Annotated in this window: 51 protein-coding genes, 2 tRNA genes and 1 riboswitch (2 of these 54 cut by a window edge); of the genes, 33 read left to right on the forward strand and 20 right to left on the reverse strand. The window is 72.4% G+C overall.

What is annotated here, in order from left to right; genetic code table 11:
• The 4 genes from BLV24_RS01400 to secG all read right to left on the reverse strand — a co-directional run.
• A protein-coding gene (locus BLV24_RS01400) for a hypothetical protein (protein WP_245710326.1) crosses the window boundary here: on the reverse strand, positions 1 to 452 show its 5' portion. It extends 25 nt beyond the left edge of the window; only the first 452 of its 477 coding nucleotides appear in the window; its start codon is at positions 450 to 452; its stop codon lies off the left edge, out of view.
• A 355-nt stretch (positions 453 to 807) separates the two neighbouring features.
• A tRNA-Lys gene (locus BLV24_RS01405) sits at positions 808 to 882 on the reverse strand.
• Between the two features lie 70 nt (positions 883 to 952).
• On the reverse strand, positions 953 to 2,767 hold the full coding sequence (locus BLV24_RS01410; RefSeq protein WP_092679354.1) for an ArnT family glycosyltransferase: 1,815 nt from the start codon (positions 2,765 to 2,767) through the stop codon (positions 953 to 955).
• 352 nt (positions 2,768 to 3,119) lie between these two features.
• Positions 3,120 to 3,575 (reverse strand): preprotein translocase subunit SecG, encoded by a 456-nt coding sequence (secG, locus tag BLV24_RS01415; RefSeq protein ID WP_092679355.1) that lies wholly within the window; start codon positions 3,573 to 3,575, stop codon positions 3,120 to 3,122.
• Between the two features lie 571 nt (positions 3,576 to 4,146).
• Between secG and BLV24_RS01420 the strand changes: the two genes are divergently transcribed.
• Positions 4,147 to 5,163, forward strand: coding sequence for an aldose epimerase family protein (locus tag BLV24_RS01420; RefSeq protein ID WP_092679356.1), 1,017 nt, complete (start codon positions 4,147 to 4,149; stop codon positions 5,161 to 5,163).
• Positions 5,164 to 5,187: 24 nt separating this feature from the next.
• Here the strand turns inward: BLV24_RS01420 and BLV24_RS01425 are convergent, their stop codons facing one another.
• Positions 5,188 to 6,096 carry a site-specific tyrosine recombinase XerD gene (locus BLV24_RS01425; RefSeq protein ID WP_092679357.1) on the reverse strand — a complete coding sequence of 303 codons (909 nt, stop codon included), beginning with the start codon at positions 6,094 to 6,096 and terminating at the stop codon, positions 5,188 to 5,190.
• Between the two features lie 7 nt (positions 6,097 to 6,103).
• Positions 6,104 to 6,238: a hypothetical protein gene (locus BLV24_RS22745; protein ID WP_281242862.1), complete on the reverse strand. Its 135-nt coding sequence runs from the start codon at positions 6,236 to 6,238 to the stop codon at positions 6,104 to 6,106.
• A gap of 614 nt (positions 6,239 to 6,852) precedes the next feature.
• Here BLV24_RS22745 and BLV24_RS01430 point away from each other — a divergent pair.
• From BLV24_RS01430 to BLV24_RS01445, 4 genes are all read left to right on the forward strand, one after another.
• Positions 6,853 to 7,611, forward strand: a complete 759-nt coding sequence (locus tag BLV24_RS01430; RefSeq protein WP_143040185.1) for a shikimate kinase — start codon at positions 6,853 to 6,855, stop codon at positions 7,609 to 7,611.
• Positions 7,612 to 7,680: 69 nt separating this feature from the next.
• A complete protein-coding gene (gene aroB, locus BLV24_RS01435) occupies positions 7,681 to 8,796 on the forward strand; it encodes a 3-dehydroquinate synthase (protein WP_092679358.1) in 1,116 nt (371 codons plus the stop codon).
• A gap of 538 nt (positions 8,797 to 9,334) precedes the next feature.
• Entirely contained in the window at positions 9,335 to 10,027 is a 693-nt protein-coding gene (locus tag BLV24_RS01440; RefSeq protein ID WP_092679359.1) for a VPLPA-CTERM sorting domain-containing protein, read from the forward strand.
• A gap of 224 nt (positions 10,028 to 10,251) precedes the next feature.
• Positions 10,252 to 11,037, forward strand: a complete 786-nt coding sequence (locus tag BLV24_RS01445; RefSeq protein ID WP_092679360.1) for a hypothetical protein — start codon at positions 10,252 to 10,254, stop codon at positions 11,035 to 11,037.
• A gap of 59 nt (positions 11,038 to 11,096) precedes the next feature.
• Here BLV24_RS01445 and BLV24_RS01450 read toward each other — a convergent pair whose 3' ends face one another.
• Positions 11,097 to 12,071 (reverse strand): radical SAM protein, encoded by a 975-nt coding sequence (locus BLV24_RS01450; RefSeq protein ID WP_092679361.1) that lies wholly within the window; start codon positions 12,069 to 12,071, stop codon positions 11,097 to 11,099.
• A gap of 414 nt (positions 12,072 to 12,485) precedes the next feature.
• On the opposite strand from BLV24_RS01450, the gene rpe reads away from it, so the two are divergent.
• From rpe to BLV24_RS01465, 3 genes are all read left to right on the forward strand, one after another.
• Positions 12,486 to 13,193 (forward strand): ribulose-phosphate 3-epimerase, encoded by a 708-nt coding sequence (gene rpe, locus BLV24_RS01455; RefSeq protein ID WP_092679362.1) that lies wholly within the window; start codon positions 12,486 to 12,488, stop codon positions 13,191 to 13,193.
• 113 nt (positions 13,194 to 13,306) lie between these two features.
• Positions 13,307 to 14,038 carry an SDR family NAD(P)-dependent oxidoreductase gene (locus tag BLV24_RS01460; RefSeq protein ID WP_092679363.1) on the forward strand — a complete coding sequence of 244 codons (732 nt, stop codon included), beginning with the start codon at positions 13,307 to 13,309 and terminating at the stop codon, positions 14,036 to 14,038.
• Positions 14,039 to 14,328: 290 nt separating this feature from the next.
• Positions 14,329 to 15,273: a collagen-binding domain-containing protein gene (locus tag BLV24_RS01465; RefSeq protein ID WP_092679364.1), complete on the forward strand. Its 945-nt coding sequence runs from the start codon at positions 14,329 to 14,331 to the stop codon at positions 15,271 to 15,273.
• 91 nt (positions 15,274 to 15,364) lie between these two features.
• On the opposite strand, the gene BLV24_RS01470 is transcribed toward BLV24_RS01465, so the two are convergent.
• Positions 15,365 to 16,060: a VPLPA-CTERM sorting domain-containing protein gene (locus BLV24_RS01470; RefSeq protein ID WP_092679365.1), complete on the reverse strand. Its 696-nt coding sequence runs from the start codon at positions 16,058 to 16,060 to the stop codon at positions 15,365 to 15,367.
• Positions 16,061 to 16,351: 291 nt separating this feature from the next.
• A tRNA-Gly gene (locus tag BLV24_RS01475) sits at positions 16,352 to 16,425 on the reverse strand.
• Positions 16,426 to 16,605: 180 nt separating this feature from the next.
• On the opposite strand from BLV24_RS01475, the gene BLV24_RS01480 reads away from it, so the two are divergent.
• The 7 genes from BLV24_RS01480 to BLV24_RS01515 all read left to right on the forward strand — a co-directional run bounded on the left by BLV24_RS01480 (position 16,606) and on the right by BLV24_RS01515 (position 27,176).
• The gene (locus BLV24_RS01480) at positions 16,606 to 17,052 is read left to right on the forward strand and encodes a globin domain-containing protein (RefSeq protein ID WP_092679366.1); all 447 of its coding nucleotides are present in this window, start codon (positions 16,606 to 16,608) and stop codon (positions 17,050 to 17,052) included.
• Positions 17,053 to 17,190: 138 nt separating this feature from the next.
• Positions 17,191 to 20,988, forward strand: coding sequence for a PAS domain S-box protein (locus BLV24_RS01485; RefSeq protein ID WP_092679367.1), 3,798 nt, complete (start codon positions 17,191 to 17,193; stop codon positions 20,986 to 20,988).
• Positions 20,985 to 21,602: a response regulator transcription factor gene (locus BLV24_RS01490; RefSeq protein WP_092679368.1), complete on the forward strand. Its 618-nt coding sequence runs from the start codon at positions 20,985 to 20,987 to the stop codon at positions 21,600 to 21,602. Before BLV24_RS01485 ends, BLV24_RS01490 begins: the two co-directional genes overlap by 4 nt.
• Positions 21,603 to 22,927: 1,325 nt before the next feature.
• Positions 22,928 to 23,028: riboswitch (TPP riboswitch) on the forward strand.
• A gap of 145 nt (positions 23,029 to 23,173) precedes the next feature.
• Complete coding sequence (locus tag BLV24_RS01500) at positions 23,174 to 24,178, forward strand: ABC transporter substrate-binding protein (protein ID WP_092679370.1); 1,005 nt, start codon at positions 23,174 to 23,176, stop codon at positions 24,176 to 24,178.
• Positions 24,175 to 24,912, forward strand: a complete 738-nt coding sequence (locus BLV24_RS01505) for an ABC transporter ATP-binding protein (protein WP_092679371.1) — start codon at positions 24,175 to 24,177, stop codon at positions 24,910 to 24,912. Before BLV24_RS01500 ends, BLV24_RS01505 begins: the two co-directional genes overlap by 4 nt.
• A gap of 53 nt (positions 24,913 to 24,965) precedes the next feature.
• Complete coding sequence (locus BLV24_RS01510) at positions 24,966 to 25,721, forward strand: ABC transporter permease (protein WP_092680214.1); 756 nt, start codon at positions 24,966 to 24,968, stop codon at positions 25,719 to 25,721.
• A gap of 87 nt (positions 25,722 to 25,808) precedes the next feature.
• A complete protein-coding gene (locus BLV24_RS01515) occupies positions 25,809 to 27,176 on the forward strand; it encodes a PQQ-dependent sugar dehydrogenase (RefSeq protein WP_092679372.1) in 1,368 nt (455 codons plus the stop codon).
• Here the strand turns inward: BLV24_RS01515 and BLV24_RS01520 are convergent.
• The 3 genes from BLV24_RS01520 to gloB form a co-directional block, all read right to left on the reverse strand.
• Positions 27,113 to 28,150, reverse strand: a complete 1,038-nt coding sequence (locus tag BLV24_RS01520) for a permease (protein WP_092679373.1) — start codon at positions 28,148 to 28,150, stop codon at positions 27,113 to 27,115. The genes BLV24_RS01515 and BLV24_RS01520 overlap by 64 nt on opposite strands.
• On the reverse strand, positions 28,147 to 28,536 hold the full coding sequence (locus tag BLV24_RS01525; RefSeq protein ID WP_092679374.1) for an ArsR/SmtB family transcription factor: 390 nt from the start codon (positions 28,534 to 28,536) through the stop codon (positions 28,147 to 28,149). Before BLV24_RS01525 ends, BLV24_RS01520 begins: the two co-directional genes overlap by 4 nt.
• Positions 28,537 to 28,729: 193 nt before the next feature.
• Positions 28,730 to 29,497 (reverse strand): hydroxyacylglutathione hydrolase, encoded by a 768-nt coding sequence (gene gloB / locus BLV24_RS01530; RefSeq protein ID WP_092679375.1) that lies wholly within the window; start codon positions 29,495 to 29,497, stop codon positions 28,730 to 28,732.
• A gap of 74 nt (positions 29,498 to 29,571) precedes the next feature.
• Between gloB and BLV24_RS01535 the strand changes: the two genes are divergently transcribed.
• The gene (locus BLV24_RS01535) at positions 29,572 to 30,375 is read left to right on the forward strand and encodes a class I SAM-dependent methyltransferase (protein WP_092679376.1); all 804 of its coding nucleotides are present in this window, start codon (positions 29,572 to 29,574) and stop codon (positions 30,373 to 30,375) included.
• Positions 30,376 to 30,527: 152 nt separating this feature from the next.
• On the opposite strand, the gene BLV24_RS01540 is transcribed toward BLV24_RS01535, so the two are convergent.
• From BLV24_RS01540 to BLV24_RS01550, 3 genes are read right to left on the reverse strand one after another with little or no spacing between them, the layout of a single operon-like run.
• A complete protein-coding gene (locus tag BLV24_RS01540) occupies positions 30,528 to 31,136 on the reverse strand; it encodes a DUF2799 domain-containing protein (protein WP_092679377.1) in 609 nt (202 codons plus the stop codon).
• A gap of 14 nt (positions 31,137 to 31,150) precedes the next feature.
• Positions 31,151 to 31,666: a GNAT family N-acetyltransferase gene (locus BLV24_RS01545; protein ID WP_092679378.1), complete on the reverse strand. Its 516-nt coding sequence runs from the start codon at positions 31,664 to 31,666 to the stop codon at positions 31,151 to 31,153.
• A gap of 1 nt (position 31,667) precedes the next feature.
• Positions 31,668 to 32,516 carry an alpha/beta hydrolase gene (locus BLV24_RS01550; protein WP_092679379.1) on the reverse strand — a complete coding sequence of 283 codons (849 nt, stop codon included), beginning with the start codon at positions 32,514 to 32,516 and terminating at the stop codon, positions 31,668 to 31,670.
• Between BLV24_RS01550 and BLV24_RS01555 the strand changes: the two genes are divergently transcribed.
• Together BLV24_RS01555 and BLV24_RS01560 are read left to right on the forward strand one after the other, a co-directional pair.
• A complete protein-coding gene (locus tag BLV24_RS01555) occupies positions 32,515 to 33,831 on the forward strand; it encodes a glycosyltransferase family 4 protein (protein WP_092679380.1) in 1,317 nt (438 codons plus the stop codon). The two genes, BLV24_RS01550 and BLV24_RS01555, sit on opposite strands and share 2 nt — an antisense overlap.
• A 149-nt stretch (positions 33,832 to 33,980) precedes the next feature.
• Entirely contained in the window at positions 33,981 to 34,823 is an 843-nt protein-coding gene (locus tag BLV24_RS01560) for a crotonase/enoyl-CoA hydratase family protein (RefSeq protein ID WP_245710327.1), read from the forward strand.
• A gap of 155 nt (positions 34,824 to 34,978) precedes the next feature.
• Here the strand turns inward: BLV24_RS01560 and BLV24_RS01565 are convergent, their stop codons facing one another.
• From BLV24_RS01565 to BLV24_RS01575, 3 genes are all read right to left on the reverse strand, one after another.
• Complete coding sequence (locus tag BLV24_RS01565; RefSeq protein ID WP_092679381.1) at positions 34,979 to 35,734, reverse strand: SDR family oxidoreductase; 756 nt, start codon at positions 35,732 to 35,734, stop codon at positions 34,979 to 34,981.
• Positions 35,735 to 35,800: 66 nt separating this feature from the next.
• Entirely contained in the window at positions 35,801 to 36,550 is a 750-nt protein-coding gene (locus tag BLV24_RS01570; RefSeq protein ID WP_092679382.1) for an SDR family oxidoreductase, read from the reverse strand.
• A 66-nt stretch (positions 36,551 to 36,616) separates the two neighbouring features.
• The gene (locus BLV24_RS01575) at positions 36,617 to 39,016 is read right to left on the reverse strand and encodes a DNA topoisomerase IV subunit A (RefSeq protein ID WP_092679383.1); all 2,400 of its coding nucleotides are present in this window, start codon (positions 39,014 to 39,016) and stop codon (positions 36,617 to 36,619) included.
• A gap of 211 nt (positions 39,017 to 39,227) precedes the next feature.
• Between BLV24_RS01575 and BLV24_RS01580 the strand changes: the two genes are divergently transcribed.
• From BLV24_RS01580 to BLV24_RS01605, 6 genes are all read left to right on the forward strand, one after another.
• Positions 39,228 to 40,082 carry an SDR family NAD(P)-dependent oxidoreductase gene (locus tag BLV24_RS01580; RefSeq protein ID WP_092679384.1) on the forward strand — a complete coding sequence of 285 codons (855 nt, stop codon included), beginning with the start codon at positions 39,228 to 39,230 and terminating at the stop codon, positions 40,080 to 40,082.
• 130 nt (positions 40,083 to 40,212) lie between these two features.
• Positions 40,213 to 40,416 (forward strand): twin transmembrane helix small protein, encoded by a 204-nt coding sequence (locus BLV24_RS01585; protein WP_092679385.1) that lies wholly within the window; start codon positions 40,213 to 40,215, stop codon positions 40,414 to 40,416.
• 70 nt (positions 40,417 to 40,486) lie between these two features.
• Positions 40,487 to 41,071: a cob(I)yrinic acid a,c-diamide adenosyltransferase gene (locus tag BLV24_RS01590; protein ID WP_092679386.1), complete on the forward strand. Its 585-nt coding sequence runs from the start codon at positions 40,487 to 40,489 to the stop codon at positions 41,069 to 41,071.
• 315 nt (positions 41,072 to 41,386) lie between these two features.
• Positions 41,387 to 42,148, forward strand: a complete 762-nt coding sequence (locus BLV24_RS01595; RefSeq protein WP_092679387.1) for an electron transfer flavoprotein subunit beta/FixA family protein — start codon at positions 41,387 to 41,389, stop codon at positions 42,146 to 42,148.
• Positions 42,148 to 43,074: an electron transfer flavoprotein subunit alpha/FixB family protein gene (locus BLV24_RS01600; RefSeq protein ID WP_092679388.1), complete on the forward strand. Its 927-nt coding sequence runs from the start codon at positions 42,148 to 42,150 to the stop codon at positions 43,072 to 43,074. The genes BLV24_RS01595 and BLV24_RS01600 overlap by 1 nt, the downstream gene beginning before the upstream one ends.
• Before the next feature lie 84 nt (positions 43,075 to 43,158).
• Positions 43,159 to 43,665 carry a hypothetical protein gene (locus tag BLV24_RS01605; protein ID WP_092679389.1) on the forward strand — a complete coding sequence of 169 codons (507 nt, stop codon included), beginning with the start codon at positions 43,159 to 43,161 and terminating at the stop codon, positions 43,663 to 43,665.
• Positions 43,666 to 43,705: 40 nt separating this feature from the next.
• On the opposite strand, the gene BLV24_RS01610 is transcribed toward BLV24_RS01605, so the two are convergent.
• Entirely contained in the window at positions 43,706 to 44,086 is a 381-nt protein-coding gene (locus BLV24_RS01610) for a RidA family protein (RefSeq protein ID WP_092679390.1), read from the reverse strand.
• Positions 44,087 to 44,261: 175 nt separating this feature from the next.
• Between BLV24_RS01610 and BLV24_RS01615 the strand changes: the two genes are divergently transcribed.
• From BLV24_RS01615 to BLV24_RS01655, 9 genes are all read left to right on the forward strand, one after another.
• Positions 44,262 to 45,488: an MFS transporter gene (locus BLV24_RS01615; protein WP_218133322.1), complete on the forward strand. Its 1,227-nt coding sequence runs from the start codon at positions 44,262 to 44,264 to the stop codon at positions 45,486 to 45,488.
• 227 nt (positions 45,489 to 45,715) lie between these two features.
• Positions 45,716 to 46,732, forward strand: coding sequence for an ABC transporter substrate-binding protein (locus BLV24_RS01620; RefSeq protein ID WP_092679391.1), 1,017 nt, complete (start codon positions 45,716 to 45,718; stop codon positions 46,730 to 46,732).
• On the forward strand, positions 46,729 to 47,574 hold the full coding sequence (locus BLV24_RS01625; protein WP_245710328.1) for an ABC transporter ATP-binding protein: 846 nt from the start codon (positions 46,729 to 46,731) through the stop codon (positions 47,572 to 47,574). The genes BLV24_RS01620 and BLV24_RS01625 overlap by 4 nt, the downstream gene beginning before the upstream one ends.
• Positions 47,571 to 48,452 carry an ABC transporter permease gene (locus BLV24_RS01630; protein ID WP_245710329.1) on the forward strand — a complete coding sequence of 294 codons (882 nt, stop codon included), beginning with the start codon at positions 47,571 to 47,573 and terminating at the stop codon, positions 48,450 to 48,452. The genes BLV24_RS01625 and BLV24_RS01630 overlap by 4 nt, the downstream gene beginning before the upstream one ends.
• Positions 48,449 to 49,738, forward strand: a complete 1,290-nt coding sequence (locus BLV24_RS01635) for a cytosine deaminase (RefSeq protein WP_245710330.1) — start codon at positions 48,449 to 48,451, stop codon at positions 49,736 to 49,738. The genes BLV24_RS01630 and BLV24_RS01635 overlap by 4 nt, the downstream gene beginning before the upstream one ends.
• Positions 49,735 to 51,132 (forward strand): FAD-binding oxidoreductase, encoded by a 1,398-nt coding sequence (locus BLV24_RS01640; protein ID WP_092679393.1) that lies wholly within the window; start codon positions 49,735 to 49,737, stop codon positions 51,130 to 51,132. The genes BLV24_RS01635 and BLV24_RS01640 overlap by 4 nt, the downstream gene beginning before the upstream one ends.
• 105 nt (positions 51,133 to 51,237) lie before the next feature.
• Positions 51,238 to 51,927, forward strand: coding sequence for an NAD(P)H-dependent oxidoreductase (locus BLV24_RS01645; protein WP_092679394.1), 690 nt, complete (start codon positions 51,238 to 51,240; stop codon positions 51,925 to 51,927).
• Positions 51,920 to 52,894 (forward strand): isopenicillin N synthase family dioxygenase, encoded by a 975-nt coding sequence (locus BLV24_RS01650; protein WP_092679395.1) that lies wholly within the window; start codon positions 51,920 to 51,922, stop codon positions 52,892 to 52,894. The genes BLV24_RS01645 and BLV24_RS01650 overlap by 8 nt, the downstream gene beginning before the upstream one ends.
• A gap of 13 nt (positions 52,895 to 52,907) precedes the next feature.
• Positions 52,908 to 53,720 (forward strand): creatininase family protein, encoded by an 813-nt coding sequence (locus BLV24_RS01655; protein WP_092679396.1) that lies wholly within the window; start codon positions 52,908 to 52,910, stop codon positions 53,718 to 53,720.
• Positions 53,721 to 54,027: 307 nt separating this feature from the next.
• On the opposite strand, the gene BLV24_RS01660 is transcribed toward BLV24_RS01655, so the two are convergent.
• Positions 54,028 to 55,260: the 3' portion of a methyl-accepting chemotaxis protein gene (locus tag BLV24_RS01660; RefSeq protein ID WP_092679397.1), read on the reverse strand. 930 nt of this gene lie beyond the right edge of the window; 1,233 of the gene's 2,163 nt are visible here — the last part of the coding sequence; its start codon lies beyond the right edge, outside the window; the stop codon is at positions 54,028 to 54,030.

Here is a 55,260-nt window from a genome sequence, read left to right on the forward strand (position 1 = left end):
AAAGTGTTAGACGATGAATGCGCTTCCACAATAAAGTGGATCAGTTGGTGCCCTGCCTCGAGAAACTGTCTTGTTCGATTAAGCGTAAAAGGTGCCGGAAGCTGAGCCTTGTTTCCGTGCGCAACATTGTTCCGTAGCTGAGCATAGCTACGCCCCAGCAATACCTGCCAAGACACAACGTCAATTTCATCACTGTCCCACTTCAACCCACCATCCTCTTTGGCTACCAGATGTTGAGGAGCTGTTTCTTTGAAGAGCTGAAATCCCGATCCTTCGAAATCGAATTCCGAGAACGGATGCTTATCTTCCAATGATTGACCGATCCGGTCCCAGTTGACGCCCCTAACAATCCGCGTCGCCCTATCCACGCGGGCAAAGGATTGGTCGAAATTGACCAAGAAAAACTCTAACTTAGCAGCCAAAAGCATGAATTCAGAGATTTCTTTGTCCAAGGTGGCCTCCCGTATGCTCTCGCCAGGCTACAGCTGAAGCTGGCAAGCGGCAACTCAGCCTTGTCATCTGGCATCTGTCTGCTCTGGAAAGCTGCACTTCAGCATTCATTTTCCATGCCGAGGTCCGGATTGGGCCGATACCAGCACTGGTGAGCGCGAGTGATCTCGGCGTCGGGTGGGCTCCAGGCGCGTCAACAGGGGAGCCATCGAAGCGCCGGCCAAACGCAAGCGGCCTCCCAAATCGGGAGGCCGTTTTCAGTCTGGCCACCCGATTCCCGTCCGACTCGGACGCCCTCGGACAGTCGGACGATCAGCAATGTGTCGAGTTCGCAAGGTGTTGAAACTAAGGGGAAATTGGTGAGCGGGGTGGGTATCGAACCCACGACCAGCTGATTAAAAGTCAGCTGCTCTACCACTGAGCTACCCGCCCACTCGCGCGCGCCCGTCGGACTGGCCTCGAGCCGGCGCGGGGGTCGTGATAGGCGCCCGCGCGGCTCGGGTCAAGGGCGGGTTGACGCCGTTTCGCAGCCCGCCAGCATCGGGTCGCCGCTCCGCGACATCAGCCGCAGAACCGTCGGCTTGCCGCGGTTGGGGTTGAAGGCCTCGATGCGCGCCAGCTCGTTCAGGTCGGGCGGCGTCTCGCCGAACGCCGCGTCCAGGCGCTCGCGCCGGCGGTCCTCGATCCAGACCAGGGCGCCCGGGGCCTCGCGCAGGGTCCGGGCGGCCTCGTCCTCGGAGAGGAAGGCGGTGTCGGTCCCCTGCAGGAAGACCAGGCTGGGCTCGCGGAAGCTCTGGCTTGCGGCGGGGCGTCCGACGCAGGCGGCGTAGGGGGCGGAGGCGCGGGCCATGGCCTGCGACGGGAAGCCCCAGGCGAGCGCGGGCAGGGCGAACTGGAGGATCGCGGGGTAGAGGAAGAGCGTCGCGGCGAACATCGCCGGGACCGCGTCGCGGGGCAGGCCGCGCCAGAGCGAGACCCCCCCGAGGACCACCAGCCCCAGTGCCGGAAGCGCCAGCGCGGCGGCGGGCCAGCTGACATTCCCGACGGCGACGGGCAGGGCGATGCAGGCGCCGGCGAGCGCGACGCCCACCGCCCCGAAGATCACCGCGGCCGCGCGCGACCAGCCGAGCCGGGGCGCCCCCCCGCCGGCCAGCCAGGCCGCGACCAGCCCGGCCAGCGGCGGGATCACCGGCAGCAGGTAGTGGGCGAGCTTGGTGGGCGTCGCCTCCAGCACGATCCAGAAGGGGATGGACCAGCCCAGCAGCAGCGCCGCCCAGGGCCGCCGGCGCGCGGCCCAGGCCGCGGGGGCGGCCAGCAGCAGCAGCGGCGCCCAGGGCCAGAGCACGCCCCAGACCACGCCCAGATAGGTTCCCGGAGGGGCGCCGTGCTTCTCCTGCCCGCTGGCGAGCTTGCCGACCAGGTCGCGGCCCACCGCCTCGGCCCAGAAACCGCCGTCGGAGGCGATGTGGATCGCCGCCAGCCACGGCAGGACGAGGGCGAGGAACAGGACCGGCCCGAAGCCGCGCCACCCCATGCAGACCAGCCCCCGGCGCGAGCCGGTGGCGATCGCCGTCCAGATCAGCGTCAGCGCCAGAACCACCGGCGCGATCGGCCCCTTGACCAGCACCGCCAGCCCCAGCGCGCCCCAGAGCACGGCGCGCAGCGGGGCGGCATCGGGGGTGGGGTCGCCGCGGGCGGGGAAGTGCTCGGCCGGGATTTCGGCGAACCAGGCGTCGCGGCGCAGGCCGAAGCCGGCGCCCGACAGCAGCCGGATCCAGGCGCCCATGGCCAGCGTGGTCAGGCCCAGCAGCATGGCGTCGGTCTTGGCGATGTTGGCCTCGCCCGCCAACGCCATGGCGGTGGCGGTCAGCCCAGCGGCGAGGAAGGCGGCGGGGCCTCCGATCAGCGGGCTCAGCGCCCACAGGGTCGCCAGCGCGGCCAGCGTCGCCCCGATCAGCGAGGGGATGCGCCAGGCCCAGATGCCGGTGTCCTCGGGGCCGCCGACGGCGGTGACGGTCGCGGCCTGCATCCAGTAGATGCCCACGGGCTTTTTCCAGCGCGGCTCGTCCTGGAAGCGGATGTCGATGAGGTCGCCCGAGGTCAGCATCTGCTTGGTGGCCTGGGCGAAGCGGGCCTCGTCGCGGTCGGTGACGGGCAGGGCGGCGATGCCGGGCAGGTAGAGCGCGAGGCAGAGCAGGATCAGCGCGGCGGCCTGGCGGGGTCGGCTTGCGGCCAGCCAGCGGCCGGCCCGGCGGCCCAGGGCGCCGACGCGTTCCGCGGCCAGGGAGAGGGGGGCGCGGGCGGGGGCGTCGGACATGGCGCGGGACCTCGCAAGGACCGGGAAGGGGGAGCGGGGCGGACCCCGGACCGTCGGGAAGCGGTCGGGGCGACCGCAGCCCGGGCGGAGCCCGGGGCGCGGGCGCGCGCCGGGCGGAGGGGCGTGGCTCGCCCGTGACCGCGGGACGGATGGGCGAAAAGCACCGTCCGACCCTGGCCCGAACGCGTCGGCGTTGGCGTCGGCTGCGCGCGCGGGGCGTCGTCATGCCCCCGCCGTTCGCCCCGCCCTATGCCGCGTCGTCGCGCTGCCGCTATTTCGACCCGAGGTCCCGGCCGCGGTCAACCCGTTCGCCAGGCTCCAAGTCCGCGGCGGCGCGACCGGCGCGGGCCGATCAGTCGGCGGCGGGCAGGGTGCCGGACTCGGAGGTCGCGGGCGGCGTCGCGGGCTGGGAGGAGGCCGGAGCGGAGGACGCGCCGTCGCCGGCGGCCGGCTGATCGACCGCCGAGGGCGGGGTCAGCAGGCGCTGCAGGTCGGGGGCGAGCCCGCCATCCGCCGGCGCGTCGCCCGTCGGCGAGGCCGGGGCGGAGACGCCGCCGAGGCGGTCGAGCACCGAGCGGTCGCCGCTTTTCTGCGCCGCGATGATGGTCAGCACCAGCGAGGTGGCGATGAACGCCGCGGCGAGGATCCAGGTGGCCTTGGCGAGCCCGGTGGCCGCGCCGCGCGACGAGGTCAGCCCGCCGCCGCCCCCGCCGATGCCGAGCGCGCCGCCCTCGGAGCGCTGCAGCAGCACCAGCCCGATGAGAAAGGCCGCGAGGATCAGGTGGACGATGAGCAGTACGTTTTCCATGACGTCGCGGTCCTTCGCGGTCGGTCGTGTCGCGGGCGGCGCGGCGGGCGATCCCTCGGGTGGGGCGGTCCGGCGCGGGCGCAATGACGGTGCGGCCGGGCGGCATGCGCCCGGCGGTCGGTCGCCCATGTAACGCTCGCGCGCGGCGATGTCGAGAGACCGGGCGCGGGTCGGGGCGCGGTCGCGGCGTCGCGGGGAGGCGCGGCGGGGGGCGGGCGTATCGGCGCCAGCCGCGCCGGTCGCGTCGGCGGGATGCGGGCCGCGCGTCGACGGTTCCGCCAGCGACGCGGGCGCGCCCGCGCGGCGGTGCGTGTGGCGGCGCGGGGGGGGGCGCGGTTTTCACCGTGTCTCCGCCTCCGGGGAGGGTTGGGGAGCGTTTCTGCGGTCGGCCTCGGGGCGCCCGCGCGCGCTCCGGGCCGCGGCCGGTCCCTGCGGCAAGGCGCGGCGTCATCGCGGCTGACGCACAAAACCCGCCGCCCCGGCCAACGCTCTTGAACCCGCGCCCGTCCGCGGCTTTGCTGCGCCCCACGCCCCACGCCCCACGCCTCCCCAGAAAAACCGGAGCCGCCCCATGCCCGTCACCCTTCGCCGCTTCGCCGAATACCGGGGCGCCCCGGTGATGGAGGCCGAGCTGCGCTCCGACGTCGCCGCCATCCGGGTGCTGTCCTGGGGCTGCGTCATCCGGGACTGGCGGGCCGAGGCCCCCGAAGGCCCGCGCCCGGTCACGCTGGGCTTCGAGGATTTCGCCCCTTACCCCACCCATTCCCCCGCCTTCGGCGCGCTCTGCGGGCGGGTCGCGAACCGCATCGCCAACGCCCGCTTCGCGCTGGACGGACGTGAGATCGCCGTCACCCCCAACACGCCGCCGCACCACCTGCACGGGGGGCTTGACGGATTCGGGCGCCGCGACTGGACGATGGAGACCGACGGGACCGCCCTGCGCCTGACCCGCGTCAGCCCGCACGGGGAGGAGGGCTATCCCGGCGAGGTGGCGCTGGACGTGGTGATGCGGCTGGAGGGCGGGCGGCTGCGCGTCGACATGTCGGCCCGCCCCGACCGCCCGACGCCGATCAACCTCGCCCAGCATTCCTACTGGAACCTCGGCGGCGCCGGGGCGGCGGGGGGCGACGTTCTGGATCATCGGCTGCGGCTCGCGGCCTCGCATTGCACGCCGACCCGGCCCGACCTGATCCCCACCGGCGAGATCGCGTCGGTCGAGGGCGACCCGCTGGACTTCCGCGCCGCCCGCCCGCTGCGCGACGCGGACGGCGCGCCGCTGCCGCTGGACCTCAACTTCGCGCTCGACGCGCGTGATCCGGCGGAGCCGGCGGCGGAGGTTCTCTCGCCCTCCGGCGACCTGCGCCTGCGGCTCTGGACCGATCAGCCGGGCGTGCAGGTCTACAACGCCCCCCGGCTGGCGATCCCGGTTCCGGGGCTGGAGGGGCGGCGGTACGGCGCCTATGCGGGACTGTGCCTCGAAGCGCAGAACTTCCCCGATGCGGTCAACCAGTCGGGTTTTCCGGACCCGATCTTCACGCCCGACCGGCCCTATTCCCAGCGGCTGGAAATCGAGATCGCCCGACCCTGAAGCCCACCCCTCGATCGTCGGGGCTCAATCGCCCGCCATCGGGTGATGGGTCAGCACCAGGTCGCGCAGGCGGGCTTCGAGCACATGGGTGTAGATCTCGGTGGTGGCGAGATCGGCATGGCCGAGCAGCGCCTGAATGGCCCGCAGATCCGCGCCATGGGCCAGAAGATGCGTGGCGAAGGCGTGGCGCAGGGTGTGCGGAGAGACGCGGGCCGGGTCCACGCCCGCCTCCGCCGCCAGCCCGGTAACCAGTTGCCAGAGCCGCGCCCGGGTCAGGTGGCCGGCCTTCCCGCGCGACGGGAAAAGAAAGGGCGAGCGCGCCGCCGCCGGATCCGCGTCCCGCGCCGCCAGCCAGGCCGCCAGCGCCTCGCGCGATGGTCCGGTCAGCGGCGTGATCCGCTCCTTCCCGCCCTTGCCCCGGACCAGCAGCACCCGCGGATCGCCGCGGGCGGCGGCGACGGGCAGGGCGCAAAGCTCGGTCGCGCGCAGGCCGGTGGCGTAGAGCAGTTCCATGATGCAGGTCAGGCGCAGGGCGTCGCGGGCCGCCGCCCCGGTTTCGCGTCGCGGGCGGCGGGCGGCGTCGAGCATGGCGCCGGCCTCGGCCTCCGACAGGGTCTTGGGCAAGCGGCGCGCGGCGCCGGGCCCGGCGATGCGCGCGGCGGGGTCGTCGTCGCGCCAGCCCTCGGTCAGCGCGAAGCGGAAGAACTGGCGCAGGGCCGAGAGCCGCCGCGCCCGCGTCGCCTGTCCCAGGCCGCGGGCGTCGAGATCGGCCAGCCACGCCTCCACCCGCGCCCGGTCGGCGCGCCAGAAATCGCGGCCGGCGAACTCGGCGAAATCGCCCAGGTCGCGGGCATAGGCGGTCAGGGTGTTGGCGGCCGCGCCGCGCTCGGCCTGCATCGCCTCCAGGAAGGCCTCGATGCGGGCCGCGTCCATGGCCCGATCAGAGGTCCGGAGCGGGCGCGGGCAGCGTGACCTCGCGCACCGGGGCCGGCAGATCGGCGATCGCCGCGTAGACCGCGAAGCCGGCCGCGGCCAGCAGGATGAGATAGAGCAGATACCTGTAGACCGCCGACATGCCTCGTCCCGTATGTGCTGCGCCGGCCTGTGCCTGGCGCCTGTCTCATGGGGCGGGCGTCTGCGCGCCCGTCTCCGTCGGTTTCGGCCCGCCGGGGGCCGCCCGGCCAGGCTGGCGCGTGCGCCGGACGCCCGGCTCGGCGGGGCTTCGGGCGAACCTTACTCCCGCCGACCCATCCCCGCAACGCGGGCGGCGGCGCAGCAAGGCCGCGTCGCCTGCGCCGGATCGCGGAGCGCGGCGTATCTTCGCGCCCCGGGCGCGGTTTTCGTCGGGGAGGCAGGGGGTTGCCGGACGCCCGCGGCCTACCCGCGCGCGCCCCTGCGGCGAACGGGCGGCGGCCGCGGCGGGCGCGCCGTTCACCGCCCCGCTTCAGGCTGGCCCGGCCCCTTCGCCGCCCCGCGATCCCCCCGGCCTGGGGGCGGCGGCGCATCGCCCCGACAGGCCCGCGAGGCAAAACCGCGCTTGACGCGGCGCGCCGGGCGCGCCAAGCCCCCTTCCACCGCTCGAAGAACGCCTCGCCCGGACGACGCCGCCTTCGCGTCGCCCCTTCGCCCGCCCCGTGCGCCCCGCGCGCGCGGCCGGCCAGCCCGAAAGACCGACCCCGTCGCCCGACCATGACGCCTGAGCCCGCTTCGCCCCCCGATCCCGTCTCCGCCACCCGCCTGCCGCCGCCGCGGCCGGTGCGCGGCGTGGTGCTCGTGGGCCTGATGGGGGCGGGCAAGACCTCCGTCGGCCGTCGGCTGGCGGCGGCGCTCGCCACGCCCTTCGTGGATTCGGACGACGAGGTCGAACGCGCCGCCCGCATGACCGTGCCCGAGATCTTCGCCACCATGGGCGAGCCCAGCTTCCGCGACGGGGAGCGCCGGGTCATCGCCCGCCTGCTGGAAGGCGGCCCGCGGATCATCGCCACCGGCGGCGGCGCCTGGATGAATGACGAGACCCGCGCCGCGATCCGCGCGCGGGGGGCGGTCGTGGTCTGGCTGCGCGCGGAGCTGGACACGCTGGTCGAGCGCGTGTCGCGCCGCGCCGGGCGGCCGCTGCTGGCCCAGGGGAACCCGCGGGAGATCCTCGCCGGCCTGATGGAGGTCCGTCACCCGGTCTACGCTCTGGCCGATGTGGTGGTCGACAGCCATGCCGGCGACCGGCATGAGACCGTGGTGGCCCGGATCATCGACGCGCTGGCCGCCCGCGGCGACGTGGCCGGGGGCGCCGTCGCCGCGGCGCCCGTTCGCGACGATGCGGCGGGTGACGCTGCGGCGGACGACCATGCGGCGGACGAACATGCGGCGGATGGGGCGCATGAGACCGGGAAGGCCGGGCCCTCCCGCCCCGCGCCCGACACGCCCGATACGCCCGGAGGCGCCGCCGGCTGAGCGCCTCGGCGCCGCCGACCGGACCGCCCGACCCAGATCGACCGAAACAGACCCAACCGGGGGAAGACGATGCGCGAGACCGTGGAAGTGGCGCTGGGGGCGCGGGCCTACCGGATCGAGATCGGCGCCGGCCTGCTGGCCCGCTCGGGCGAGCTGATCGCCCCGCTCCTCCCCCGCCCCCGGGTCGCGGTGATCACCGACGAGACCGTCGCCGACCGCCATCTCGATGCGCTGCGCGACGGGCTCGCGACCGCGGGCGTGTCGATGGAGGCGCTGGCGCTGCCCCCGGGCGAGGCCACCAAGAACTGGACCGATCTCGGCCGGACCGTGGACTGGCTGCTGGACCGCAAGGTCGAGCGCGACGACCTGGTGGTGGCGCTGGGGGGCGGCGTGATCGGCGATCTCGCCGGTTTCGCCGCCGCCATCCTGCGCCGGGGCGTGGGCTTCGTGCAGATCCCGACCACGCTGCTGGCCCAGGTCGACAGCGCGGTCGGCGGCAAGACCGGGGTCAACGCGCGCCAGGGCAAGAACCTGATCGGCGCCTTCCATCAGCCCCGCCTGGTGCTGGCCGATATCGACGCGCTCGACACGCTGCCGCGCCGCCAGTTCCTCTCGGGCTACGCCGAGGTGGTGAAATACGGCCTGCTGGGCGATCCGGATTTCTTCGACTGGCTGGAGGCGGAGGGCCCGGCGCTCGCCGCCGGCGACAAGGCCGCGCGGATCCGCGCCGTGCGCCGGTCCTGCGAGATGAAGGCCGAGATCGTGGCCCGCGACGAGACCGAGCAGGGGGATCGCGCGCTGCTCAACCTCGGCCACACCTTCGGGCACGCGCTGGAATCGGCCACCGGCTATTCCGACCGGCTGCTGCATGGCGAGGGCGTGTCCATCGGCTGCGCGCTGGCCTTCGAGCTGTCGGCCCGGCTCGGCCTTTGCGCGCAGGAGACGCCGAGCCGCGTCGCCGCGCATTTCGCCGCCATGGGGATGCGCGCCAGCCTCGCCGACATTCCCGGAGACCTGCCGGACGCGGACGGGCTGCTGGCCCTGATGGCCCAGGACAAGAAGGTGAAGGCCGGCGCGCTGACCTTCATCCTCGCCCGCGGGGTGGGCGAGGCCTTCGTGACCCGCGACGTCCCGCGTGAGGCGCTGTCCAGCCTGCTGACCGACGCGCTGGCCGCCCGCGGCTGAGCGGCCTCGCCCGGCCTGGCGAGCCCCGGCCCTGACCGGAACCGCGCCCCCGTTTCCCGACCTGTCCCCTTCCTCGACCTGCGGACGGGGCGGAGTGCGCCTGCACCCGTGCGCCGCAGCGGAAGGGCCGGAGGGGAAAGCCCGAAAACCGAATCCCGCCTGACGGATCAGCCGAATCCTCGGCGCCTCGGAGGCCGGGGCGCTCGGCGGGGGTTCTCGGAAAATCCATGATAATCGCAGTTTTCCTTACAAACCTCCTTGCAAGGTCGTCAGGAATACGATCTAGTCACCGATGTTCGCTTCCACGTAGGAAGTGATTGGATTAGCGCACCTTTTCCATGCGCTTGCCGGGGCTTCGCGTATCAGCCCCCATCATCCCGCTCACGCCTCAGTGAGACGGGCGCTTCCCATGCTTAATTTTCCTTGAACGTCGCCTCGGTCAGGCGTATCTCCTTGGTCCACGCTTCAACATGAACGATTCATGAAGGAGCGGCCGGCGCTGGGGCGCCGGATCTGGGGTTGGGTACTAGGTATCGTCATGGTTGTGTCTTCGTGCTTCGCCGCGCTCTCTGCGCGCGGCTCGTCTCTTTTCGCGTTCATGGGCGCCGCGCTGGCCGCGCTGTCCCTGACCTTCGCGCCGATCGATACGGCGCAGGCCGCGGGCTCTCCGCTTCCCTGCGTGGACGTGAACCTCGCCGGCGACGCGTCGGGCTTCTCCAGCGCCTGCCAGGTGCTCCAGGGCGTCTCCAACGACCAGCCCAAGACCGAAGTCGCCGAGCAGGGCGCGTTCGGCATCTATGACTGGGTGTTCGCCGGCAAGGACGAGTTCGGCTCCAGCGAAACCTCCATCGAAACCGGCTTCTCGCTCGATCGCGGATCGGACGGGCAGGGCGGCGTCTGGAGCATCGACCCCATCGTGTGGGACAGCTTCCCCAGCGTGCTGGTGCTGTTCAAGTCGGCCGGCAGCAAGCAGGCCGAGAAGGTCGGGTCGCTGGGCAACGTCGTGATGTTCCTGATCCAGCCGGGGCTGAGCTCGGGCGAATACGCCTCCAGCCTGGGCAAGTACGATGTCAGCCATGTCAGCCTGTACCTGTCGCAGACCGACCCGTTCGGCTCCGGGACCTCGCTCCGCGAGTCGGCGAACGTGCCGCTGCCGGCCCCGGCCTGGATGCTGATCGCGGGGCTTGGCGCGCTGGGCTGGCTGCGCCGCCTGCGGCGCCCGCGCGCCTGAACCTGCGCCTGCGCGCGGCCCATGGACAGGCCGGGCGCGGCGCCTGCGCCAGCGTCTCGCTTGCAAGCTAGGTCAGATCTATTAACCTTAAGGAGCGGACGCCTCCGAGCCCCCTTGGGGAAGGGGGCGAGGCGGCCGCAGAGCCTGCGCGTGGGTATGCGTGCGTCTTCCTGGGGTTAAGTATGCTTTTGCGAATATCCGCTGCGCTTTTGGGCGCAGGCCTGTTGCTGTGCGGGGCCGGGGCCGGGGCCGCGACCCGCTACGACGTCTCCGCCTATCCGTTCCACGCCGCCGAGCTGGACTCCGAATACGTCATCCAGGACGGCGTGGTGGTGAACCCGTTCTCCGGCGACGCCGCCACCGATAACGGCTACAGCCCCTCGGATTTCGGCGGCACCAGCTTCCGGCAGGGCGCCTTCGTGACCGGATCCACGGATGAAGCGGACGGCTGGTCCGGCAGCCATTCCCTGTCACTCTCCCAGATAGCCTATCGCGGCGGCGGCTTCCAGTTCGGCTTCGACAGCAATGAGCCGGGGCATGACATCAAGGTCGGCCTGGCGCGCATCCAGATCGAGATCGACGGCGTCATGATCTGGGATTTCGACCCCTTCGTCGGCGCGGCCGCGGTGCAGACCGCCATCTGGCTGAACGATCTCGACAATGACGGCTGCGCGTCCTGCGGCCAGACCAACAACCCGCGCGGCTCGGGCGTGGACATGGGGCTGTACCTGCCCATCTCCACCGTCGCCGCGGCGGCGGGCGACGCGACCATCACCGGCGCGTCGACCTTGGTCTTCCGGTGGATGCAGACGTCGACGGGGGAGGCCGGCTCCTCCGGCGCCGGGGCGGAGCAGTGGAACCTGCTGAGCTCCGGCATCGGCGCGACGTTCCTGGAGGATGAGGTGGTGAACCCGCCGATGCCGTCGGTCCCGCTTCCGTTCAGCGGGCCGCTGCTGGCGTTCGGGCTGGCCGCGCTCATCGGGGGGTCGCGGCGCGCGGCGCGGGGCTGAGCCGGGCGGCGGCGGTCGCGAGCGGCGCGCGCGGTCGGGCGGGGCCGTGCAGGCGGGGCTCAGCCCGAGCAGCTCGCCCCGCCCAGCACGCAGAATTTCGAGCAATGCGGGTGGTTCAGCTTCACCGGGGCCGAGGCCGCGTCCAGCGTCTCGCCCAGGTCGAAGGCCGGGTCGTAGGGGATCAGCGTGCAGGCCGCGACCGAGGCCCGCGCCGACCCCTTGCGCCGCACCACCATCCGCGCCGAGGCGCACATCACCGCGTCCGGCGACAGGCCGAGAATCCCCCAGCAGGCGGTGGTGATCTCGGGCGTCGGCGCGGCCTCGTCCATCTCGGGGAAGATCACGCAGGCGCCCGGATCGGCGGCGTCGATGGCCAGGCCCTCGCGCGCGAAAAGCGCGGCGTAGCCGGCCCGCGCCTCCGCCTCGCGGCCCAGCATGAAGGCCCGCCCCGCCACCGCCAGCCGGGCGCCGGGCGCGTGGTCGCGCAGCCAGCGCATCCCCTCCAGCGAGGCCGCGAAGGCCCCCGCCCCCCGCTCCGCGTCATGGGCGGGGGCCGCGTGGTGGTCGAGCGAGACCCGGAACGTCAGCCGCGCCCCGAACCGCGTGGCCAGGTCCGCGATGCCCGCCTGCACCGACGGGCGCATCATCGGGCGCATGGCGTTGGTGAGGATCAGGACCTCGTGCCCCGCCTCCAGCGCGGCCTCGGCCATGCCGATCATCTCGGGGTTCATGAAGGGCTCGCCGCCGGTGAAGCCGACCTCGCGCAGGGGCCAGTCGAGCGCGCGGGCCTCCTCCAGGAACCGCTCGACCTCGGCGCGGGTCATGTAGACCAGCCGGTCGTTCTTCGGCGAGCTCTCGATATAGCAGCTCGGGCAGTCGATGTTGCACAGGGTGCCGGTGTTGAACCACAGCGTCCGCGGATCGCTCAGCGCCACCGAGGCGCGGGCTTCGCCGGTCGCGGTCACGTCCGGGTCCTGGAAGCGGCCGCGGGCGGGCAGGGCGAGCGGGCTGGCGAGCGCGTCGTCGGGGGGCATGGGCGTCTCCGTCAAGGCGGCGGGCGGGGGGCGGCGGGCGGTGTGGCGCAGGCGAACGGATCGCGCTTGCGCGGTCTGGCCAATAGGCCCCGCGGGACGCCTTCGGGGCAAGAGGGGCGACCCGCCGAGAGGGGCTCCGTATCATCAACCCTGCGTGCGCGGCGAGGCTTCGCGCGGCCCTCGCCGCCCGGGACGCCGCCGCCCGCGCCCCCGGTCCCGCGCGCCGCGGGCGGAAGGGCGCCGCCGGCGGGCGCTCGACGCGGCGCCTCCCCCGTCTGGACGGATGCGCCCGGCGCGGCTATGGGAGGCCTCGGTCGGCCCGGCGCCCGCCCGCCCCGGCCCGGGCGCGCTCGTCCCCGCGCCTCCATCCGCATGATGCGCAGACAGCAGAGCCCAGGCCCGGAGCATCCGCCCATGAAAGACTTCCGCACGATCAAGATCGCCCCCTCGATCCTCGCCGCCGACTTCGCCGCCTTCGGCGAGGAATGCCGGGCGGTGGAGGCCGCCGGCGCCGACTGGATCCATGTGGACGTCATGGACGGGCATTTCGTGCCCAACATCACCTTCGGCCCCGAGACCGTCCGCGCCCTGCGCCCGCATGTGACCGGCGTCATGGACGTGCATCTGATGATCGCGCCGGTGGACCCCTATCTCGCCGCCTTCGCGGCCGCGGGCGCCGACATGATCACCGCCCATGCCGAGGCCGGGCCGCATCTCGACCGCACCCTTCAGGCGATCCGCGAACTGGGCTGCCATGTCGGCGTGGCGCTGAACCCGGCCACGCCGATCGCGGCGATCGAGCATGTGCTGGACCGGATCGACATGGTCTGCGTGATGACCGTGAACCCCGGCTTCGGCGGGCAGAAGTTCATCATGTCCCAGGTCGAGAAGGTCCGGAACCTCAAGGCCATGATCGGCGAGCGCCCCATCCATATCGAGATCGACGGCGGCATCACGCCCGAGACCGCGCCGTTGATGAGCGCGGCGGGCGCCGATGTGCTGGTCGCGGGCTCGGCCGTGTTCAAGGGCGGCTCGCCCCGCAACCCGCAGGTCTACGCCGACAATATCCGCGCCATCCGCGACGCCGCCGAGGCCGCCCAGCCGCCGCTCGCGGCCGAGTGATCCCGCGGGCGCGGCGCGCGCAGGCGCCCCACCCACCGGTTCGACGCAAGACCGACCGCCCCCGGCGCCGCTAGCTCAGGGGGCGGTTTTCGTTTGATGGGAAGGGACGGGGCATGGATCTCGATTTCGGCGGCAAGACGGTTCTGGTGGTGGGCGGCTCCAGCGGCATCGGCAACGGCATCGCCCAGGCGTTCCGCGCCCGCGGCGCCTCGGTCCATGTCTGGGGCACCCGCGCCGCCGCCGCAGACTACGCCGACAATCCCGACAGCGACCTCGAGGGGCTGACCTACGCGCAGGTCGACGTCTCGGACTTCGCGGCGGTCGAGGCGGCGATCCCCGGCTTCGAGACCCTCGACGTGCTGGTGCTGAGCCAGGGCACGGTGATCTACAACCGCGGCGAGTTCGAGATGCCCGGCTTCACCAAGGTCGTCGACGTCAACCTCAACAGCCTGATGGCCTGCGCGGCGAAGTTCCACCCGATGCTGGCGGCCGCCAAGGGCGCGCTGATCACCATCAGCTCGACCGCGGCCTACCACTCGACCCGGGGCAACCCGGCCTACGCGGCCTCCAAGGTCGGGGTCGTCGGGCTGACCCGCACTCTGGGCGAGGCCTGGGCCCGCGATGGCATCCGGGTCAACGGCATCGCGCCGGGGCTGGTGGACACCAAGCTCACCAAGGTCACGACCGAGAACCCGGCCCGCCTCGAAGGCACGCTGAAGTCGATCCCCATGCGCCGGCTGGGCCTGCCGGCGGACATGGCGGGGGTGGCGCTGTTCCTGGCCTCGCCGCTGTCGGCCTATGTCTGCGGGCAGACGATTCCCGTCGATGGCGGGCTGATTCTCTAACGATTTCGGCGACAATCGACGCCCCGCAGGTCTGATCCTGCCGAAAACGGGCCCGGCGCCGATGGGCGCCCGGCTCGATAACGTGGACGTCATGTTTCCACGCCGGAGACGCTGATCGGCAAGCATATGCCGTCATGAAGATTTTCGCTTTCGCGCGCCTTGGCGGGCGAAAGCGGAGAAACCTTGCGTCTCCCAATCATCTCCAGATCGCGCTATTCATTTTAGTGAACGCACGCAAGGGCGCGGCGGCTCCGGGGGCGGAGTCCGTCGCGTGACAATGGGGAATACACATGACGGTTTCACGCGCCGCTTTCGCGGTCGCGGTGACGTTGGGCATGGCCTTTCAGGCCACGCCCGGCGCCGCCGCGCTGTTGGATGCGCAATATCTGATGCAGGGGTTCAACAACATCGTTCTGGGCGACGTCACGGCGCAAGCCGAGACCGAGGGGTCGGTCTTCGTCGGCGGCGATTTCACCGGGCCGGTGAACATCAACCCGCGCGGCCAGTCGAATGTCGATATCGGGGCGGGGGTCTCCGGCACGCTGGTGGTCGGCGGTTCGGTCTACGGCGCGCCCAAGCTGCAGACCGGCGACGCGGCCATCGGCGGGACCAGCACGGTGATCAACAACGGGTCGGGCACGGTCCGCTCCGGCATCTCCGGGATCCCGGCGGAGGAGGTCGGCAAGGTCCTGCGCGACGCCTCGCTGGAGCTCGCGAGCTGGGACGACACGCCGGGCGGCACGGCCAATATCTCGGATCGAAACAACATCAGCTTCGACGCGGTGGGGGACGCGAACAACATCGCGGTCTTCAACATCTCCGCCGATGCGCTGAGAAGCGGGACCTTCAAGGGGGTGAACGCCGAGCCGGACGTGACGGTGATCATCAACGTGTCGGGAACGTCGGTGACCGTCGGCGTGAACGGGAACGAGACCGGCTCCAACGTGCTGTTCAACTTCTACGAGGCGGTGACGCTGAACATCGACACGGCCTTCAACTACTCGATCCTGGCGCCGCTGGCGAACATCCGGCTGCAGGGCGGGGGCATCAACGGCACGGTGGTGTCGAACAATCTCACGCAATACGCGGAGATCCGGCCGGACAACTTCTCGGGGACCTTCGCGTTCGAAGAGCCGGACGCCCCGTCGAACGTGCCGGCGCCCCCTGCGCTGTGGCTGATGGCGGGGGCGCTGGCGGGGTTCGGGGCGCTGAAGGCGCGCCGCCGGGCGATCTGATCGCGCGGGCTGATCGCGCGGGCGCGGCGTCCGGTCAGCCTTGTCGGCCGGGCCGCGCCGCGGTTCCCCGTCAGCCGTCGCTCCGGAGCGATCAGGCGCGGCGGCGCGACGCGGCCAGCGCGACAAGGCCGGCGCCCAGAAGCAGCCCGCTCGCCGGAAGGGGAACCGCCGTCAGGTCGCCCGACTCGGCCAGGGTGTCGGTGTCGGTGATGAAGGCCCAGGACTCGCTCGCGCCCAGCCCTCCGCCGGTCGTGCCGCTGAGATCCACGTTCATCAGGGCGAAGAGATCGCCCACCGGCTCCGCGCTGCCCACGCCCACGGCCGCCGAATAGGTCACGACGATGGCGCCGGTCAGCGCGGTTCCGGACTCGATCAGGTCGCGCCCTCCGGACGATCCGGGCGTGCCGCTGTTCGGATTGCTGCGATCGAACAGCGTGTCGCCGGCGCCCGCGTCGAAGAACAGGGATTCCAGCGCGGTTCCGGACAGATTGGTGATCTGGAACGGGTTGGAATAGGTGGTGTTGGTCTGGAAGATGCTGAAGAGCGACCCGGTCGCGCCGCCGGAATTGGCCGCTGTGGGCGCGAAGACCAGGGTCTCCGTCGCGCCTCCGGCGAAGGCGGCGGTGACGGTCATGCCGGTCATGTCGGCGCCGTCGGTCGTGTAGCTGGCCACGCCGTTCTGGCTGATGAGCGAAGCGGCGCCACCTTCCTGGTAGGTGATCGTCGCGGCGAAAGCCGAGGCGGGCGCCAGGGTCGCCAACAGGATGAGGGAAGCGGTACGGAACATGGCGTGTGGTCTCCCACGGATACGCGAAAACTTAACCGTGCCTAACCTGAATCGGCTCCTGAGAAAACCCGGTATCTCTCGGAAATCTATGCGCAAAATGGAAACGATCACCAATGCGCGCATCGGTTGAACAAGGCGCCGGGAGGGATGTCTGAAAGGGGAGCGGCGCTTCCCCAAGGTCACGCGGCGGCGGTCGTCATTCGACGAGGCCCGAAGGCGAGGCGGCGCGAAAAGGCGAGGCGCATCGGCTCCGCCTGGGCGCACGCGGTTTCGGTCGGGTTCGCAAGGGGATGGAGCGGGTGAAGGGAATCGAACCCTCGTCGTAAGCTTGGGAAGCTTCTGCTCTACCATTGAGCTACACCCGCGACAGGCGGGTTGGTACGCCGGGTCCGCGCCGCCGTCAAGATGCCGCGCCGACCCCGTTGCGCTTTCGGGCGCGCCGCCCGTCGCCCGCGACCTCGCCCCCGGTCCGGGGCCGTTACCTTCTTGCTAACGATACGCGCCGACAATGCCCGCTGACGGCAGTGCGGAACGGGAGACCGAGGATGGAGCTGGAGGCGGAGGACATCGCCCTGATGCGCGATGGCTGGCGCAGCGCGATGCGCGTCCGCGCCATGGCGGCGGGGCTGTTCTACGGACGGCTGTTCCAGATCTCGCCGCAGAGCCAGGCGCTGTTTCGCGGCGATCTGGCCGCCCAGGGCCGCAAGCTGGCGGAACTGATGGACTATGTGATCCTGCATCTCGACGCGCCCGACACGCTGCTTCCCGCGGCGGAGGCGCTGGCGCGCCGTCATGTGGAATACGGGGTGCGGGCGGAGGACTACGCCAATGTCGGCCAGGCGCTGATCTGGATGCTGGAGCGGGTGTTGAAGGAGGATTTCACCCCCGCCCAGCGTCTCGCCTGGGGGCGGGGCTACGCGGGGCTGTCGAAGGCGATGATCGCCGCGGCCGATCCCGCCCGGTCCCCGCGGCTCGGGGTTTCGGGCGGATGAGGCGGGCCCGCGCGCCGGGGCCCGCCGCGAAAATCACGCATGCCGCGTCGAATCGGGGCCGGCGCACACCAAACCCTAACCAAGTCGGTTCATTGCTTCGGCGACGATTCCTTTAGGCCGCATGGCGAGGTGAGACGGATGCCGGAGGACGAGGCCCTGCTTCGCGCGCTGGCGCAGCTCGAACGCCGCCGCACGCGGGAGGCGGCGGCGCTGCGGGAAGCCAACGCGCTGCTGGCGGGGCTGGAGCGGATGACCGCCGCCGACGGGCCGGCGGAGGCGCTGGCCGCGCTGCTCGACGCGCTGCGCGGGGCCCTGGGTTGCGACGCGACGGCGGTGCTGACGCCGGAGGGAGGAGACCTGGTCTTCGCCCATGCCGCGGGCCTGCGCCTGGCGGGCTGGCTTCCCGGCGCGGCGGAGGCCGTGGGCGCCGCCCCGGCCCGTCTCGACGACCTGTCGGAGGAGCCTTGGTGGCCGGGCGACCGTCGCGGCGTCGATCACGGCTCGGACCCCGCGTCGCCGCAAGAGCCCGCCGCCGGCCGGCCCGATCGGCCCCCCGCGTCCTCCGCCGCCGCACCCCGCCAAGCCGAATCCGAAGCCGCCGCCGGCGAGCCCCCGCCCCCCGCGCTTCCGCCCTTGGCGCGGCCCGGTGCGCGCGACCCGCTCGCCGGTCTTCCCCCGGCGATGGCCGCGCGGCTCGCGGGGGGCGCCGGTCCGCCGGCCTCTCCGGCCCCCGAGGCGGAGACGACCGCGCCCGGGTCGGACGACGCGCCCATGCGGGCCTGGATCTCCGCGCCCGTGCCGGCGGAGGACGGCGCCCCGCCCTCCGTCCTCGCCTGTCTCTCCCGCCGCGCCGCCGGGTTCGGCGACGACGACCTGCGCCTGGTGGCGCGCTTCGCCGGGCTCGCCGCCCAGGTGCTCGCCAACCACGCGCTGGCCGAGCGCAACGCGCTGCTCGCGGCGGTGGTCGAGGGGTCCTCCGCCTCCGTCGTCATCGCCGAGGCCTCCGGCCACGCCCCGTCGCGGCCCGCGTCCGCCTCCCGCGGCGACTTCCCGCTGATCTACGTCAACCGCGCGTTCGAGACCCTGACCGGCTGGTCCCGCGCCGAGGCGCTGGGCCGCGACTGCCGCTTCCTCTCGGCCGAGCCCCCCGACAGCCCCGAGCGCGCCCGCCTTCGCCAGGCCATGCAGGACGGGGCGACGGGCCGCTTCGTGCTGCGCAACCGCGCGCGCGACGGCCGCGCCTTCTGGAACGAGCTCTCGCTGCACCCGATCCTCGACGCCGACGGGCGCATCGACAAGATCGTCGCCACCCAGGTCGACGTCACCGAACGCATGAAGGCCGAGCGCGACCGCGACCGCGCCCGCTCGCGCCTGATCAACGCGCTGGCCTCGCTGGGGCAGGGGTTCCTGCTGCTCGACGACCGCGGGCGGGTGGTCTTCGCCAACCCGCCCTATCGCGATTTCTTCGCCCCCGGCGACGCGCCCTGGGCGCCCGGGCGCAGGTTCGAGGATGTCTGGGCCGCCCGCCTCGCGGCGCAGGGTCGGCCCGAGGACGCCGCCCGCGCCGAGGCCCGCGCCCGGCTGGAGGGGATGCGCGCCGGCCGCGCCGAGCGGGAGGAGACGCTGCCCGACGGCCGCATCCTGCTGATGACCGAACAGCCCGCCCCCGATGGCGGCTGCATGTCCATGGCGGTCGACGTCACCCGCCTTAAGACCTCCGAGCGGATGCTGGCCGGGCGCGCGGCGGCGATGGACGCGGCCCAGGACGGCATCGCCATCGCCGATGAGGCGGGGCGCATCGTCTACATGAACCCCGCGCATCGGGCGATGTTCGGGTTCGAGGATGAGTCGGCGGCGCTGGGGCGTCCCTGGCTCGACCTCTACGCCCCGGACCGGGCGGACTGGCTGGTCCGCCGCATCCTGCCCGAGCTGGAGACCCGCGGCGCCTGGCGCGGTGAGCTCAAGGGCCGGCGGCGCGACGGCGGCGCGGTGGATCAGGAGGTTTCGCTGACCCTGGTCGAGGGCTTCGGCCTTGTCTGCGTGAGCCGCGACACCGCCGAACGGCGGCGGGCGGAGGCCGAGCAGGCTCGGCTGCGCGATCAGCTCCACGCCGCCCAGCGGCATGAGGCGATCGGGGTGCTGGCGGCGGGGATCGCGCATGATTTCAACAACCTGCTCTCCGCGATCACCGGCTCCGCGGCGATGATCGCGGGCGCGGTCCCCCCCGCCGCGGCGGAGCGGCGGCATGCGGAGCGGATCCTGGCGGCGGGCGGACGGGCGGCGGACCTGGTCTCTCGCCTTCTGGCGGTGGGCCGGCGCCCGGCGCCGCGGGCCGAGTCCGATCTGCGCGCGGCGCTGGACGACGCCACCGACCTGGTGCGCGCCGGTCTGCCGACCCAGATCGACCTGCATATCGAGGCCGCGGAGACGCCGCTTCGCGCCCGCATCGACCCCACTGATTTCCTGCAGGTGCTGCTCAACCTGGTGATCAACGCCCGCGACGCGATGACGGAGAGCGGGGCGGCGGGCGTGATCTCGGTGGTGCTGGACGCGGCCATGGCGCCGGAACCGGGCGACGACCCGACCCCGTCGGCGGAGCCGGGCGGGGCGGCGTCCGGTGGTCGGGCGAGCCCGCAGCCGGGCGGCGGCGCCCTGGACGCGAGCCTTGCGCGCGCCGCCCACTCGGCCGGGACCGCGCCGGCCGCGCTGTCGCCGCCTTCCGGGCCCGCCCCCGCGCCCGTCCCCGCACCCGTCCTCGCACCCGTCCTGGGGCCAGCCTCGGCGCCGCGCTTCGCGCCGGCCGAAACCCAGGCGATCTCCGCGTCCTCCGCGCCCGGACGATCCGCCGTCGTCGACCCGCTGTGCGGCGCGCCGGCGTTGCGGCTCAGCGCGGCCCCCGCCGGCACGGCCTGCGCCCGGCTTCGGGTCCGCGACACCGGCTGCGGGATCCCGCCCGACCGGATCCGGGAGATTTTCGAGCCCTATTTCACCACCAAGGGCGGGGCCGGCACCGGGTTGGGCCTGTCGGTGCTGGCGAGCCTGGTGCAGGGCGCGGGCGGCGGGCTCGCCCTGCGCTCGCGCGAAGGGGTGGGGACCGAGTTCGAAGTGCTGTGGCCGCTGGCGCGTCCGGATGCGGCGGCGGCGCCGGCGCCTTCCGCGGTTCATGCGGGCGGCGCCGGGGCCGGGGCCATGCGGCGCGACGCGGAGGCGCAGGACGATCCCGCGGCGCGCACCGGGCGCTCCATTGGTTCAGCCGCCATGGCCGCGTCGTCCTCGACGCCCGCCGCCGCGCCTCCCTTCGCCCCGCCGGCGCCCGACCTGCCGGCCGCGCGCCCGCTTGCCGGCGCGCTGGCGCTGGTGGTCGACGACGACCCCGCGGCGGCCGAGACCCTGGGCGCCTTGCTGGAGTCCGCCGGGGCCGAGGCCGCGATATGCCAGCACCCCGCCGACGCGCTGGACGCGTTGGGCGAGGATCCCGGGGCGTGGCGCCTGCTGGTCACCGATTTCGAGATGCCTGGCCAGAACGGCGCCGACGTGGCCGAGGCCGCGCGCCGGCTCGCCCCGGGCCTGCCGGTGCTGCTCTGCACAGGACTGGGATTCGAGGCGGTGCGCCGCGCGGGCGGGGAGGGGCTGTTCGATGCGGTGCTGCCCAAGCCCATCGATCCCGATCGCCTGATCGCCGCCTGCGCCCGCGCGATCGCGGCACGCTCGGGGCTCGCCGCGTCGGGCGCCCCCGTCCCGCCTGACGCCGTCCCGCCCGACGCCGCGCCGCCCGACGCCGCGTCCGGCGCCGCCCGGCCTCCCGGAATCGCCGCCGATGCGCGCGCCGACGGGGCGCCGACGCCGCCCGCCCCAAGCGCCGCCGACCCGCCGCCCCGCGGGTCCCCCGCCCGTCCGTCGCCCGCCTCTCCCCGCGCAAGGACCGAGACCCGATGAAGATCCTGATCGCCGACGACCACGACCTGGTGCGCGACACGCTCGCGGCCTTCCTGTCGCTGGAGCCGAACCTGGACGTCTCGGCGGTGGAGAGCCTGCCCGCGGCCACCGCCCGGATCGAGGCGGAGGGTCCATTCGACCTGGTGATGCTGGATTACGGCATGCCGGGGATGAACGGGCTGCGCGGCCTGGGGGAGGCGATCGGGCTGAATGGAGGGCGGCCGGTGGCGCTGATGTCGGGCGTCGCCCCCCGGGCCGTGGCGGCGGAGGCGCTGGAGGCGGGCGCGGCCGGATTCCTGCCCAAGACCATCGCCGCGGCGTCGCTGGTCCACGCGGTGCGCTTCATGCTGGCCGGCGAGAAATACGCGCCGATCCAGTTCATGACCGCGCCGGAGGCCGAGCCCGAGGCGCATCCGCTGGCCGACAAGCTCTCCGGGCGGGAGCGGGAGGTGCTGGGCGGGCTGTGCCGGGGGCTGTCCAACAAGGAGATCGCGCGGGAACTGGAGCTTCAGGAGGTGACGGTGAAGCTGCACGTCAAGACGCTGTGCCGGAAGCTGGAGGCGCGCAACCGCACCCAGGCGGCGATGATCGCGAAGGAGGCCGAGCTGATCTGAGCCATCGGAGCCCCTTGCGGGGCGCACCTTTCTCTCCGGCCGCAGGCGGCCTCCGGGCGCCGGGGCTTGTCGTGGTCGGCGGGCCGGGACCGGGGGGCGGGTTCTCATGGTCGCGAGCCGGAAACGGATGGCGGCGTGCCTGCGCGCCGAGGCGGGCATGTGGGCGGCGGGGATGTCGTCGGGGTTCCGCTGCTGGCGGGCGGCGAGGCCCGGACCCACGGGCGCCGGTTCAGCCGCCGCTCGCCCCGGCGCCGTCGGCGGCAGGGCCGCGGACGGATTCCGACCGCCTCCCGGCGGGCCGCGCGGGGCGGGCTGTTCGTCCAGAGGCCGCGGGCGGTCGGGCCCTCGCGGATCGCGCGGGCGTGGCAGGCGCGGTTCGCGATCCCGGGCCCGCCGCCCTAGTCTCGATCAGCGACGAACGGGGGCACATACCGGCGCGTTCCCAGCTGGTCGAGCGTCAGTTGCAGGCGGACGGGACGGCAGTCGGAGCCGACCCGGGCGCGGCTTTTCGGGGTCGAGCCGGGTCGGGGCAGGGGACGTCCGCCCCCCGGTTCGCCCACGGATTGCGGGAACGGCCGTGCAGCCATGGTCGCCGGCGGCGCTCCGCCTCTTGTCCCGGCGGCGCTCCGCCTCTTGTCCCGGCGGCCCTCCGCCTCTTGTCCCGGCGGCCCCATACGCCCGGAGACGGATGCAGGAACCGCCGATCATCGCGATGTCGCGGTCCCGGCCCCCCGGCGGACAAGTCGCCGGCAGAGCATCGAGCGCGGACCGAACCGCTCGCGCAGGTCTCTCCAGAGGCGTCCGGCCCCTCCACGGATGCCGCCGATCACCCGAAGGTTGTCCCCCCATGGCTTTCGCGGAGCCGCGGGGCGGGAAGATCGCCCATCCCCTGTCGCCCGGAGCGTGGCGGCGTATCGAAGCCTCCTGTCTTCGGCGGTTGGGTCAAACCCTCGCGCCCACACGGATCCCGTCCGCGGGATCAGTTCGCGGGGCCAGGTCCCAGCGGCGAAGACACTGGCATGACGAGACCCTCCTGGGAGGGCCTGCGCAGGTCGCCTCGCGCGCCGTGACCTCGCCCGCGGACTCGCCGCGGCGCCGGGAGGGGGAAGTCGTGACGGCGGCGCGCGGTCCGGGCCGTCTTCGACGGTCGCCCGCGACCCTGTCAACCGTCCGTCCGCCGGCCGGATGGAGATGGCTCCGCGGGCGCCCCGGCCGCAGCGCCGCGCGGGCGCCCGGGCGGCCGTCGGCGCGGCGGTCGTCGCGCGGCTCCCGCGCTCGCCGTCCTCCGGCCCGTTGACATGCCGCGCGCCCGGGCGTTACCTCGGGCGCATCCGTCGGGGGGCCCAGCTGGGCTGAGAGGGCATCGCGCCGACCCGTCGAACCTGATCCGGGTCATGCCGGCGAAGGGAACGGATCCCGCGGCCCCGGCCGTCGGCGCCCGCACGTCCATTGCGGATGTCGCGCGCCCGGCCTCCGCGCAACCCTTCCCCCTGCCATGCGCGTCCCGGCCGTTCCGCCTCGCCGCGCCCGGGCTCCGACGCCCCGCGGCCACGACCGAAGGGCTCCGCGCCATGCGCCTGAACTCCCGCCCCGCCCGCGCCGTCACCCGCGCCGCCGCGCTGGCGCTCGCCGCCGGCCTCTCCGCCGCGCCGGCCGCGGCCGCCGACCGCCTCTCGGTGGTGCTCGACTGGTTCGTGAACCCCGACCACGGCCCCCTGATCGTCGCCGAGGCGCGCGGCTACTTCGCCGACGAAGGGCTGGAGGTGGAGATCATCGCCCCCGCCGACCCCGCCGATCCGCCCAAGATGGCCGCGGCCGGGCGCGCCGACATCGCCATCGGCTACCAGCCCCAGCTCCACCTCCAGATCCATGAGGAGCTGCCCCTGATCCGCGTCGGCACGCTGGTCGCCACGCCGCTCAACTGCCTGCTGGTGCTGGAGGACGGCGGCGCGGAGGCCATCGCGGACCTGAAGGGCAAGCGCATCGGCTATTCGGTCGCGGGGGTGGAGGAGGCGCTGCTCTCCGCCGTGCTCACCCCCGCCGGGCTGACGCTGGACGACATCGAGCTGATCAACGTCAACTGGTCGCTCTCGCCCGCGCTGATGTCGGGGCAGGTGGACGCGGTGATCGGCGCCTTCCGCAATTTCGAGCTCAACCAGATGGAGATCGAGGGCCGCCCCGGCCGCTGCTTCTTCCTCGAGGAGCACGGCCTGCCCCCCTATGACGAACTGATCTACCTCGCCAATCCCGAGACCATGGACCCCGCCGTCATCGCCCGCTTCCTGCGCGCGACCGAGCGGGCGACCCAGTATATCGTCAACCATCCGCAGGCGTCGTGGGAGATCTTCGCCGGGACCGCGCCCGAGTTGCAGGACGAGCTGAACGAAAAGGCCTGGTTCGACACCTATCCCCGCTTCGCGCTGCGCCCCGCGGCGTTCTCCGCCGGGCGCTACGCGGCGTTCGAGGCGTGGCTGGTTTCCGCCGGCCTGGTCGAGACCCCGCTGGCGGTGGAGACGCTGGCCATCGACGTCACCGCGATCCCCGCCCCCACTCCCGCCTCCGCCGCGACGGAATGACCGGCGCGCCCCCTCCCGGCCTGCGCCTGAACGGCACGCTGCGCTTCGGGGCGCAGGTGCTGTTCCGCGACCTGTCGATGACCGTCCGGCCGGGCGAATGGACCTGCCTGCTGGGCGATTCCGGCGTCGGCAAGTCCACCGTGCTCCGGCTGCTCGCGGGGCTGGAGACGGGGGCGGCGCTGGAGGGCGAGGCCGGCGCGACCGACGGCGCGCCGCTGGAGGGGCGGATCGCGTGGATGGCGCAGTCCGACCTGCTCGCCCCCTGGCTGGACCTGCATGAAAACCTCGCCATGGGCGCCCGCCTGCGCGGCGAGCCCCCCGACCGGGACCGCGCCGCGGAACTGCTGGAACGCGTCGGCCTCGGCCCCCATGCGCACAAGACCCCGCACATGCTCTCGGGCGGGATGCGCCAGCGGGCGGCGCTGGCCCGGGCGTTGATCGAGGACCGGCCCGTCGCCCTGCTGGACGAGCCCTTCGCGGCGCTCGACCTGCGCACGCGCGCCGCCATGCAGGAACTGGCCTTCGCCGAACTGGCCGGCCGCACGGTCCTGCATGTCACCCATGACCCGCACGAGGCCGCGCGGCTCGGCCATCGCATCCTGGTGCTGACCCGCGACGGGCTGGTGGAGCCCGCGCTTCCCGCCGGCCTTCCGATCCGCGACGCCGCGGGGCCGGAGGTGCTGGAGGCGCAGGCCCGCCTCACCCGCCTGCTGCTGGGCGAGACGAGGGCGTGAGCCGCCCCCCCGACCCCGCCCGCTCCGACCCAGCGGGTCCGGATACCAGTCGGCTGCGCGACCGGGTCCGGGACCGGGCGCTGGTCGCCGCCATTCTGGTCGGCGCCTGGGCGGCGGTGGCCTGGGGGACCGGCGCGCCGGCCTTCATCCTGCCCTCTCCGCTGCGCGTGGCGGAGGCCTTCGTCGCCAATGCCGCGCTGATCGGGGATCACGCGCTGGTGACGCTGGCCGAGGTGCTGGCCGGGCTGGCGCTGGGCGCGGGGCTGGGGGCGGCGACGGCGGTGTGGCTCAGCCTCTCGGCCCCGGCCCGGCGGCTGGTGATGCCGGCGCTGGTGTTCAGCCAGGCGGTGCCGATCTTCGCGCTGGCCCCGGTGCTGACCCTGTGGCTGGGCTACGGGATCTGGCCCAAGATCCTGGTGACGGTGCTGATCATCTACTTTCCCGTCGCCTCGGCCTTTCTGGACGGGCTGCGGCGGGCCGACCCCGCGTTGATCGAGCTCGCCCGGGTCATGGGCGGCGGGCGCTGGCGGATCCTGCTGCGCATCCGGGCGCCGCTGGCGCTGCCGGACCTCGCGTCCGGCCTGCGGCTGGCGGCGGTCTACGCGCCGATCGGGGCGGTGATCGGGGAATGGGTCGGGGCCTCGAAGGGGCTCGGCTACCTGATGCTGCTGGCCAACGGCCGGGCCAAGACCGACCTGATGTTCGCGGCCCTCGTGGCGCTGGCGCTGGGCGCGGTGGCGCTGCATGCGGTGCTGGGGAGTCTCGCGACCCGGCTGGAACGGTGGAGCCGCACCGGGCGCTGGCGCTGAGTTCTGGACAGGTTCGGTTCATCTCGGCAATGATTTTTCTTTTTTGGCGCGCGTTTGAGGCGTCGACTGGGAAGAGTGATTGTCGGGATGCGGATTTCGAACAAGGCCCTCCGGGGCGTGAGCTTCGGGGCGACGGCGATGCTCGCGCTCGGCGCGGCGACCGAGGCGGGGGCGCGCAGCGTTACGCTGACGCTGGTCTCGGGCCTGTCGAACGGCGGGCCGGTGGCCGACGGGGTGGCGGTGCCCGGCGCGCCGGACGCGGTTCTGCTGCTCGAACTCCGCGGCGGCGCGATCAGCCTGGTGGACCGGGCGACGGGAAGCTCGACCCCGTTCCTCGCCCCGATCGGGTTCGAGGGCGCGCCGCTCTCCTCCCAGGCCTGGGCCGCGGCCTATTCGTTGGCGCTGGCGCCGGATTTCGCGACATCGGGCCTGTTCTACGTCAGCTTCTCCACCGGCGATCGGCGCAACGTGCTGGTGGAGTACCGCGCCGATCCCGGGGCGATGACGGTGGACCCCGCCACCCAGCGCCAGGTGCTGAGCATCGACCCGTGGGTCGCGCCCTCCGCCGGCGCGCATATGGGCGGCGCGATCAGCTTCGGGCCGGACGGTCACCTCTACATGACCACCGGCGACAATGACGGGCCGTTCGGCGCGGGCTCGGGCAATCCGGGGCAGGACGTGACCTCGCGGCTCGGCAAGGTGCTGCGCATCGACCCTACGGGGGGCGACGCCTTTCCGGACGACCCGGCCAACAACTACGCGATCCCGCCCGGCAACCCGGATCTGGGCCCAGGCGCCGACCCCGCGATCTTCGCGCTGGGACTGCGCAATCCTTTCAAGGGCAAGTGGGATGCGGCCGGCGAGATGTTTCTTGTCGCCGATGTGGGCGAGGACGCGTGGGAGGAGGTCAACCGCCTTTCCCCAGGCGCCAACTACGGCTGGGACGCGGCGGAGGGGCCCGACGCGGCGGGGGGCGAGGCGTCGCTGGCGGGCGAGCCGATGCTGCCGGTCCACGCCTATTCCCATGCGGCCGGGCCGTTCGGCGGGATCTCGGTCACCGGCGGGCTGATCGCCTCGGGCGGGCCGGCGGCGCTGGACGGGCTGTATCTGTTCACCGACTACGGGGTGGCGGCGAAGGCCATGAACGCGCCGTTCTGGACGCTGGATCCCGGGGATTTCGGAGCCGGCGCGCTGGCCTGGGACGTGACCACGTCCGGCGGGGCGCTGACCCGGCCCATCGGCTACGCCCAGGACGCGGGCGGGCGGATCTATCTGTTCGACCAGGACGGCGAGGTGTGGGAGGTCGTCTCGGCCGCGGTCCCCGCGCCCGCCGCCGGTCTGTTGCTGGCGGCGGGCGTCGGGGTTTTGGCGTCTCGGGGATGGCGCCGGCGTCAGGCGACCAGCCCGAAGATCACGCCCGCCAGCACCGCGCCCACCAGCCCGAAGCCCACATAGGCTGCGAAGACCGGGAGGCGCACCAGCGACCACACCGCCGCCATCGCCGGGATGCAGGACACGGCCCCGGCGGTGAGGAAGGCCATCGCCGCCCCCGCGCTCATGCCCTGGGCGATCAGGGCGGCCAGAAGCGGGGGCGCCGCGTAGCCGTTCAGATAGGCCGGCATCCCCACCAGGGCGCCCATCAGGATCGGGCCCAGCCCCTCGCCGCCGACGACGGAGACCACGGCCTCGGCCGGCACGAAGGTGATCATCACCCCTTCCAGCAGGTAGGCCAGCGCCATCCATTTCAGCAGGAACAGGGCGTTGTCGCGGGCCTCGTGCGCGAAGGTCTCGCGCCGCGCCGGCTCCTGCCAGAACTTCCACACCGGGCGGCCGGAGAAGGGCGAGGGCCCGCAGCCGCAGCGCTTGATCGGGGCGGAGGCCTTGAGCGGCTCGGCGAAGGCCCCCGCGCGCATCATCCCTGCCATGGCGAAGCCGCCCATCAGCCCGATGGCGACCGCAGTCACCCCCTTGCCGATGGCGAAGTTCCAGCCCAGCGCGCCGGCGGTGATCAGGAAGGTGCCCGGGTCCATCAGGGGCGAGGACAGCCAGAACGCCATGACCGCCGGGATCGGCGCGCCCAGCGCCAGCAGGCCGGCGATGAAGGGGATCACCTGGCAGGAGCAGAACGGCGCCAGCCCGCCGATCAGGGCGGCGGCGACGATCATCCGGCTCTGGCGGCCCTCGAAGGCGCGGGCCACCATGGTTTCGGCCCCGGTGGCCTTGAGGCCGGCGATCAGCGCCACGGCCAGCGCGATATAGGGCAGGGTGCCCGCGAAGGCGCCGATGGCGATGTCGAGCACCTCGGCCAGGTCGCCCGGCGCGGCCAGCGCCACGATGGCGAGCACCGCCAGCATGAACAGCACCACCCGGTCGAAGCGGCGCAGGCCGGCCCAGGCGGCGGCGGATGTGCGAGTGGCGAGGTCGGTCATCTCGCGGTCTCCTTCGAGACGGGGGATACGGGAAGGGAGGGGGAGGCGCCGCAGCCGGAATGCGCCTCATGCGCCTGGCCGGCGGCGTCGGCGCAGCATTCGGCGTGAAGGAAATGCGCCAGCGCCTCGATATTGGCGAAGCGGGCGCGGCAGATCAGGGACCGGCCCTGCCGCTCCTGGCTCAGCAGGTCGGCGGCGGCGAGAAAGCGCAGATGGTGCGACAGCGTCGAGGCGGCGATGCCCAGGCGTTCCTGCAAGGCGCCCACGGGCAGGCCCTCGGGCCCGGCGCGGACCAGGGCGCGGATCACTTCCAGCCGCGGCTCGGAGCCGAGCGCGGCGAAAGCCTGGGCGGCGGATTCGGGGGGGAGAAGTCTGTCGATGTCCATGATTCTAGAATTATAGAAATGAAGGGGGCGGTCAAGCCGGAAATGCGGCCGAGGACGCGGCGCGTCCGCGCCCGAAAAGGCGGAGCCCCCGCCCCGCCCCGGCGCGACGGGGAAGTGCGGGGGCTCCGGTCGCCCACGAAACTGGCCCAGGCGCCCCCCTCCGCCTGGCGGGAAGGGGCGCGTCAGGCCTCCGTCAGAAATTGTCCTTGCGCTTGCGGATCTCGGCGAAGATGGCGCCCGCATCGGCGCCGACCAGTTCCAGCCGCTCCTGGATCTCGCGCGAGTCGGGGCGCAGGAACGGGTTGGTCGCCAGCTCCTCGGCCAGCAGGACGGGCACGATCGGCGTCCCGGCCTCGTCGGCCTGGGCGATGCCCGCGATCCGCGCCTGAAGGGCTTCGTTGCCGGGCTCGATGGACAGGGCGAAGCGCCCGTTGGCGGCGCCGTAGTTGTGGCCCGAATAGACCAGCGTTTCCGGCGACAGGGCGAGCAGCTTCTTCAGGCTCTCCCACATCTGGAGATAGGTGCCCTCGAACACCCGCCCGCAGCCCAGCGCCATCAGGCTGTCGGCGGTGAAGGCCTTTTTCGCGCCCTCGAAGCAGTAGGCGATATGGCCGATCGTGTGGCCCGACACGTCGACGATCCGCGCCTGCTCGGCCCCGACGGAGACCATGTCCCCCTCCGACACCGTCACGTCCAGCGCCGGCAGCCGGGCCGCGTCGGCGCCATGGCCGACGGTTTTCGCGCCATAGGCCTCGACCAGCTCGGCGACGCCCTGGATATGGTCCGCATGGTGATGGGTGATCAGAATCAGGTCCAGCTTGCCGCCGGCCGCGTCGATGGCGGCGCGCAGCGGGGCGGCGTCGGGCACGTCGACCACGGCCCAGACATTCTCGGTCGTCTCGTGGAGCAGATAGCCGTAGTTATCGTCCAGGCAGGGGATCACGGTGACTTCGAGCGGCATGGGGTTACCTCCACGGCTTGCATTTCCGGCGGTCGCGCGCAGCATACAGATCGACGCGAGGAGGATAAGGCCCCATGCATCTCGACGTGATCGACCTGCGCCGGTTCTATTACCGCACCCCGCTCGGGCGCGCCGCCCAGCGCAGCCTGCAGGAGGCGATCCGCGCCCTGTGGCCCAACGTGGCCGGGGAGACGGTGGTGGGCTTCGGTTTCGCCGCGCCCCTGTTGAGGCCCTTCGTGAAGGAGGCCGCCCGCGTGGTCTGCCTGATGCCGGGTCCGCAGGGGGTCTGCCGCTGGCCGCCGGAGGGGCCGAACATGGCGGTTCTGGCCGAGGAGACCCACTGGCCCCTGCGCGCAGGGGCCGCGGACCGGCTGATCGTGGCCCATGCGCTGGAGAACTCGGAACGCCCTTCGGCCCTGCTGGAGGAGATGCGCCGCGTGCTGGCGCCCGAGGGGCGGGCGATCGTGGTGGTGCCCAACCGCTCGGGCATGTGGGCGCGCTCGGACGCGACGCCCTTCGGCTATGGCCGGCCCTATTCCACAAGCCAGCTGGAGAGCGCCCTGCGCGCCCATGATCTCGCGCCCGAGCACGCCTCCGCCGCGCTTTACGGGCCGCCGAGCCACAGGCGCTACTGGCTGCGCACCCATCGGTTGTGGGAGGCGGCGGGGCGCCGGCTGGACGTCCAGCGGCTGGGCGGCGCGGTGCTGGTGGAGGCGACGCGGCGGGTCTACGCGCTGCCCCGGTCGGGGCTGAAGGAAAAGGCGCTGTCGCCGCTGGAGGTGCTGGAGGGGCTCGCCAAACCGGCCCGTCCGCGCCCGGCGGCGGGGCGCGCGCCGCGGCGGGGGCCGGAGGGGCGAGGCGACGGCGCGGCGGGGTGACGCCGGCCCGCGTTTTCCGCCCCGCCCCCTCGAAGCGGCGACCCTCCTGCGATGATCTCTCTGCGATGACCACCCGGCGGCGACTTTCCCCGTGGCGACCCTCGTAGGGCGGGTGCGAACCCGCCGCCCTCCGGCGGCCGTCGCCCGTCCCGTCAGAACCCGATGCCGACGCCCCAGCTCAGCCCCGACCACCCGCGCGAGCCATAGCCGATCGACAGCCAGGGCCGGATCCGCGGCGCGTAGGCGTAGTAGTCCTCCAGGTCCTCGCCGGAGGGGAGCCGGGCCGGACGGGCCTGCTCGGGCTGGGCGCGCCCCGCCGCCATCCCCGCCTGGAAACCCGCGGCCAGCGGCGCCGGGCAGCTCAGCGAGGGCAGCTGGCGGGCGCGGCCCATCTCCACCCCGGTCTCATAGGTGCAGAACCGCGCGACGCCCTCGTCATGGCCGGCGAGATAATCGTCCTCCGCCCCGATCCGCGCGGCGCCTGCCAACGCCGGGCAGGCGGCGATGCGGGCCAGCCCCTCGGTCGGGGCGGCGCCGGCCATGGCGTCGGCGACCCCCGCGAGGTTCCAGTCCGCCTCCGAACAGGCGCCCGAGGCGGTCCAGCCCGCGGCGGCGGAGCGCTCCGCCTCGTCCGAGGCGCAGGCGGCCAGCAGCGGCGCGGCCAGGGTCAGCAGGGCGAACCTCGCCGCAAGGCGCCGCGCGCGACGGGCCTGGGACGTGCGGGGCGCATCGGGGCGCGGGGCGCGAATCGAACAGGTCATGGGCGCAGTATGGCTCACCGGGATGGCGGAAAGTCGACCGCGGCCGCGACGGGGAGGTCCCGCTCGAACCCGATCGTCGTCTCCGGCCCCGCCCAGGCCCGATAGAGCGCCAGGGCCGGGGCGTTCCAGGCCAGCGCGTCGATGGTCAGCTTGCGGACGCCCCGCGCCGCCATCCGCGCCTCCGCCTCCCGCAGAAGCGCAAGGGCCAGGCCCTTCCGCCGCGCCTCGGGCGCCACGTAGAGGTCCGAGACATGGCCGCGGATCCGCGTCGCCTCGGGCACATAGGCGCCCTCGTCCTGCAATCCCGCGATCAGCAGGCCATGGGCCGCGCCCGCCGCATCCTCGGCCAGCAGCACGCAGCCGCCCTCCGCCGCCCAGTCGGTCAGCCAGGCCACATGCCCGGCGCAGTCCGCGCCGGGGCGGCGGTCGGGCTCGCGGGCCCGCTCGAAATCCTGCAGGGCGGCGAACAGGGCGAAGACCGCCGCCCCGTCCGCCGGCCCCGCATCGCGCAGCGCGTAGCCCGGCGGCATGTCAGATCCCCGCGCCCGGGACCGTGACCGAGGCCAGCACCTCGTCCAGCGTCGCGGCGATGATCCCCAGCTCCCGCGGTTCCGAAAAACGGTGGTCGGCGCCGTCCACCAGCGTCAGCCGCAGGTCGGGGCTTTCCGCATGGCCCAGCAGCTTCAGCGCCCAGTCCACCGGAACGTCCGCATCCGCGGTCCCCTGCAGCAGCCGCACCGGGAAGGGCAGGGGCAGGGGGGCGCGCAGCACCAGGTTCTCGCGCCCGTCCTCGATCAGCAGGCGGGTGATCACATAGGGCTCGTCCGAATAGTCGGAGGGCAGGGCGACGCGCCCCGTCTCCGTCATCTCGGCCCGCTGGGCGTCCGAGAAGCCGGCCCAGAACCCGTCCTCGGTGAAGTCCGGCGCGGCGGCGATGCCGATCAGCCCCGCCACCCGTTCCGGCCGCGCCCGGGCCGTCAGCAGACTGATCCAGCCGCCCATGGAGGAGCCGACCAGCACCTGGCGCCCCTCGGTCAGCGCGTCGAGCGCGTCGAGCGCGTCCCGCGCCCAGGCGCCGATGCGGCCTTCGGTCTCGAAATCTCCCGAAGAGGCGCCATGGGCCGTATAGTCGAAGCGCAGGAAGTCGAGCCCGCGTTCGGCGCAGAGCTGTTCGAGGAAGGTGGCCTTGGTCCCGGTCATGTCGGACCGGAAGCCGCCCAGGAACACCACGCCGGGGGGCGGCGTCTCGCCCGCCGCGCGCGCGGCGGTTGCCACGGCGCCCCGGGAGCGGTGATAAGCGAGACGTCGCCCGTCGGGCGTCGTCAGGAATTCGGGCGCGGCGCCCGCGTCGGGGCCGTCATTCGGGGGGACAGGGGTCATGGATAGCGCGCGCTCCGCAGCCTCGGGTCTCTCGGGCGGGGACCCTAGCGCCCCCGCGTCGCCGGTCCAAGCCGCGCCGGTCCATGCCGGGACGGGGACCGGCGACGCAGCCCCCTCCGCCGGCCCCTCCGCCGCCCCCTTCGCAGGCCCGGGCGGCTTCGCGGGCTTCGGCGGCGGCCGCCCGGTGGTCCTTCAGCTCACCCCCGCGCTCGAATCCGGCGGGGTCGAGCGCGGCACGATCGAGATCGCCCAGGCCCTGACGCGGGAGGGCGCGACATCGCTCGTCGCCTCCCGCGGGGGGCGGATGGAGCGGATGCTGGAACGCGCCGGCGGCCGGCTGGTCCGGCTCGACATCGGCGCCAAGAACCCGCTCGCCATCCGTCGCAACGCCGCCGCCCTGGAACGCATCCTGCGCGAGGAGCGGGTGGACATCGTTCACGCCCGGTCCCGCGCGCCGGCCTGGGCGGGGTGGCTGGCGGCCAGGCGCGCCGGCGTGCCTTTCGTGACCACCTGGCACGGCGACTATTCCGAGAATTTCCCCGGCAAGCGCTTCTGGAACGGGATCATGGCGCGGGGACGTCCGACCATCGCGGTGTCGGAGTTCATCGCCGACACGATTCGCACCCGCCATCCGGAGGCCGATCTGGTGGTGATCCCCCGCGGCGCCGACCTCGCGCAGTTCGACCCGCTGACCATCCAGGGCGCGCGCTCCGCCGGGCTGGCCGAGCGCTGGGGGCTCGCCGACGATCCGCGCCCGGTGGTGATGCTGCCCGGCCGCCTGACCCGCTGGAAGGGCCAGTCGCATTTCATCGACGCGGCGGCGAAGCTGCGCGCCCTGCGCGGGGGCGAGGACTTCGTGTTCCTCATGGTGGGCGACGATCCCGACAGCGCCTATGGCCGCGAACTGGCCGAGCGCATCCGCAGCCAGGGCCTGACCGGCTGCTGCGCGATGGCCGGGCATTGCGACGACATGGCCGCGGCGCTGAAGCTGGCCTCGGTCGTGGTCTCCGCCTCGATGGAGCCCGAAGCCTTCGGGCGCGTGGCGGTCGAGGCCCAGGCCATGGGGCGCCCGGTGATCGCCACCGACCATGGCGGCGCCCGGGAGACGGTGGACGAGGGCCGCACCGGCTGGCGCTATCCCCCCGGCGACGCCGACGCGCTGGCGGCGGCGGCGAACCGGGCGCTGGATCTCGACGTCTCGGCGCGGGAGCATATGGCCATGGCCGGGCGCGCCCGCATCATGCAGCGCTTTTCGACCGAGGCCATGCAGCGCGCGACCCTGCAGGTCTACGCCGACGTGCTGGCGCGGGGCTGAGCCCGGCCTCTCGGCCCCTCGCCCGCATTCCGCCGCCTCCCTGTTCCGCCCAGCGGTCCTGACGCACTTGCCGAGCCTGCCCGCGGCGTCCATGCTGTTCGGGAACGCGGGTCGCCGACAGACGCGGCCGCGCCAAGGAGGAGAGCCCCATGTCCACCCAGACCGCCGCCGCCGCGGCGACCGAAACCGATGCGCCCATCATGCTGATCTCCGATCTCGTCGACGGGGTCTGCGAGGTCTCGCTGAACCGGCCGGATCGCCTGAACGCCATCACCCCCGAACTGATGCGCGCCATCGCCGACACGCATGAGACGCTGGCCGGCATGGCCGGGCTGCGCGCCGTGGTGCTGAAGGGCTCGGGCCGGGCCTTCTGCTCGGGCCTCGACAAGTCGGGCTTCCAGCGGATGAAGACCGAGGGCCGCGGCTCCCTCGGCATGGACATCATGAACCGCACCCACGGGCCGGCCAACATGGCGCAGAACTGCTGCTGGGGCTGGCGCGAGCTGGGCGTGCCGGTGATCGCCGCGGTGCACGGGTTCGCCCTGGGCGGCGGCTTCCAGATCGCGCTGGGGCCGGATGTCCGGATCGCCGCGCCGGGGACGAAATTTTCGGTGATGGAGCTGAAATGGGGCCTCGTGCCCGACATGGGCGGCATGGCGGTGATGCGCACGCTGGCCCGCGGCGACGTGATCCGCAAGCTGACCTACACCGCCGAGATCTTCGAGACCGACAAGGCCCTGGAATACGGCTTCGTCACCGAGATCGCCGAGGACCCGCTGGCCCGCGCCCGCGAACTGGCCCGTGAGATCGCGTCGAAAAGCCCGACCGCGATGCGCGCCGCCAAGGAGCTGCTGAACATCTCCGACGAGGAAGCCGGCGCCCTTCCCGCGCTGCTGGCCGAGAGCCGGCTGCAGAAGGACCTGATCGGCAAGCCCCACAACATCGAGGCCGTCAACGCCGGCGTCGAGGGCCGCCCCGCGGTCTACGAGTAAGGCGCGGCGCGGGCGGCGCGGATCCCGCGCCGTCCGCCGGGCCCCGTAGGGCGGGTGCGAACCCGCCTCCCCGCCTCCCCGCCTCCCCGCCCTTCCCGCCCTCCCGGCCCTCCCCACCCGCCTCGCTCCGGCGCCGGGGCTGACGCGGCCGCGCCCTAGCGCCCTCCGGCCACGTCCACCAGCGCGCCGGAGACGTAGGACGCCTCCTCCGACATCAGCCAGGCGATGACCCGCGCCACCTCCTCGGCCGTGCCGGGGCGGCCCATGGGCACGGTGGTCGCGGCCTGGGTCACGCGCTCGGGCGCCAGGCTGTCTGCGTGGATGGCGGTGTCGATGATCCCCGGCCGCACGCCGTTGACGCGCACTCCGCCCGCCGCCAGCTCCACCGCCAGGCCCTTGGTCAGCGACACCATCGCCCCCTTGGACGCCCCGTAATCCACGAAGGCCCCGCCCGCCCCCGAGGTCGCGGCGATGGAGGCGAGGTTGACGATGGCGCCGCCGCGCCCGCCCCGGTCGGTGGGCATGCGCCGCGCCGCCTCCCGCGCGCCCATGATCGCGCCGATCACGTTCAGCCCGATCACCCTGCGGATGCGGTCCGGGTCCATGTCCGCCAGCGCCGAGGTCGGCCCGGTGATCCCGGCATTGTTGGAAAACCCCTCGACCGGCCCGAAGGCCGCCTCCGCCGCGTCCCACAGGGCCGAAACGTCCGAGTCCACGCTCATGTCCCCGGCGAAGGCCTGCGCCCGGGCCCCGGCGGCGCGGCAGGCCTCGACCACCGCCGCCGCCTCGGCCTCCGCGCCCGCTTCGGGCGGGTGATTGACGCTCACCGTCCAGCCTCGCGCCGCGCAGACCCGCGCGGTCGCAGCCCCGATGCCCCGCGAGGCGCCGGTGATCAGGATATGTTTGGTCATGCAGTCCTCCCCTCGCCGCGATCCGGCGGAAGGGAGAGTCCGGCGCCGCGCGCCCCGGCGCTTGCGTCAGCGCCCGCCGGCCACGTCCAGGATCGCCCCGGTGGCGTAGGAGGCCGCGTCGGACAGCAGCCAGCACACTGCCTCCGCGATCTCGGAGGGCTCGCCCACCCGGCGCAGGGGGATCATCGGGGCGCTCGCGCCCAGCCGGTCCTCGTCGCCGTGGCTCACCTTGTGGATCTCGGTCGCGATGATGCCCGGGCGCACGGCGTTGACCCGCACGCCCAGCGGCGCCAGCTCCTGCGCCAGTCCGATGGTCAGCGTGTCGATGGCGCCCTTCGAGGCGGCGTAGTCCACGAAGGTGTTCGCCGACCCCAGCCGGGCCGCGGCGGAGGAGATGTTGACCATCGCGCCCCCCTGGCCCCCGCGGGCGGCGGGCATGCGCCGGGCGCCCTCGCGCGCCACCAGCAGGGCGCCGGTGACGTTGAGGTCGATCAGGGCGGCGATGCGAGCGGGGTCCATCTCGGCCAGCGGCATGGCGGGGGCGACGATGCCGGCGTTGTTGACCAGCCCGTCCACCGGGCCGATCCCGGCCTCGGCCGCATCCCACAGCGCCGCGATCTCGTCGGCCCTGGCCATGTCGCCGCGAATCGCCTGGGCGCGGACCCCCGCGGCCTCCAGCACCGCCACGGTGGCGGCGGCGGCGGCCGCGTCGGCGGCGTAGTTGACCGTCACGTTCCAGCCCCGCGACGCGCAGGCCACGGCCGTCGCCGCGCCGATGCCGCGGGAGCCGCCGGTGATCAGGATATGTCGGGTCATGGGCGCCGCCTTTCGGGTGATCGCGCCCCCTCCCGCCCTTGCGGCAGGGGGCTTCGACGGCGGAGCCTAGTTGAACTTGTTGTCCTGTGGGAAGCCGCGCGGCGCCATGCGCCCCGCCCCGGCGCGGTCGCCGGCGTATTCGGCCAGCTCCTCGCCCAGCACGGTGCGGGTGCGCCCGCCTCGGTCGAGCCATTTCAGGCCCGCGGCCCGGTCGAACACCCGCGCGTCCGACAGCCCGCCGTCCTTGTAGCGTTGCAGGCGCAGGCCCTTGCCGCGGGTCATCTCGGGCAGCTGCTCCAGCGGGAAGACCAGCACCTTGCGGTTCTCGCCCACCACCGCCACCGCGTCGCCCTCCACCGGCGCGCAGACCATGGCCCGCCCGCCCGCCTTCACGTTCAGCGCCTGCTTGCCCGAGCGGGTCTGCGCGATCGCCTCCGCCTCGTTCAGCACGAAGCCGTCGCCGGTCGAGGAGGCCAGCAGCCGCTTGGCCCCCGGCTTGTGGGCGAAAAGCGCCACCATCTCGTCCTCGTTGGGCAGGTCGATCATCAGCCGCACGGGCTCGCCCATGCCGCGCCCGCCGGGCAGCTTGTCCGCGCCCAGCGTGAAGAACCGGCCCGAGGACGAGAACAGCAGGATCCTGTCCGTGGTCTCCGCGTGGAACACGAATTTCGGCCCGTCGCCGTCCTTGTATTTCAGCTCCGAATCCAGCGCGACATGCCCCTTCATCGCCCGGATCCACCCCATGGCGGAACAGACCACCGTGATCGGCTCACGCTCGATCATCGCTTCGGGGGGCATCTCCTCCACCTTCGGGGCTTCGGTCATGGCGGTGCGGCGCGCGCCCAGCGGGTAGGGGTCGTGGGCGGCCTTGAGCTTGTCGATCTCCTCCGGCGTGATCGCGCCGCCGAAGCCGCGGGGCGGGCCGAAGGTGGCGCGGATCTCGCGCAGTTCGTCCGAGATCCGGTCCCACTGCGCGGCCTCGTCCTCAAGCAGGGCCGACAGGCGGACATGCTCCTCGGCCAGCGCGTCGCGCTCGTTCCGGATCTCCATTTCCTCGAGCCGGCGCAGGGAGCGCAGGCGCATGTTCAGGATCGCCTCGGCCTGCGCCTCCGACAGGTAGACGCCGGGCTCCCGCCCCTCCGGCGCGGGTCCGAAGCCGAACTCGCCCATGGCCGGGGTCAGGGTGCCGAACCGCCCCCAGTCCTCCGCCATCAGGCTGGCCTTGGGGTCGTCGTCGTTGCGGATGATCTCGATCACCCGGTCGAGGTTGAGGAAGGCGATGATGTAGCCGCCCAGCACCTCCAGCCGCTTCTCGATCTTCTCCAGCCGGTAGGCGGAGCGCCTTTGCAGCACCTCGCGACGGTGGTCGAGGAAGGCGCGCAGCACCTCGCGCAGGCCGCAGACCTTGGGGATCTTCCCGTCGATCAGCACGTTCATGTTGAGCGGGAAGCGGGTCTCCAGGTCGGTCTGGCGGAACAGCGTCTCCATCAGCACGGCCGGCTCGACATTGCGCGAGCGGGGTTCGAGCACGATGCGCACGTCCTCGGCGCTTTCGTCCCGGATATCGGCGAGGATCGGGATGCGGCGGGCGTTGATCAGCTCCGCGATCTTCTCGATCAGGCGGGACTTGGGCACCTGGTAGGGGATCTCGTCCACCACGATGCGCCACTGGCCGCGGCCCAGGTCCTCGACCTTCCACCGCGCCCGCAGGCGGAAGGACCCGCGGCCGGTGCGGTAGCTCTCGGCGATGCTGGAGGCGGGTTCGATCATCACGCCGCCGGTGGGGAAGTCCGGGCCGGGCATCTTCTCCAGCAGCGTCTCGACGCGGGCGTCGGGGTGCTTGATCAGGTGCAGGGCGGCGGAGGCCACCTCGCCGGCGTTGTGCGGCGGGATCGAGGTCGCCATGCCCACCGCGATCCCCGCCGCGCCGTTGGCCAGCAGGTTGGGGAAGGCGCCCGGCAGGACGATGGGTTCCTCTTCCTCCCCGTCATAGGTGGCGCGCATGTCCACCGCGTCCTCGTCCAGCCCGTCCATCATCGCGGCGGCGACGGCGGTGAGCTTGGATTCGGTGTAGCGCATGGCCGCGGCGTTATCGCCGTCGATGTTGCCGAAGTTCCCCTGGCCGTCGATCAGCGGATAGCGGACCGCGAACCCCTGGGCGAGCCGCACCAGCGCGTCATAGACCGACTGGTCGCCATGCGGGTGATACTTGCCGATCACGTCGCCGACCACGCGGGCGGACTTCTTGAAGCCCTGGTTGGGGTCGAGCCTGAGCAGCCGCATCGCCCACATCAGCCGCCGGTGCACGGGCTTGAGCCCGTCGCGCGCGTCGGGCAGGGCGCGGTGCATGATCGTGGACAGCGCGTATTGCAGATAGCGGTCGCCGAGCGCCCGGCGGAGCGGCTCGGCGGTGATCGCGCCCCCCTGGGGCGGCTCGGTCGGGTCGTCGTCGATCTGGTCGGCCATGTCCCTGCTTTAGTGCGGCGCAGCGGGGGCGTCCAGAAGCGGTTCGCGCTCCGGGGCGTTCCCGTGACGTTCCGCGCCGGCCGCGAGGCTTCCGCGCCGCAGGGCGCCCGTGCGGAAGCCGGGCATCGCGCCGCACCCGCGGGCGCTGCGCTCGCGCGACGATTGCGGCGTGATACGATCAGGCGGGGGAACAAGGACGGGGCGAGAGCGCATGAGGCCGAAAACCATCCTGATCACCGGTTGCTCCAGCGGCATCGGTCTCGACGCCGCGCGGGCGCTGCATCGCGCCGGCTGGCGGGTCTTCGCCACCTGCCGCCGCCAGGTCGATTGCGACCGGCTGCAGGCCGAGGGGCTGGAGAGCTTTCCGCTGGATTACGCCGACGAGGCCAGCGTGGCCCGCGCCGCCGCCGAGACCCTGCGCCGCGCCGGGGGGACGCTGGACGCGCTCTTCAACAACGGCGCCTACGCCATTCCCGCCCCGCTGGAGGACGTGCCCCGCGACGCCATGCGCGCGATCTTCGAGACCAACGTGCTCGGCTGGCACGACCTGACCCGGCGGCTGCTGCCGGCGCTGCGGGCCTCGGGCGACGGGCGGGTGGTGAATTGCTCCTCGGTGCTGGGCATGGTCTCGCTGCGCTATCGCGGGCCCTACAACGCCACCAAGTTCGCCATCGAGGGGATGACCGACTGCCTGCGCCGGGAATGCGACGCGCCCGAGGCCCCCGGCCCGCGGGTGCGGGTGATCCTGATCGAGCCGGGTCCGATTCGCACCGCCTTCCGCCGCAACGCCCGCGCGCGGATGGAGGCGGCGGTGGACCGCTCCGGCTCCGCCTGGGGGCGGGCCTGGGCCGAGAAGATCCTGCCCCGGCTGGAGGCTCCGGAGACCGAGACGCTCGACCGCTTCGAGCTGATGCCCGAGGCCGTCACCGCCCGCCTGACCCACGCGCTGACCGCGCACCGGCCCAAGGCGCGCTATTACGTCACCACGCCGACCTGGATCGCGGCGCTGGCGGCGCGGCTTCTGCCCACGCGGGCGCTGGATTTCGTGTTCCGCGGCGACCATTAGCGCCGGCGCCCGCCCCCACGTGCGGCGGTGTGTGCGGCGCCGGCGCGGACCGGGCTTCACGCGCCGACAGGACGCGGTGGCGCGCGCTCGGCTTTGCGCTAGGTAGAGGGGCGAGGAAAGGATCCCGTCCATGCCCAATACCCTGCTCGTCATCTCCCTGATCGCCTGTCTCTGCGTGCTGGGCGTCCTGCTGTTCGGCGTCGGAAGCTTCGCCCGCGGCGGCGATTTCAACCGAAAATACGCGAACAAGATCATGCGGCTGCGCATCATCGCCCAGGCCATCGCCGTGGTGTTGATCCTGGTCGCCGTCTGGGCCATGCGTTCGGGCAACTGAAACCGGCCCGGGCCTCGCCGCCCGCGCATCCGGACGGCCCGCGCAGGCCGCCCGCAGGGGGAGAACCGTCATGGTCGTGCTGAACCGCATCTACACCCGCACCGGCGACAAGGGCGCCACGGCGCTGGGCGACGGCGCCCGCGTGCCCAAGCAGTCCCTGCGGGTCGAGGCCTATGGGACCGTGGACGAGACCAACGCCGCCGTCGGCCTCGCGCGTCTGCACGCGGCCGATGTCGCGGGGGGGGAGATGGACGCGGCGCTGGCCCGCATCCAGAACGACCTCTTCGATCTCGGCGCCGACCTGTGCCGCCCCAATCCCGACAAGGACGGCGAGGCGAAATATCCCGTCCTGCGCGTCACCCAGGCCCAGGTGGACCGGCTGGAGGCGGAGATCGACGCCATGAACGCCGATCTCGCCCCCCTGCGCAGCTTCGTGCTGCCCGGGGGCTCGGCGCTCGCCGCCCATCTGCACCTGTGCCGCACCGTCAGCCGCCGGGCCGAGCGCCTGACGGTGGCGCTGGCGGCGGAGGAGGCGATCAACCCGCCCTCGGCCACCTATCTCAACCGGCTGTCGGACTGGTTCTTCGTCGCCTCCCGCGCCGCCAACGGCAATGGCGCGGGCGACGTGCTCTGGGTTCCCGGCGCCAACCGCTGATCCCGGCCCCTGCCGAAGCCCCGTCCCGTCCCCCAGACGCCCGGGGAGGCGGACCTTACGGAATTGCGCGCCCCGCGCGGGCGGGGACCGATTCTTGCGCCGGGTTTCGCGATGCGACCGCGTGTCCGGCGCCTGCATACCGGGCCGTATGTTAGCGAAACGCCCGGATCAAAAGGGCCCGCGCCCCCCTGCGCGGCCCGCCTGAGGTGGTTTCCCGCCGCTTTGCCCCTACCATCAGGGACAAGGTCGGTGTAGCCAGACGACGACCGCCGCGCGTCCCAGGCCGTGCGGAGAAACCAGGAGGAGAAACGCGCAATGAAGGTGCTCGTGCCCGTCAAGCGCGTGATCGACTACAACGTGAAGGTCCGCGTGAAGGCGGACGGAAGCGGCGTCGATCTCGCGAACGTCAAGATGTCGATGAACCCGTTCGACGAGATCGCCGTCGAAGAGGCCATCCGGCTGAAGGAAAAAGGCGTCGCCGAGGAGATCGTCGTGGTCTCCATCGGCGTGAAGCAGTCGCAGGAAACCCTGCGCACCGCGCTCGCCATGGGCGCCGACCGCGCCATCCTGATCGAGGCCTCCGACGACGTTCACACCGACATCGAGCCGCTGGCCGTCGCCAAGCTGCTCAAGGGCGTGATCGACGAGGAGCAGCCCGGTCTGGTCCTTCTCGGCAAGCAGGCCATCGACAACGACATGAACGCCACCGGCCAGATGCTGGCGGCGCTCCTGGGCTGGGGTCAGGCCACCAACGCGGCCGAGCTGGCGATCGAGGGCGACACCGCCACCGTGACCCGTGAGGTCGACGGCGGCATGCAGACCCTCAAGCTGAAGATGCCGGCGATCGTCACCGCCGACCTTCGCCTGAACGAGCCGCGCTACGCGTCGCTGCCCAACATCATGAAGGCGAAGAAGAAGCCGCTGGATGCGAAGACCGCCGCCGATTACGGCGTCGACGTCGCCCCGCGGCTCACGGTGGTCTCCACCGCCGAGCCGAAGGGCCGCTCCGCTGGGGTCAAGGTCGCCGATGTCGACGAGCTGATCTCCAAGCTGAAGAACGAAGCGGGGGTCCTGTAATGGCTGTTCTGCTGATCGCTGAGACGCTGGCCGGCGAGCTCGCCGCCGACGCCACCGGCAAGGCCCTTTCGGCCGCCAAGAAGCTGGGCGACGTGACCATCCTCGTCGCCGGCGAGAACGCCAAGGGCGCCGCCGACGCCGCCGCCAAGCTCGACGGCGTGTCCAAGGTGCTGTGCTGCGAGGACCCGTCGCTGGGCCACAACCTGGCGGAGCCCAAGGCCGCCCTGGTCGTGTCCATCGCCGGCGACTACGAGCACATCCTCGCCCCGGCCACCATCGCCGGCAAGAACCTGATGCCGCGCGTCGCCGCGCTGCTCGACGTCATGGTGATTTCGGACATCTCCGGGATCGTCGACGGCGACACGTTCGAGCGCCCGGTCTACGCCGGCAACGCCATCCAGACGGTGAAGACCTCCGACGCCAAGAAGGTCCTGACCGTGCGCACCGCCAATTTCGACGCGGTGGGCGAGGGCGGCTCCGCCTCGGTTGAGACCATCTCCGCGGTCGAGAACCCGGGCGTGTCCGAGTGGGTCGAGGACAAGATCGCGGCGTCGGATCGCCCCGAGCTGACCTCGGCCAAGCGGATCATCTCCGGCGGCCGCGCGATGGCGTCGAAGGAGAACTTCGCGATCATCGAGAAGGTGGCCGACAAGCTCGGCGCCGCCGTCGGCGCCTCGCGCGCCGCGGTCGACTCGGGCTACGCGCCCAACGACTGGCAGGTCGGTCAGACCGGCAAGGTCGTGGCGCCGGAGCTCTACATCGCCGTCGGCATCTCGGGCGCGATCCAGCATCTCGCCGGCATGAAGGACTCCAAGGTCATCGTGGCCATCAACAAGGACGAAGAGGCGCCGATCTTCCAGGTCGCCGACTACGGCCTGGTCGCGGACCTGTTCGACGTGCTGCCGGAGCTCGAGTCCAAGCTCTGAGCCCTGCGGAGACGCAAGTGACGGGAGCCGCCCCTCGGGGCGGCTCCTTTTCGTTTCGGGGTCGTCCCTGGGAAGATTTCGCGGATGCGCCGTCTGGTTCTGCTCGCCCTGCTGGCGCCCGCCTCGCCCACCTTCGCGGATTGCGCGGGGACGACGTTCCTGTCCTGCAATGTCGGGCGGGGGCGCCATCTGGAGGTCTGCATCGAGCCCGGCGCGCGCGCCTTCGCCTATGCCTTCGGCCCCGCGGGCGCGCCCGAGCTGACCCTGCGGGAGGATTTCTCCGCCGGGACCGCGCGGCCCTGGAACGGGGTGGGGCGGACGATCTGGGCCTCGGTCGGGTTTCGCAATGCGGGCTATGTCTACGAGGCCTGGCACAGCCTCGACCGGCTCGACCCCGAGGCGGTCCCCGAGGGCGGCGTGAACGTCCTGAAGGGCGAAGCGACGGTCGCCACGCTCCAATGCCGCCGCGGCCCCGGCCCCGGCCCCGACACGGTCATCGCGCCGGTCTTCGCGATCGAGGACGCGATGCAGGCGGCCGGCTTCTGCCGGGACCGGGAGGCCGGGACCTGGCGCCGGGACGGCTGCGGCTGAGGGGCGTTCGGCCCCCCCAGTCCATCGCCCCCCCGTGCTTTCAGCCCTTGAAGCAGGTCAGCTCGATCTCGATCTTCATGCCCGGCGCGATCAGCCCGGCCGCGATCATCGTCGCGGCGGGCGGGCTGTCCCCGAACGCCTCGCGCAGCACCGGAAAGCAGGGCTCGAAATCCGCCGCATCGGGCAGGATGTAGTGGACGCGCACCGCGTCGGCGAAGCTCGACCCGGCCTCGGCCAGCGCGGCCTCGATCTTGGCCAGCGTGTTGCGGCACTGGTCGACGACGCTTTCGGGCATCTCTCCGGTCTCGGGATCGGCGCCGGTGGTGCCGGCGACATGCACCCAGCCCCCCGCGACCACGGCCCGGCAATAGGCGGCCTTCTCCTCCCACGGGCCGCCGGACGAAATTCGCTGGAGGGTCATGGCGCGTCTCCTTCGGTGCGCTGCAACAAGCGCCCGAGACTGGCGCGGGGCGGCGGGGAAGGGAAGGGGCTCGCGACCGGCGCCGCAAGGGAAATCGTTTGCCTCCCTTATTACCCTGTGCGAAGACAACTCCAACGGTTCCCTCACGAAACCGGCATGACGGGGAGTTGAGACCATGGCGATGCGGCCGGAGATCCGGGCGGTGCTGCCCATTCTGATCGGGGCGGCGGTGATGCTGTCCCTGACCATGGGCCTGCGCCAGAGCCTCGGCCTGTTCATCCCGGCCATGACCTCGGATATCGGCATCACGGTGACCCAGTTCACCCTCGCCATCTCGGCCCAGAACCTGGCCTGGGGCGTGTTCCAGCCGCTGGTCGGCGGGCTGGCCGCGCGCCGCGGTTTCCGGCCGGTGATGGTGGCGGGGGCGCTGGTCTATGCGCTCGGCATGGGGGTGCTGGCGCTGTCGCAGGGCATGTGGACGGTGCTGCTGGGCGCGGGGCTCATGGTGGGGCTGGGCATGGCCTGCGCCTCCACCGCCATGTCGATGGCGGTCGCGGCGCGCTCGGTTCCCGTCGCGGTGCGTTCGGTCGTGCTGGGGGCGGTCTCGGCCGCGGGCTCGCTGGGCGCGCTGATCGCCGCGCCGCTGGGCCAGGCGGTGATGCAGGCCTGGGACTGGCGCATCAGCCTCGCGGTGTTCTTCGTGCTGGCGCTGGCGATCCTGCCGGCCGCCTGGATGGCGGGCCGCGTCGACCGGCTGCCGCCACCCCCGCCCATGCCCGACAGCGCCGACAGCATGTCGGCCCGCGGCGCGCTGGGCATGGCCTTCGGCAACCTGAACTTCCTGGTGATGACCGGCGCCTATTTCGTCTGCGGCATGCAGCTGATCTTCCTGACCACGCATCTGCCCTCCTACCTCGCGCTTTGCGGCGCCGACCCGATGCTGGCCGCCACCGCGCTGGGGGTGATCGGTGGGATGAACGTCGCGGGGTCGCTGTTCTTCGGCTGGGCCGGGGGGCGGTGGTCAAAGCAGGCGCTGCTGGGCTGCATCTATGTCGGCCGCTCGCTGGTGCTCGCCTGGTTCTTCACCCGCTTTCCCACGCCCGAGACCACGGTGATCTTCGCCGCGCTCATGGGGTTCCTGTGGCTCGGCGTCAGCCCGCTGATCGCGGGGTCGGTGGCCGAGACCTTCGGCCTGCGCTGGCAGGCGATGCTGCAGGGCATGACCTTCTGCTGGCACCAGATGGGCAGCTTTCTCGGGGCCATCGGGGGCGGGCTGGTGTTCGATGTCTTCGGGAACTACGACCTCGCGGTGCAGATCGGCGTCGGGCTCGGGCTGGTGGCGGGGGTGGTGCAGATCGGCGTGGCGCTCGGCCGACCGCCGCGCAGCCCGCAGCCCGCCTGAGCGGCGCCCCAGCGGAAACAGAATCGCGGAAACAGTCCGGGCGATTCCCCGTCCATTCGCCCGAAGACGGCGGCGATGGTTTTCGCGCCATATCGGCTGGGCAATCCGTATGCGGCGCCTGCGAAGCGGGCGCCGGCGGCAAATATTCCGCATCCGCGAAATGACCACTGGCGCCGACGCGCGCGCCTCGCCAAACTCCCCCCCGCCGGACAACGAGGGAGATCGCCATGTCCTCCACCACGCTTCGCGCGGCGCTTGTCGCCGCCGCCTCCGCCGCGGCGCTCGCCGCCCCCGCCCACGCCCAGGAGAAGGTGAAATTCGGGACCAACTGGGTCGCCCAGGCCGAGCACGGCGGCTACTATCAGGCCATCGCCGACGGGACCTTCGCCGATTGCGGCATCGAGGTCGAGATCGTCCCCGGCGGCCCCCAGGTGAACAACCGGGCGCTGATGCTGGCCGGCAAGATCGACTTCTCCATGGGCGGCAACATGCTGCAGGCCTTCTCGGCGGTGCGCGAGGGCATCCCCCTCAAGGTCGTCGCCGCGCATTTCCAGAAAGAGCCGCAGGTCATCCTGACCCATCCCGGCGCCGCCTCGTCCTTCGAGGATCTCGCCAATCTCGACACGCTGTTCATCGGCGACAACGGCTACCAGTCGTTCTACCGCTGGATGATGACCGCCTACGGTTTCAAGGCCGAGACGCGCAAGCCCTACACCTTCAACCCCGCGCCCTTCATCGCCGACGTGAAGTCGGGCCAGCAGGGCTATGTCACGTCCGAGCCCTTCGCGGTGGAGACCGAGGGCGGTTTCAAGCCTGACGTCTACGTGCTCGCCGACGCCGGCTTCTCCACCTACGCCACGACGGTGGAGACCATGCAGGCCACCATCGACGCCAAGCCCGAAGTGGTGAAGTGCTTCGTGGAGGCCTCCTCGATCGGCTGGGCCAACTACCTCTACGGCGACCCGTCGGCCGGCAACGCCCTGATCCAGGCCGACAACACCGACATGTCGGACGAGCAGATCGCCTTCTCGATCCAGGCGATGAAGGACTACGGCATCGTCGACTCGGGCGATTCCGAGACCATGGGCATCGGCGTCATGACCGACGCCAAGATGCAGGACTTCCACGACAAGATGGTCGAGGCCGGCGTGATCGAGCCGGGCCTGGACCTGTCCAAGGTCTACACGACCGAGTTCTCCAACACCGGCGTGGCGCTGGAGACGAAGAAGAAGCTGGTCGAGTGACGGACGCGCACGCGACTCCGGGGGCGGCGGGCGATCCCGCCGCCCCCCTGACGGATGCGGCGGCGGCGCGGGCGGCGCGGGCCCCCGTGCTGTCCATCCGCAATGTCACCAAGGTCTTCGGCGGCGACGTGATCGCGCTGCGCGGCATGTCGCTGGATGTGCGGCAGGGGGATTTCATCTCGCTGCTCGGCCCGTCCGGCTGCGGCAAGTCCACGGCGCTGCGGCTGGTGGCGGGGCTGACGCACCCGACCGCCGGCAAGATCGCCTGGGAAGGGCAGGGGGCGGGGCCCGACGACGGCGGGCTCGGCGTGGTGTTCCAGGAACCCACCCTGATGCCCTGGGCCACCGTGGAGCATAACGTCTGGCTGCCGCTGCGCCTGAAGGGGCGCAGGTTCGCCGACTGCAAGGCCGATATCGACGACGCGCTGGCCACCGTGGGCCTGTCCGGCTTCGGAAAGGCCTACCCGCGCGAGCTTTCGGGCGGCATGAAGATGCGCGTCTCCATCGCGCGGGCCATGGTGACGAGGCCCCGGCTGATCCTGATGGACGAGCCCTTCGCCGCGCTGGACGAGATCACCCGCTTCAAGCTCAACAACGACCTGCTGGCCATGCGCGCCAAGCTGAACTGCACGGTGATCTTCGTGACCCATTCGGTGTTCGAGAGCGTGTTCCTCTCGGACCGGATCGTGGTCATGGCGGCCCGTCCGGGCCGGGTCATCGCCGAGCTGAACGTGGACGAGCCCTATCCCCGCACCGAGGACTTCCGGACCTCGGCCGACTACGCCGCCCAGTGCCGCGCCACGTCCGACGCGCTGGGGCTCGCGATGGAGGGCGCGCATTGACCGTCAAGGACACCGACCCGACCCTGATCGACGCGGAGGAGCTGGCTCGCCAGCGGTCCCAGCGGCTCGACCGCACCGCGCGCTGGCTGCTGCCGGCGCTGATGCTGATCGGCGCCGTCGCCTTCTGGCAATGGCGGGTCGAGGCGGCGCAGATCCCGCATTACATCCTGCCCAGCCCGACGCGCGTCTGGGCCGCGCTGGTCGAGAACGCGGCCACCCTGTTCGATTCCTGGCTCATCACCGTGCAGACCACCCTGCTGGCCCTGATCGCCGCGGTGATCGGCGGGGCGGGGCTGGCGATGATCTTCAACCAGTCCCGCTGGGCGGAGATGAGCTTCTACCCCTTCGCGGTGATCCTTCAGGTCACGCCCGTGGTCGCGGTGGCGCCGCTGATCCTGATCTATGTCTCCGACATCGACCTCGGCGTCTTCGTGATCCCCGAAAAGGTGGTGGGGATGCTGATCGTGTCCTGGATCGTGGCCTTCTTCCCGATCCTGTCGAACTCGACGCTGGGCCTGCGGTCGGCCGACCACAACCTGCGCGACCTGTTCTCCATCTACGGCGCGACGCGCTGGCAGCGGCTGCGCTACTTGCAGATCCCCGCCGCGCTGCCCTATTTCCTCGGCGGCCTGCGGATCGCCGGCGGCCTGTCGCTGATCGGCGCCGTGGTCGCGGAATTCGTGGCCGGCACCGGGGGCATGGGCTCGGGCCTCGCCTTCCGGATCCTGGAGGCGAATTACCGGCTCAAGACCGACCTCGCCTTCGCGGCCCTGATCCTGATCGCGCTGACCGGGGTCCTGATCTTCGCGGTGCTGTCCCTTGTCAGCCATCTCCTGCTGCGCAAGTGGCACGAGAGCGCCATCAAACGAGAGGTGTGAGCCCCGTGGACTTCCTCGACCTGCCCGAGGCCAAACGCCTGCGGCTGATGAACCTGCGCGCCCCCGGCCCCCTGCTGGGCCGCCCCGGCGACCTGGTGGCGACCGACCTGACCATCGAGGACGGCCGCATCGTCGAGAACGACGCCCGCGCCGACGAGGTCGAGATCGACATGGGCGGGCGCATCATTTTCCCGTGCTTCATCGACGCCCATACCCATATCGACAAGGGCCATATCTGGGCCCGCTCCCCCAATCCCGACGGCACCTTCATGGGGGCGCTGGAGACGGTGGGCGACGACCGCCGCGCCCGCTGGACGGCGGAGGACGTGCGCCGCCGCGCCGATTTCGCCCTGCGCTGCGCCTGGGCGCATGGCACCAAGGCGGTGCGCACCCATCTCGACAGCTCCCCCCCGCAGGAGGACGTCTCCTGGCCCGTGTTCCGCGAACTGCGTGAGGACTGGGCCGGCTGCATCGACCTTCAGGCCGTGTCGCTGACCGGCATCGACTTCGTCGGCGACACGCCGGCCTGGCGCGATCTGGCGCAGGTGGTGAAGGGCTCGGGCGGGGTGCTGGGGGCGGTGACCTACCCGGTGGCGGACATCGACCGGCGGCTCGACATCTTCTTCGAAACCGCGGGCACGCTCGGCCTCGACGCCGATTTCCACGTGGACGAGACCATGGACCCGAACTCCGCCACCCTGCGCGCCATCGCGCGGGCGGTGGGGCGGACCGGCTTCACGGGCAAGGTGAATTGCGGGCATTGCTGCTCGCTCTCCACCCAGGAGGAATCCGTGGCGCTGGAGACGCTGGACTACTGCGCCGGCGCAGGCCTCTCGATCACCTCGCTGCCCATGTGCAACATGTATCTTCAGGACCGCCGCAACGGTCGGACGCCGCGCGGCCGGGGCGTCACGCTGGTTCACGAGGCCCGCGCCCGGGGCATCCCGGTGATCTTCGCCTCCGACAACACCCGCGATCCGTTCTACGCCTATGGCGACCTCGACATGCTGGAGGTGATGCGCGAGGCGACCCGCATCTGCCACCTGGATCACTCACGCGAGGACTGGGCCGAGGCCTTCCTCACCGCCCCCGCCGCCGCCTGCGGGTTCGAGACGCCCAGCCTCGACCCCGGCGCGCCGGCCGACCTGGTGATCTGCCGCGCCCGGTCCTGGACCGAGCTTTTCGCCCGCCCCCAGTCCGACCGCATGGTCCTGCGCGCCGGCCGCGCCATCGACCGCGCGCTGCCCGACTACGCCGAACTCGACGACCTGATGGAGCCCGCATGACCCCCAACGTCCTCGCCGCCAAGGAGGCGCTGTCGCATCTGGACCTGGACGACAAGCCGGCCTCCGTCAAAGCCAAGAGCCGGGATTTCTTCTGGTATTCGCCGGTGCTGAAATCCCGCCTCGACCATCTGGTCGGGGATTTCGTGGTCTCGCCCCGCAACGAGGCCGAGGTGATCGAGGTCCTGAAGGTCTGCTTCGAACATGACGTGCCGGTCACCACCCGCGGCTCGGGCACCGGCAATTACGGGCAGGCCATGCCGCTCGCCGGCGGCTGCGTCCTGCACATGCGCCACATGAACAAGGTCAAGGAGATCCATCCCGGCCGCGCCATCGTGGAGCCGGGCTGCATCCTGCGCGACATGGACGCCGAGATCATCCGCGCCTCGGGGCAGGAGATCCGCATGTTCTCCTCCACCTACGCCACCGCCACCGTGGGCGGCTTCATCGCCGGCGGCTCGGGGGGCGTGGGCTCGGTCCGCTGGGGGCAGCTGCGCGACCTGGGCAACATCCTGCGCCTGCGCGTGGTGACCATGGAGGCCGAGCCCCGCGTGCTGGAATTCACCGGGGAGGAGCTGCACCGCGTCTCCCACGCCTACGGCACCAACGGCATCATCACCGAGATCGAGCTGCCGCTCGCCCCCGCCTACGAGTGGACCGACGTGCTGGTCGGCTTCGACGACTTCATGGACGGCGCCCAGTGGGCCGAGGCGCTGGGCAACGAGGACGGCATCCTCACCAAGCTGATCACTCCGGTCGAGGCGCCGATCCCCCACGACTATTTCCTGCGCATCAAGGACCGCATCCGCCCCGACCAGTCGGTGGTGATCGTGATGGTGGCGCCGCATGCCATGGACGCCTTCATGACCTTCACCCGCCGTCACAAGGGGGCGGAGATCATCTATCGGTCCGACAAGGTGACGGCGGAGGAGAAGAAGGCCTTCGGCGTCGCCTACGAGTACGCCTGGAACCACACCACCCTGCGCGGGCTGCGGGTGGACCCGACCATCACCTATCTCCAGGTCCGCTACGAGGATCTGGCCCAGGTGCAGGCCATCCGCGACCGTTTCGGCGCCGAGGTCCCCCAGCATCTCGAAGGCATCCGCATGAACGGGCGGATGCGCTTCGCCGGCCTCCCCGTGGTGCGCTTCACCACCGAGGAACGGCTGGAGGAGATCGTGCGCATCCACGAGGACATGGGCTGCATGATCTTCAACCCGCACCGCTACACGCTGGAGGAAGGCGGCCGACAGTCCGCGGATGAGCGGCAGCTCGCCTTCAAGCGCGAGGCCGACCCCAAGGGCCTGCTCAATCCGGGGAAAATGATCACCTGGGACGCACCCGACTTCACCTATTCCGAAGTCTATCGCTACGCGGGCATGAGACCGGCGGGCTGAGCCCCGCCGCCTCTTCCCGGCGGGGCGGGAGGGGGGATGCGCCGACCTCCCCGCCGCCCACCGGCGCCGCGGAGGATCGCGGCCCCGGCACGCAAGGGTCCCGCCATGCGCGCCCTCCTGATCTACTGCCACCCGTCGCCCGAAAGCTTCAACCACGCCATCGCCGAAACCGTGACCGACCGCCTGCGCCGCGGCGGGGCGGAGGTGCGGGTGCTCGACCTTTACGGCGAGGATTTCGACCCGGTGATGACCCGCCCCCGGTGGGAGGGCTATGACGGCGACAGCCCCGACCATGCGGCGCTCGCCCCCCATGTGGAGGCCCTGCGCTGGGCCGACACGCTGGTTTTCGTCTACCCGACCTGGTGGTATGGCCCGCCCGCGATGCTGAAAGGCTGGCTGGACCGGGCGATGCTGCCCTCGGTCGCCTTCAACCTGCCCGAGGCCGGGCCGATCACGCCGGCGCTCACCCATATCCGGCGGCTGGCGGTGTTCACCACCTGCGGCGCCTCGCGCTGGCTGACCTGGGCGATGGGCTCGCCGGGGCGGCGGATCCTGCTGCGGGGGCTGCGCAGTTGCTGCGCGCCGACCTGCCGGCGGCACTTCGCGGCGCATTACGCCATGGACGCCTCCACGCCCGAAAGCCGCGCCCGGCATCTTGCGCGCGTGATCCGGGAATGCGACCGGATGCTGACCGGCGCCGGTCTGCGCGGCGCCCGCGCGCCCGCCGGGGCCTCGGCCGCGGCCGAAGCCGGCCGCCGCGCGCTTGCGCCCAAGGGAGACCCCGCTGATGCCTGACGCCCCCGCCATCCCGCTGTTCGACTTCTCGCGCTTCCGCGAGGGGGACGCCGCCGCCCGCGCCGCCTTCGCCGCCGAGCTTGGCGCCGCCTGCCGCGACACCGGCTTCTTCCTGCTGGAGAACACCGGCATCCTGAACGCCCGGCGCACGGCGATCTTCTCCGTGGCCCGCGGGTTCTTCGCGCTGGAGCAGGCGAAGAAGGACGCCGTGGCCATCGCGCATTCGGCGCATAACCGCGGCTACGTCGCCCAGAAGGTCGAGGCGCTGGACCCCGCCTCCGGCCAGGCCGACGCGAAGGAGGCGTTCAATATCGGGCTCGACCTCGCCCCGGATCACCCGTCGGTGGTGGCGGGCGAGCCGTTCCGCGGCGTGAATCTCTGGCCCGAAGGGGCGCCGGCCTTCAAGCCCGAATGCCTCGGCTGGTATGACGCCTGCCTGGCGCTGGGGCTGGAGCTTCACCAGGCCTTCGCGCTGGATCTCGGCCTGCCGGAGGACTGGTTCGCAGACAAGTTCCGCGCGCCGATGGCGACCCTGCGCCTGCTGCGCTATCCCGCCGCGGGCGCCGACGCGAAAGGCGGGATCGGCGCCGGCGCGCATTCCGACTACGGCTCGGTGACGCTGCTGGCCACCGACGGCGTGGCCGGGCTGCAGGTGCAGCCGCGGGCCCTGCGCGGCACGGACGAATGGCTCGACGTGCCCTCCGTGCCCGGCGCCTTCGTGGTCAATATCGGCGACTGCCTGCAGCGCTGGACCAACGACCTCTACGTCTCGACCCCGCACCGGGTGCTGGCCCCGGCGCAGGAGCGGTGCTCGGTCGCCTTCTTCCTCGACCCGGACCCCGACGCGGTGATCGAGGCGCCCTCGGTCTGCCTCGCGCCCGGCGAGGCGCCCCGCCACGCGCCGATCACCGGGGCCGAGCACCTGTCCGAGCGTCTGAACGCCACCTATGCGCACCGCGCGAACTGAAGGAGGGGGACTGATGCGCCGCCTGCACTGGTCGGATTACTCGACCCTGGACTACGCCGATATCGACCCCGCGAAGACCATCGCGATCCTGCCCACCGCGGCGATCGAGCAGCATGGCCCGCATCTGCCGGTCGGCGTGGATACCGAGATCAATCTCGGCATGCTGCGCGAGGTCTGCGCGCGGGTTCCCGACGATCTGGATATCCGCATCCTGCCGGTGCAGGCGGTGGGCAAGTCCAACGAGCATCTGCATGCGCCCGGCACCCTGACGCTTTCGGCCGAGACGGCGCTGAAGGCCTGGGTGGAGATCGGCCTGTCGGTGGCGCGGGCCGGGGTGCGCAAGCTGGTCGTCGTGAACTCCCATGGCGGCAACCTGGACCTGGTGTCGATCCTGACGCGGGAGCTGCGGGTGCGGGCCGGGATGCTGGCCGTGCGCTGCCAATGGGGCGCCTTCGGCCATCCCGAAGGCCTGCTGTCCGAGCGCGAGCGGACCTACGGGATCCATGGCGGCGACGCCGAGACCTCCCTGATGCTGCATTTCCGGCCGGAACTGGTGCGCATGGACCGCGCGAAGGATTTCGTCTCCTCCGCCGAGGGGATGGGGGATTTCCGCTGGCTGCGGCCGACGGGCTCGGTGGCCTATGGCTGGACCGCGCGCGACCTGAACCCGGACGGGACGGTGGGGGACGCGTCGGTGGCGACGGCGGAGAAGGGGGCCGCGATCGCGGCGCACCAGGCGCGGGGCTTCATCGAGCTGCTGCGCGAGGTCGAGACGGTCGATCTGGAGCGCTTCGCGGCATTCGCCGAGCCCGCTCCCGGCGCCTGAAACCCGCAGGTCCCGAAGCGGCGTCGCGGAGCCTTTCCGCGCACGGGGGGGCGGGTGGCGGGCGTGGCCGCGGCGAGACTGCTGCGGCCCGGCCCGGCCCGGGCGAGCGTGGCGAGGGGGGCGAGCGTGGCGAGCGTGGCGAGAGGGCCGGCGCAGCTCGCCCGCGCCGGCCTGGGGCCGTCGCCCCGCCGGGCTTCGCCCGCCGGACGTCCCGGCGAAGCCGGGCCGGGGCGAGGGGAGCGCGAGGGGCCCGGCGTCCTTCCCTGTGGGGACGCGCGCCGCCGGGCGCCTGGCGGGACCGGCGGGATCAGGCGGCGCGGTTGCGGGACGCGGCCTCGGCGTGGAAGAAGCCGATCAGCTCCGCCAGGGTATCCGACTGGGTGCGCAGGGCCTCCGCCGCCCGGGCGCTCTGCTCCGCCATGGAGGCGTTGCGCTGGGTGGTCTCGTCCATATGCGAGACGGCCTGCGTGATCTCCTGCATGCCGGTGGCCTGTTCGCGGCTGGCGCGCGCGATGTCGTCGATGGTCTCCGACATCGAGCTGATCGCGGACATCAACCCGCCGAGCGCCTCGCCGGTCGCATGCACATGGCGCACGCCGTCGGCCACCTTGGCGCCGGAGGCGGCGATCAGCTCCTTGATGTCGCGCGCGGCTTCCGACGAGCGCTGGGCGAGCGTCCGGACCTCCGAGGCCACCACGGCGAAGCCCTTGCCGGCCTCCCCCGCCCGGGCCGCCTCCACCGCCGCGTTCAGCGCCAGCAGGTTGGTCTGGAAGGCGATCGAGTCGATCACCGCGGTGATGTCCGAGATGCGCGCCGAGCTTTCCTCGATCTCCTTCATCGAGCCGACCGCGTCGCCGACCACGGACTGGCCCATCTGGGCGCGGTCGCGGGCGTCGGCGGCCATGGTGCTGGCCTGCTTCGCGCCGTCCGCGTTGGTGGAGATGGTGGCCGAGATCTCCTCGACCGTGGCGGAGGTCTCCTCCAGCGCCGAGGCCTGGGCTTCGGTGCGGCTGGACAGGTCGCCGGCCCCGCCGGAGACCTCGTCGATATTGCCGCGCATGGCGCGTTCCGCCGCCTTGATGTCGGCGACCAGACCGCCCAGCCGGTCCAGCGTGGCGTTGACCGAGCCGGTCACGTCGGCGAAGCGGCCGTGGAACTCGGCGCCCGAACGGTGGCTCAGGTCGCCGTCGGCCATGGCCTTCACCGGGGTCTCGACCTCGGTCAGGAAGCGGTCGATGGTCTCGCAGATGCGGTTCACCTGGCGGGCCACCTGTTCCAGGTTCTCATCCGCGCCATGCGGTTTGATCCGGCGGGAGAAATCGCCCTCCGCCGCCTTGGCGGCGGTCTCGTCGATCGCGGCCAGGATCGCCAGGTCCTCGGTCCGGTCCAGCCATTCGACCACCGTGCCGATGCGCTGGCCCCGGCGCCCGAAGATCGGGCTGACCACCAGGTTCAGCCGACGTTCGCCGAGGCGGATGTCGGTGATCAGCTTCTCCGTCATGTCGTGGAGCTTGTCGACCTGGTGGCTGCGGTTGCGGTG

It is taken from the genome of Albimonas donghaensis (assembly GCF_900106695.1).
GTDB lineage: Bacteria > Pseudomonadota > Alphaproteobacteria > Rhodobacterales > Rhodobacteraceae > Albimonas > Albimonas donghaensis.

Bases quoted from the DNA above. Each gene is read 5' to 3' on its own strand.
- BLV24_RS01410 (WP_092679354.1), bottom strand. From the start codon at position 2,767: ATGTCCGACGCCCCCGCCCGCGCCCCCCTCTCCCTGGCCGCGGAACGC.
- secG (WP_092679355.1), bottom strand. From the start codon at position 3,575: ATGGAAAACGTACTGCTCATCGTCCACCTGATCCTCGCGGCCTTTCTC.
- BLV24_RS01420 (WP_092679356.1), top strand. From the start codon at position 4,147: ATGCCCGTCACCCTTCGCCGCTTCGCCGAATACCGGGGCGCCCCGGTG.
- BLV24_RS01425 (WP_092679357.1), bottom strand. From the start codon at position 6,096: ATGGACGCGGCCCGCATCGAGGCCTTCCTGGAGGCGATGCAGGCCGAG.
- BLV24_RS22745 (WP_281242862.1), bottom strand. From the start codon at position 6,238: ATGTCGGCGGTCTACAGGTATCTGCTCTATCTCATCCTGCTGGCCGCG.
- BLV24_RS01430 (WP_143040185.1), top strand. From the start codon at position 6,853: ATGACGCCTGAGCCCGCTTCGCCCCCCGATCCCGTCTCCGCCACCCGC.
- aroB (WP_092679358.1), top strand. From the start codon at position 7,681: ATGCGCGAGACCGTGGAAGTGGCGCTGGGGGCGCGGGCCTACCGGATC.
- BLV24_RS01440 (WP_092679359.1), top strand. From the start codon at position 9,335: ATGGTTGTGTCTTCGTGCTTCGCCGCGCTCTCTGCGCGCGGCTCGTCT.
- BLV24_RS01450 (WP_092679361.1), bottom strand. From the start codon at position 12,071: ATGCCCCCCGACGACGCGCTCGCCAGCCCGCTCGCCCTGCCCGCCCGC.
- rpe (WP_092679362.1), top strand. From the start codon at position 12,486: ATGAAAGACTTCCGCACGATCAAGATCGCCCCCTCGATCCTCGCCGCC.
- BLV24_RS01460 (WP_092679363.1), top strand. From the start codon at position 13,307: ATGGATCTCGATTTCGGCGGCAAGACGGTTCTGGTGGTGGGCGGCTCC.
- BLV24_RS01465 (WP_092679364.1), top strand. From the start codon at position 14,329: ATGACGGTTTCACGCGCCGCTTTCGCGGTCGCGGTGACGTTGGGCATG.
- BLV24_RS01470 (WP_092679365.1), bottom strand. From the start codon at position 16,060: ATGTTCCGTACCGCTTCCCTCATCCTGTTGGCGACCCTGGCGCCCGCC.
- BLV24_RS01480 (WP_092679366.1), top strand. From the start codon at position 16,606: ATGGAGCTGGAGGCGGAGGACATCGCCCTGATGCGCGATGGCTGGCGC.
- BLV24_RS01485 (WP_092679367.1), top strand. From the start codon at position 17,191: ATGCCGGAGGACGAGGCCCTGCTTCGCGCGCTGGCGCAGCTCGAACGC.
- BLV24_RS01490 (WP_092679368.1), top strand. From the start codon at position 20,985: ATGAAGATCCTGATCGCCGACGACCACGACCTGGTGCGCGACACGCTC.
- BLV24_RS01500 (WP_092679370.1), top strand. From the start codon at position 23,174: ATGCGCCTGAACTCCCGCCCCGCCCGCGCCGTCACCCGCGCCGCCGCG.
- BLV24_RS01505 (WP_092679371.1), top strand. From the start codon at position 24,175: ATGACCGGCGCGCCCCCTCCCGGCCTGCGCCTGAACGGCACGCTGCGC.
- BLV24_RS01515 (WP_092679372.1), top strand. From the start codon at position 25,809: ATGCGGATTTCGAACAAGGCCCTCCGGGGCGTGAGCTTCGGGGCGACG.
- BLV24_RS01520 (WP_092679373.1), bottom strand. From the start codon at position 28,150: ATGACCGACCTCGCCACTCGCACATCCGCCGCCGCCTGGGCCGGCCTG.
- BLV24_RS01525 (WP_092679374.1), bottom strand. From the start codon at position 28,536: ATGGACATCGACAGACTTCTCCCCCCCGAATCCGCCGCCCAGGCTTTC.
- gloB (WP_092679375.1), bottom strand. From the start codon at position 29,497: ATGCCGCTCGAAGTCACCGTGATCCCCTGCCTGGACGATAACTACGGC.
- BLV24_RS01535 (WP_092679376.1), top strand. From the start codon at position 29,572: ATGCATCTCGACGTGATCGACCTGCGCCGGTTCTATTACCGCACCCCG.
- BLV24_RS01540 (WP_092679377.1), bottom strand. From the start codon at position 31,136: ATGACCTGTTCGATTCGCGCCCCGCGCCCCGATGCGCCCCGCACGTCC.
- BLV24_RS01545 (WP_092679378.1), bottom strand. From the start codon at position 31,666: ATGCCGCCGGGCTACGCGCTGCGCGATGCGGGGCCGGCGGACGGGGCG.
- BLV24_RS01555 (WP_092679380.1), top strand. From the start codon at position 32,515: ATGGATAGCGCGCGCTCCGCAGCCTCGGGTCTCTCGGGCGGGGACCCT.
- BLV24_RS01550 (WP_092679379.1), bottom strand. From the start codon at position 32,516: ATGACCCCTGTCCCCCCGAATGACGGCCCCGACGCGGGCGCCGCGCCC.
- BLV24_RS01560 (WP_245710327.1), top strand. From the start codon at position 33,981: ATGTCCACCCAGACCGCCGCCGCCGCGGCGACCGAAACCGATGCGCCC.
- BLV24_RS01565 (WP_092679381.1), bottom strand. From the start codon at position 35,734: ATGACCAAACATATCCTGATCACCGGCGCCTCGCGGGGCATCGGGGCT.
- BLV24_RS01570 (WP_092679382.1), bottom strand. From the start codon at position 36,550: ATGACCCGACATATCCTGATCACCGGCGGCTCCCGCGGCATCGGCGCG.
- BLV24_RS01575 (WP_092679383.1), bottom strand. From the start codon at position 39,016: ATGGCCGACCAGATCGACGACGACCCGACCGAGCCGCCCCAGGGGGGC.
- BLV24_RS01580 (WP_092679384.1), top strand. From the start codon at position 39,228: ATGAGGCCGAAAACCATCCTGATCACCGGTTGCTCCAGCGGCATCGGT.
- BLV24_RS01585 (WP_092679385.1), top strand. From the start codon at position 40,213: ATGCCCAATACCCTGCTCGTCATCTCCCTGATCGCCTGTCTCTGCGTG.
- BLV24_RS01590 (WP_092679386.1), top strand. From the start codon at position 40,487: ATGGTCGTGCTGAACCGCATCTACACCCGCACCGGCGACAAGGGCGCC.
- BLV24_RS01595 (WP_092679387.1), top strand. From the start codon at position 41,387: ATGAAGGTGCTCGTGCCCGTCAAGCGCGTGATCGACTACAACGTGAAG.
- BLV24_RS01600 (WP_092679388.1), top strand. From the start codon at position 42,148: ATGGCTGTTCTGCTGATCGCTGAGACGCTGGCCGGCGAGCTCGCCGCC.
- BLV24_RS01605 (WP_092679389.1), top strand. From the start codon at position 43,159: ATGCGCCGTCTGGTTCTGCTCGCCCTGCTGGCGCCCGCCTCGCCCACC.
- BLV24_RS01610 (WP_092679390.1), bottom strand. From the start codon at position 44,086: ATGACCCTCCAGCGAATTTCGTCCGGCGGCCCGTGGGAGGAGAAGGCC.
- BLV24_RS01615 (WP_218133322.1), top strand. From the start codon at position 44,262: ATGGCGATGCGGCCGGAGATCCGGGCGGTGCTGCCCATTCTGATCGGG.
- BLV24_RS01620 (WP_092679391.1), top strand. From the start codon at position 45,716: ATGTCCTCCACCACGCTTCGCGCGGCGCTTGTCGCCGCCGCCTCCGCC.
- BLV24_RS01640 (WP_092679393.1), top strand. From the start codon at position 49,735: ATGACCCCCAACGTCCTCGCCGCCAAGGAGGCGCTGTCGCATCTGGAC.
- BLV24_RS01645 (WP_092679394.1), top strand. From the start codon at position 51,238: ATGCGCGCCCTCCTGATCTACTGCCACCCGTCGCCCGAAAGCTTCAAC.
- BLV24_RS01650 (WP_092679395.1), top strand. From the start codon at position 51,920: ATGCCTGACGCCCCCGCCATCCCGCTGTTCGACTTCTCGCGCTTCCGC.
- BLV24_RS01655 (WP_092679396.1), top strand. From the start codon at position 52,908: ATGCGCCGCCTGCACTGGTCGGATTACTCGACCCTGGACTACGCCGAT.